A 53,569-nucleotide genomic window follows, 5' to 3' on the forward strand; every position below is an offset into this window, starting at 1 on the left:
GCGCGCGTCGGCCGGCTCGCGGCGCGGTGCGGGGCGGCGCGGCGGCGGGGTGCCGCGCCGTGCGTCGCCCCGGCCTGGCTCGTCCTGCCAGGGCCGGGCGGGGCGGCGGTCGCCTTGCCCGTTCCGAGGCGGATGGTCCACGCGGGCGACTCCTCACTCCATCGATCGGGTGGTGCTAGGGGTTGGGACGCATGGTGCCTTCCCCTGGTTGCCGTAGCGTTACACATCCCCCCACGAATGTGTCACGCACCACCCAGTTTCCCGCATGTTCGACGGTTTCGCCTGGTCAGGGCGTCGCATTTGCCGGTTGTCGAGCCGGCAGGAGCGTGCCCGCGGCGGCGAGCAGGGCGAACGCGGCCGTCACCGCGTGGAGCGTCACGCCGAGGAAGCCGGGCGTGCTGCCGTCGGCGGCGAACAGCAGCGAAGGCGCGCAGGCGAGCGCCGTCGCCAGCCACGTGCCGGTCGCCGCGCCGGCCCCGATCCGGATCGTGTGCAGCAGGAAGACCCCGAGCAGCAGGTGCACGAGGCTCTGGATCGGGTCGAGCCGCAGGCCGAGCAGGTCGGCGTCGGCGGCCACCCCGCCGAAGCGGGTCAGCGCGAAGCCGAACACGCCCAGCGTCGCGTAGCCGATCCCGAGCCCGGCCGCGGCCCGGGTGAGCACCGCGGTCCGGCGGCCGGGGTGGTCGGCCGCGCGTGGCTGCCGGACGCCGTGGGAGTGCCGCTCGAACCACCAGAAGACCAGCGTCGCGGGCACCGCGAGCAGCCCGACCGCGACCAGCGTGCGCGGGCGGATCAGCCAGCTGAGCCCGTCGGCGATCCGGCCGGGCAGGTAGACGACGGCGACCAGCAGCAGCATCCCGGCGAGGAACGCCAGGTAGAGGCTCATCGGCGCCCGCAGGACGAACCGGCACGCGCGGGCGACGCCCGGCCGGTCGCCGAGCCTGCCGAGCGGGCGGGCCAGCAGCCCGAGCACGCCGAGCTGGACCAGGCCGAGCAGCAGCACGCCCCACGGCGGCGCGGAGAACGCGGCGGGCGCGCCCGGGCTGCCGAGCAGGACGGGTGGCCCGTCCCGCAGGACGCTCATCCCGGCGAGCCCCGCGACGCCGGCCACGGCGGCCACGGCGAGCAGCCGCCGTGGCGGGCGGACGCCGTCGGCGTGCGCGAAGGCGAGTTGCTGGGCGAGCAGGGCGATGGCGAACGTCGCCGCGTAGCGGGGCAGCGGCGAGCCGGACCAGCTCGCGGCCAGCTCCCCGCCGCCGACCAGGGCGAGCAGGCCGGCGGCCGCGCTCACCGGCGCCCGGCGGTGCAGGGCCAGCAGCGGGGGCGCGCAGACGATGGTCAGCAGGTAGACGCCGAGCAGCCAGAGCGGGTGCAGCGCGATCCGCATCACCGTCGCCGTGGTGCCCGCCGGGCTGCCGAGCAGTTCGAGCGCGAGCGGCGTCAGCAGCGCGACGACGGCGAAGATCAACGCCGGCCGCAGCAGCGGGCTCGCGCGTTCGGCCAGGTAGTGGCGGTAGCCGCCGCCGGCGTCCTGTTCGGCGCGCCAGCCGGCCGCGTTGGCGTGCCCGCCGGCGAAGTAGATGAGCGGGGCGAGCTGGGCGAGCCAGGTCAACGGCCACAGCGCGGGCTCGGGCGCGCCGGCCCAGTGCGCGAGCGCCGCCAGCGACTCGCCGAGCAGCAGCAGGACGACGCCACCGGCGCCGAGCAGCGCCCACCGGCTGACCTCGGCGGGCGCGGCGACGGGCACGGGCGCCCGCGGCTCCCGGCGGGCCCGCAGCCAGCCGCGCAGCCGGAAGACGAGCAGGCAGCCGATCACCAGCACCCCGGCGACCATCGGGCCGATCGGGTCGCCGACCGGCGGGCCCCAGCGCTGGTGCCAGGAGTTGACGACCAGCCCGGCGGAGTAGAGCGAGGCGACGGCCCGGCAGGTGAGCGCCGAGTTCATCGGGTTGAGGTCGCAGGCGTGGTGCATGTCGTAGGACAGCCGGTCGTCCAGTGCTTCGCGGACCTCCGGGCCGAGCGGGTGGCCCTTGCGGTCGGCGTACCGGAGCAGGTCGTAGCCGAGGTCGTGGGCCTTGCACGGCACGGCGTAGTCCCACTTCGTGTTGTCGTCACCCCACGGCGTCGAGCAGCCGCCGTCGACGTGGACGGCGCGGACGGTGCCGTCGCGGGCCGGCATCGTGCCCGGGGTGACGCCGCTGAGCGCGGTGAAGTCCTTCGGCAGCCGCGCGAGCGCGTCGGCGTGCGGGCCCGGGTGGACCAGCGCCTCGATGGCGTTCTGCGCGGCCAGCACGTCACCGGTGGGTGGCCCCTGGTCGGGCGGCGACGGCGGGCGCGACGAGATCAGCCCGAAGGCGAAGACGACCAGCAGGACCAGCAGCAGCCACCCGGACGTCGACCAGGGTCGGCGGGTACGTGGCGGATCGGTCGGTGCCGGCATGGGTTCAAGGGTGCCAGCCCGGTTCGGCGGCCGACATGGGGATAACCGGAGGGCTGCCCGGACGGCTGCCCGTTCTTCCCTTTCGCGGCGGGAACGTCCCGGAGAGACTCGGGAGCGGGGAGGCGCCCGGCGACCAGGAGGTAGCAGTGCGCTCGACCGAGCTCGCCGTGCCCGTGGAGAACACCGTGCGCGCACTGCGCCGGCTCGCCCCCGGAGCCCGCCTGCGCAGACCCGGCACACCGGAGTTGTGCGTGCTCGCCGGCGCGCTGCGGGACTGCGCGCCGCCGGAGCTGGCCCGTGTCCAGCCGGGGCCGGTGGCCCGGGTGGTGCTGGCCGCCCAGCTGCGGGCACTGGATCGGGCGATGACGGGGTTCTTCGCGTGCGACGCGCGTGGTCCGGAGGCTGCTCGGCTGGTCAGGGCCGCGAGGTACGGCCGGGTCCGGCGCGGCCGCCCGCTGCGCACCCGGCTGGCCACCGAGCCCGGCCTGCACGCGGCGGCGCTGGCCTGGGCGGAGGCGCGCGGCTACCGGATCCTGGCGGGAGAGCTGAGCGGGATCGGCGTGGTGCCGGGCGAAGAGGACGGGCGGCGGGCCGCGGAGCTGGCGGTGGCGGCGTTGTTGCCGCGGGCCGAGCCGGGGACGGGTGGGCGTGAGGTGTTGCTGCCCTGGCCGGAGGATGGGTCGCCGCGGCCGGGCGGGGGGTCGGGTGGCTTGCCGTCCGGCTCGGGTGGCTCGGCGGCGGGTTTCGGTGGGGGTGGGGCGTCGGGAGTTGGTGGTTCGGCCGGTTTGCCGCCGGGCCCGGGGGCTGGTGGGGGTGGTGGGTCGGGCTTGGCGCCGGGCTCGGGGGCTGGTGAGGGTGGTCGGTCCGGCCTGCCATCCGGCTCGGAGGCCAGTGGGGGTGGTGGGTCCGGCTTGGCGCCGTGGGATCGGGCCGGTGATCCACCCGCCCCGCCGTCCGGCGCAGGTGCCGGCCGCTCCGGTGAGTCCGGCGGCAGCGCTTTCCTCCACGTCCGCTCGGTGCGCGTCACCGACCACGGCTTCCAGGTCGATGTCCACGCCGATCCGCCCGTCGAGCTCCTCCGGGACCGCGATGGCCTCACCCTCCGGGGCCTGTGGTGGAACGGCCTCGGCCGGATCGTCGACGACCTCGGCCACGAATACCTCCTGCTGGCCAAGGAGGACTCCGCCGGCGGGACCGTCCGGTACCGGTGCCACCCGCGCCTCGCTCCCGGTGCGCGCATCCTGCGGCTCGAATCCGCCGGCTACCGGGGGGAGCGGGTGCGGCTGGAGCCCGCCGAAGCCGGGACCTGTGCCGAGGTGCTCGTCAAGCTCGAACTCACCGTTCGGCTGGGCGGGTGACCGTGTCCGGGGCGAAGCAGACCTGGTCGCGGCCGTTCTCCTTCGCCAGGTAGACCGCCGCGTCGGCGGACTGCAGCAGGCGCTCCAGCGTGTCTCCGTGGCGGGGGTGGCGGGCCACGCCGATCGAGGTCGTGCGGTCGGCGATCGTCGCCGGGTCGCCGCGCTTGTCCGTCGTCACAATGTGCAGCTTGGCGATCGCGGTGCGGATGCGTTCGGCCGCGTCGCGCGTCGCCTCTTCGTCGATGTCCGGCAGCAGAATGAGGAATTCCTCGCCGCCGAAACGGCCGACCAAGTCGCTCGGTCTGGTCACTTCGTCGAGCGTTTGCGCGACGGTGCGCAGCACGTCGTCGCCCGCCGGATGTCCATAGGTGTCGTTAATCCACTTGAAGTGGTCCAGATCGACCATCAGCAGCGACAGCTGATCACCCGATCGAGTCGTCCGTTCGAGCGCCCGCTCGGCCGACTCCGACCAGCCGCGCATGTTGAGAATGCCCGTTTTCGGGTCCGTCCGGACGTCGTTCTGGAGCTGGTCGAGTTCCGCGAGGCGATTGAAGACCACCGTGACCACGGCCATCACCGCCACCATCGGCGGCACGGTGGCAAGCAGAATCGCGGTCACCGCGCCGAGGCCGACGGTGATCGCTTCCAGCATGTTGTCGGCCGGGCTGCCCAGGACGTTACGCAGGGTCGGTTCCGAGGACATGCCAAGCGCCAGTGCCCCGCCGACGTAAACGATCTGGATGGCCTCGTAGATCGCCCCGGCGAGGACGATCGTGCCGAACTCCCAGAGGAAGTCGTTCCAGCCGGAACCGGCGAAATGGGGGCCGAACGCCGTGTAGGTCGCGTGGGCGAGCACGCCCGCGAGACCGTGCGTGATGGACGAGAAAATGAAGTTGTGCGCCGGACGGCGGGCGATGAACCAATGCTGGAGCCGGACGACGAGGATGACGAACAGGATCAGCGGAGCGGGCAGGATCATCGCGGCCGAAAAGGTCCACACCGCGGTGAGGTCGATCAGCACCGTCTTTTTGCGGTTTCGGCGGCGTTCTTCCTGACGCTGGGTCAGTTGAATGTGGACGGTGGCGCCTGCCGCGAGTATTCCGAAGTTCACCCAGTCGCGGCCGGCGAGCGCCGGTGAATGAGCGAGTGAAATGGCGAGTACGACGACGGCAATCGCTTCGCTGCCGAGCATGAATGCGATGACCCGCGGGCGCCGCCGCCACAGCGCCCAGTTCCGCGGCGAGAACGGGTGGCCGCGCCGGACCGTCCCGGGTGGACCACTGGCCGTGGTCACCCGGTCCGGCTCGTCGCGCGGCGGCCGCGGCCCCCCTCGGTCCGCCGGTTCGCCGCCGCCGGTCACGGCGTCGTCTGCTCCGGGATGCAATTGGTCACCTCCTTTCCAGCGTACGTGGGGTGCTGAGTAATCTCATCGGTACCTGCCAGAGTGTTCACGCATTCCGTGGGCGGGTACCATCCCACTGCAACGGAACTCCCGAGTCCCCGGCGGAACTGCCGGGAACGCGGGCCAAAAGCATCTTCAGGCTCCCCACACGGAGGTGGCACCGTTGAGCAACCGCGATCTGTGATGCGCCAGCGAATTGTCGTCCGCCATTACCCGCGAGAGGTGGCACCCGTGCGCAACCGCGACCTGTGACCGGCTGAATACCATTCATGATCTTGACTGCACGGAGAGGTGGCTTCCGATGGCCAACCGTGACCTCTGAACCGCGGCTCATGACAGCCGTGGCTCCGGATCCGCCCCACCCACCCGGCGCCAGGCGAACGCCACCGGCACGGCCAGCAGCAGTCCCACCGCGCCCGCGAGCGCGACGGTCGTGTACGCGGAACCGACCGCCTGCGCGACCAGCCCGCCGACGCCCACGCCCACTCCCTGGGCGACCCGCAGCCCGGTCCGGTACAGACCGCCCGCGCTGCCCCGGATGTCGTTCGGCACCCACGTGATGAACGTGGCGGACACCGTGATGACGTACGCGCCCGTGGCGCCGGCCAGCGCGAGCAGGACCAGCGCGAAGGCCAGGTTCGGCCGCAGCGCGAACGCCGCCAGCGCGGCCAGCGGCAGCGCGGCCAGCACGCCGAGCAGCTTGCGGCGGTGCTCGGTCGTGACGAACCGCGACAGCAGGAACGTCCCGGCCACGAAGCCCAGCGGGTCGGCGGCCAGCAGCCAGCCGACCGCCTGGTCGCCCACGCCCAGCTGCGCGGCGAGCGGCGCCGCGAGGCCCTCCGGGATCACCGCCAGGCCGACGAGCCAGGACAGGTAGAGCAGCACCCGCAGCCGTTCGTCGCCGAAAACCTGCCGGACGGCGCCGAACCACGGGGCGCCGCCGTTGCCCGCGGCGGGCCGCCGCAGCACCAGCAGCCGCACGGCGACCGCGGCGACCAGGAACGTCAGCGCGTCGATCGCCAGCGCCCACGACGTCCCGATGGTCGTCACCAGCAGCCCGCCGGCGGCCAGGCCGGCCAGCATCGCCGTGTTGTTCGTGATCCCGCGCAGGTCCTGGCTCTGCAGGTAGACGTCGTCGTCGGCGAAGACCTCGCGGCCGAGCGCGTTCTGCGCCGCGTTGCCCGGCGCGTTCGCCAGCCGCGCGAGGACGAACAGCGCGAACAGCCAGCCCATCGGCATCCCGGGCAGGGCCATCAGCCCGATCAGCACGGCCTGCGCGAACGAGCCGGTCACCAGCACCGCGCGCCGCGGGAACCGGTCGGCGAGCTGGGCCAGCCCGAGCCCACCGGCGAGCGCGGGCAGGAACGTCAGGGAGTAGACGACGGCCGACAGCAGCGGCGACCCGGTCCGGTCGAAGGTGAGGATGGCCAGCGCGACGATGGTGAGCTGGTCACCGAGCATCGACTGCGTCTCGGCGAACCACAGCGCGCGGAACTCGCGGTTGGCCAGGACGGCCCGGAGCCGGGGTGTCGCGCGCGTCGTCACCTCGTAACCACCGTCCCCCGATCGAGTGAACATGGACCGCTCGCATTGTGCCTCTCCGGTGACGACCCCGTCCGGGGGAGTCACGCTCCGACCACCGGGAAGCACCCACAGTATGCCGCCGGTTACGCGCCGGTGTGGCCGGAATCCGGCCCAGTCACCCCCTCGTGACCGGCCCGCGGGTACGTCCGGGCTGATCGAACCCGGCTCGCTCGGCGCAGGGCGGCGGCCGCTCGTCGTCGTGCCGATGCCGTGTTGGACCGAATGGGCCAAGACTGGACAGTGAGCCGGCCGGGGTGGACGGACCGCGCGCCGCCGGCGCTGCAGATCGGGGAGAAGCATGGACGGGTTGATGCAGGGCAAGGCGGTCGTGGTCACCGGCGCCGGCCGCGGCCTGGGCGAGGCGTTCGCGGTGCACGTCGCGCGCGCGGGCGGGGCAGTGGTGGTCAACGACGTCGACGCCGAGCTGGCGGAGCGGACGGCGGAGAACATCCGGCTGCACGGCGGCCGCGCCGTGGCCAGCGGGCACAGCGTGGCGGAGGCGGGCGAAGCCCAGGAGATCGTCGACCTGTGCGTCAAGGAGTTCGGCGGGATCGACGGGCTGGTCAACAACGCCGGGCTGAACTACGAGGCGCTGCCCTGGGAGGACGACGCCGAGGCGGCCCGCGAGCTCGTGCAGGTCAACGTCCTCGGGGTGGTGAACACCGGGCTGGCCGCGATCAAGGCGATGGTCGACGCGGGCACCGGCGGCTCCATCGTCAACATCTCCTCCGGCGCGTCACTCGGGCAGCGCAAGCTCGGCGTGTACGCGGCGAGCAAGGGCGCGGTCGCGTCCCTGACCTATTCGTGGGCGCTCGACCTCGAGGACGTCGGGATCCGCGTCAACGCCGTCTGCCCGCTCGCGCACACGCGGATGGTGTGGAAGTCCGAACGCTCGCTGCGCGCCTGCCCGCCCGACCGCACGCCGTCGCGGATCGCGCCGGTCGTGCTGTTCCTGCTCGGCGAGGGCTCGCACGGCATCACCGGCCAGATGATCCGGTGCAACGGCCCGCAGCTGCACGTCATGGGCCAGCCGTTCCTCAAGCAGCCGATCCTCGAGCGCCCGGTGTGGGACACCGAGACGGTGCAGAAGGCGTTCGACGAAGTCTTCTCCGCCCACCTGGAGAACTACGGCCTGGAGAAGCGTGTCCCGCCGCGGCTGCGCAAGTGGACGGAGTCGACCTCGCCCCGTACTGCCTAGGACCCGGCGGCCGGCTCGGGGTCGCGGGCCGCCGCGTAGAGGGCCTCGATGTCGGCCGAATACCGGTCGTTGATGACCCGGCGCTTGAGCTTGAGCGTCGGGGTCAGCTCGCCGGATTCGGGCGTCCACGCCTTTGGCAGCACGTGGTAGCGCTTGATCTGCTCGATCCGCGCGAGCCTGCTGTTGGCCGACTCGACCGCGCGTTCCAGCTCGGCCCGCACCGCCGGGTGGTCGGCGAGCTCCTCGGGCGTGGCCTCGACGCCGTTCGCCGCGGCCCAGCCAGGCGCGATCTCGTCGTCGAGCACGATCAGCGCCGTCACGTACGGGCGGTCGTCGCCGATCGCGACGGCCTGGCCGATCAGCGGGTGCTCCTTGAGGAGGCCCTCGACGCGGGTCGGCGCGATGTTCTTGCCGCTCGAGGTGATGATCAGCTCCTTCTTGCGGTCGGTGATCGTCACGAACCCGTCTTCGTCGATCGTGCCGATGTCGCCGGTGGCGTACCAGCCGTCGGCGTCGGTGGCGTCGGCGATCGTCCCGTCCTCCTGGAGGTAGCCGAGGAACACGATCGGCCCGCGCACCAGCAGCTCGCCGTCCTCGGCGACCTTCACCTCGACGCCGTCGACCGCCTTGCCGACCGTGCCCGCCCGGAACGCCTCGGCGGAGTTGGACGTCGCCGCGCCGGTCGTCTCGGACAGGCCCCAGACCTCGCAGATCTCGATGCCGAGCCCGGCCAGGAAGTAGATGATCTCCACCGGCAGCGCGGCCGCGCCGCTGGAGGCGACGAGCACCTTGTCGAGCCCGAGCAGCGCGCGGATCGGCGCCAGCGCGGCTTCGTCGGTCTGCCGGATCTTCTCGGCCAGCTCTTCGGGCACCGGCTTCCCGGCGCTGCGCAGCTTGTAGCCCTGCTGCAGCAGCTCGTTCGCCTGCAGCAGCGCGGTGCGCTTGTCCTCGGGCACGCTGCCGAGCATGTTCTTGAGCCCGGCGACCATCTTCTCCCACACGCGCGGGACGCCGAAGAAGCTCTGCGGGTGCACCTTGCCGAGCGCGCCGACGACCCCCGTCGGGTCGGCGAGGGTGTGCACGTGCCCGGCCCAGACGATCGGCAGGTAGATCGACAGCTCGCGCTCGGCGATGTGCGCGAGCGGCAGGTACGCGATGTTCGTCGCGTGCATCGGCGGGTGGTGCAGCTTGGTGACCGCGTACGCCTGGTGGATCGCGTTGCGGTGCGAAAGCACGACGCCCTTCGGGTCGCCGGTGGTGCCCGAGGTGTAGATCATGGACAGCGGGTCGTCCGGCTTGATGTCCTGCCACGAACGCTCGAACGCGTCCGGGTCCGCGGCAAGCGCTTCCCGGCCCTGCGCCCGGAGCGTGGCGAGGGAGAGGAAGCGGTCGTCGCCTTCGGGGATCGCGGCCTCGTCCATGACGACGATGCGGCGCACGGCCGGGAGGTCGTCGAGCACCGGCCGCCAGCGCGCCAGCTCGGTCTCCCCGCCGAGCACCACGACCGGCGCCGCGCTGTGCCGCGCGACGAACCGGATCTGGTCCGGGCTGAGGGTGGCGTAGGCGGTGCAGGGGATCGCGGCCAGGTGCGTCGCGGCGAGGTCGGCGACGATGTGGTCCGGGCAGCCGGGCGCCATGATCAGCATGCGGTCACCGGCGGCGAGCCCCAGCCCGGCCAGCCCGCGGGAGACCTCGGCGATCGCGGTGCGGAACTCCCGCCACGTCAGCGTCGGCTGTCCTTCGATGTCGAGCGAGGTGATCGCCGGCAGGTCCGGGTATTCGACCGCGTTGCGGTGCAGCAGCCGCGGGATCGTCTGGCCTTCGGTCTGCTCGGCGACGGACGGGGTGGTCAACGCTGGCCTCCTCGGTGCTCCGGATGGCCACACTGTAGGGGCTCCCGGCGCAGGTGGATAGAGAATCGCGGCCACGTGAAGCGTCGCCGTCGAACCGGACAAAGCGGCCAGGTCCCCACGACTGTCCACTGTGTACACGGGCGTTCGTGGCGGAACCGCGCTTCAATGGGAGGACCACGGACACTGGGGGGACCGATGACGCGGTCGGCGCGCGAGCTGCTCGAGGAGATCCAGGCCGGACTCGCGCCGCGCGACGGCGACAACCGGCTCGTCCCGCTGATCACCGCGGGCCGGGCGCCGCGTGCGGTGTTCGCCGCGCTCGCCGCGGAGGAGAAGCTGATCACCCTCAGCGACTGGCGGAGCTTCCACGCGCTGGCGGCCCGGGCCGACGAGCCCCACGCGCGCACCTTCTTCGGCGGGCTCGCGCCTGGTGAGCTGCAGGCGAACGGGATGCTGGACGACCTGCTCGCCGCCACTGGTCCGGACCACGGGAAGGAACTGCCGCGCGCGGGCTGCCAGATCTACCCGGCCTACGTCGCCTGGCTCGCGCTCAACGGCGAGTCGTCGGCGACCGCGGCGGGGATCTTCGCCAACTTCGCCGCCTTCGGCCGGTACTGCCGGGACGTCGCCGCCGGCATGCGCGAGCACTACGGGTTCACCGGCGCGCAGTGCGCGTTCTTCGACTTCTTCGCCGCGGACGTCCCGGAAATCGAGGAGCAGGCACTCGCGGCGGTCCAGGCCGGTCTCGACGCGCGCCGGCTCGACGAACGCGAAGCACACCGCTACGCGCGGCTGTTCCAGAGCTACGAACTGCTCTTCTGGAACACCCTCGCCGACGAGTTCCCGGGCTGACCGGCCCGCCGCGGCCGCGGAACCGGTACCGGGACCACCGCAGCGTGATCGTCCGGCTGCGCATGCGGAATTGCGGGAATTCCCGCTCGGTCTCCGGTGAATCCGCGGCCGCGTCGGCGAATCCTGCGCATTCCGCTTTTCCGGGGGTGTCTACTCCGGACGAACGGGCCGCGGGACGGCATGCACGGACGTCCGTGATGTTCGTCACCGAACGATTCGGCGCTGTCGTACGTAGTGGGCGCCGGCCGGGCCGCGCGGGGGTCCGGGAGCGCTTCCGTTACTCACATACGTGCGTGGAACGAAAGTGGTCGTGCGACGAAGGTCACGACTTACGGTGGTGGACTTTCCAAGCGCAGGCAGCGAGTGTTGAGCGGTCACCGTTCCAAGATCACGTTATCGCCACGGACTTGACGCGCCCTGGAGGGCTGCCTAACGTCGTCGCGGGCGAAGCAGACCACGGTGATGTTGATCCGGCTGGTCGGAATCCGGGTGTTGACCGCCTCGGGCGACCCGAAACCATGTACTGCCGGAAGGAAAACGGACCCAGGTGAAGCAGATTTCTCTTCGACGCAACCGGGGCTCCTCGATTCGGAAGCGCGTGCTCACCATCGCGCTCATCCCCAGTGTGGCCCTCCTGCTGGTCGGCGTGGCCCTCGCGGGCTACCTCATCTACAGCGCGGTCACCGACCGCGACTACACGACCCGCCTCCGGAACGCGGAAGCACCGGCGATCCCGTTCTTCACCGCACTGCAAGCCGAGCGGCAGGCCAGCCTGGCCCTGCTCGCCGGCCAGGGCTCGCAGCGCGCGGTCCTCGCCCAGGCCAGGCCGAAGACCGACGCCACGGCGGCGAAGGTGCTCGAGTTCCTCAAGAACGACTTCGCCGACCGTTCGGACACCCCGGCGAGCGTGCAGCGGAACATCGCCACGTTCTTCGGGCTGTTCCAGCAGCTGCCGCAGACCCGCCAAGCGGTCGACAGCGGGCAGATCCAGATCGGCAAGACGTTCAGCTACTACAACCAGATGCTCGACCAGTTCACCGAAGGCGTGGCTGGGCTGACCCAGAACACGAACGGCGCGCAGAACGCCTTCGACCGGCTCAACTCCATCCCGTTGTTCACCGCCGCGGATGCGATGGAGCGCAGCGACGCCCTGGCCTCCGCCGGGCTGGCCGCAGGCGGGCTGAGCGACGACGACTTCCGTGCCTACACCGCTCAGGTCGGTGCCTACCACGTGCAGCTGGCAGCCTCGGCACCGAAGCTCATCCCCTCGGTGAAGGCGAAGTACGACGAGCTGATGGCCAGCCAGGCCTGGCAAACGGTGACGCAGGTCGAGAACGCGTTCGCGCGTGGTGACCTGAGGAAGCTGCCGGTGCCGCAGGACCAGTGGCGGACTGCCGCGGGCCAGGTCGGCGGAGCGCTGATGGGGATCTTCGTCGCGCAGCACTCGAACTTCAGCCAGCAGGCCATCGACGAAGCGGACTCGACGTTCACCCAGTCGCTGATCGCCGGCGTGGTCGCCGTCCTGTTCGCGGTCTTCGTGGTCTTCGTCGCCGTCCGGCTGTCGAACCGGCTCATCGGCCGCCTGCACCGGCTGCGCGAGGACACCCTCGACGCGGCCGAGGTCCGGCTGCCCGAGCTGGTCGCCCGCGTCCAGGCGGGCGAGCCCGTCGACCTCGAAGAGGGCGGGCACTTCCTCGACCACGGCACCGACGAGATCGGCCAGGTCGCCGACGCCTTCAACAAGGCGCAGCAGACCGCCATCGCGGCCGCCATCGACGAGGCGAAGACCAAGGAGGGCACCAAGACGGTGTTCCTCAACATCGCCCACCGCAGCCAGGTCATCGTGCACCGCCAGCTCAAGGTGCTCGACCAGGCCGAGCGCAAGCAGGAGGACCCGGACCAGCTGGACACCCTGTTCCAGCTCGACCACCTCTCCACCCGCGCCCGCCGCAACGCCGAGAACCTGATCATCCTCGGCGGCGGGCAGCCGGGCCGCCAGTGGCGCAACCCGGTCGGGCTGGCCGAGCTGGTCCGCGGCGCCTCCGCCGAGACCGAGGACTTCGCGCGCGTCAAGACTGCGGTGCTGCCGCAGATCGCCATCCGCGGGCCGGTCGTCGGCGACCTCGTGCACCTGCTCGCCGAGCTGATCGACAACGCGACGTCGTTCTCGCCGCCGCAGTCGCGGGTCGAGATCCGCGGCAACGTGGTCGGCAAGGGTGTCGTGATCGAGGTCGAGGACCAGGGCCTCGGGCTCGAGCCGGACCAGACCGAAGAGATCAACGCGATGCTGGCGGACCCGCCGGACTTCGGGATCATGGCGCTGTCGGACGAGCCGCGCCTGGGCCTGTTCGTGGTCGCGCGGCTGGCCGCCCGCCACGGCATCCAGGTGCACCTGCGGGAGTCGGCCTACGGCGGCACCCGGGCCATCGTGCTGGTGCGCACCGACCTGCTGGCCCCGCTGGCGGAGTCCGAGCCGGAGCAGCCGATCACCCCGCCGAAGCCGGAGCTCGTGCCGAACCCGGTCGAGCCGGAGACCACGGCCAACGACGAGGTCGCGCCGCTCAAGCGGCCGGTGCGCCGCCCGGCCGCCCGGCACCGCACCGAGGCGCCGGCCGCGCCGTCGGCCCCGGCCGCCGCGACACCGACGGCTCCCGGACCCGTGTCGCAACCGACGGTGGCCCAGCCGACCGTGGCCGTCCCGCCGGTCACCGTCCCGCCGCCGGTCCCGGACCGTTCGCCGTCCTCGCAGCCGCCGTCCGCGCCGACGCCGGTCCCGGTCGGGTCCGTGTCGGAGCCGGTGAGCCAGCCGACCCAGGCCCAGCCGGTGGCCGCGGTCCGGCCGCCCGCGCCGCCCAACCGGACCTCGCGCCCGGCCCGCCCGGCCGCGCAGCAGCCGGTGTGGCCGCCGCAGGAGCCGCGGGCCGCGGCGACGCCCGAAAGCCGCCCGCAGCAGCCGCGCCGCCCGGAGGCACCCGGCCGGCCGCCGCTGCCGCAACGGCGACGCCAGCAGAACCTCGTGCCCCAGCTGCGGGAAGATAAGCCCGCACAGGAACGCGAAGAGGTCCGGCTGGACTCGCCGGAGGCCGCCCGCAGCAGGCTGTCCGCCTTCCAGCAGGGCACCCGGCGGGCCCGTGACGAAGAGTTTTCCGAGAACGACGACAGGTACGGAGAGCGCGAGTAATGGTCAACTCAGGCGCCCACGAGCTCGACTGGCTGCTGGACGACCTCGTCAAGCGGGTCGCCGGGGCGGACCGGGCGGTGGTGCTGTCCTCGGACGGCCTGCTCATCGGGCGGTCGGGCAACCTTTCCGAGGAGGACGCCGAACACCTGTCCGCGGTGGCTTCGGCGTTCCAGAGCCTGGCCCGCGGCACCGGGCGGCACTTCGGCGGCGGCAACGTCCGTCAGACGATGGTCGAGATGGACCACGCTTTCCTGTTCGTGACCGCGGCCGGGCGGGGCGCCTGCCTCGCCCTGCTGGCCCGCGAGGACGCGGACATGGGGCTGGTCGCGTACGAGATGAACCTGATGGTGAAGCGGGTCGGGCAGGTGCTCACCTCCGCCCCGCGGACCGCCGGCGCGCAGCCCACCGCGCCATGAGCGCACGGCACGAGGCCTGGTTCGACGACGAGGCCGGCCCGCTGGTCCGGTCCTACGCCGTCACGGGCGGTCGCACGCGGTCGGACACGCTCGGGCTCGACCTCATCACGCTGGTCGTCGCGCTGCGCACCGCGCACGAAGCGGGCATGCTCGAACCGGAGTACGCCCGCATCATCGCCTTGTGCCAGCGGCCGGTCTCGGTGGCCGAGGTGGCCGCCCGGGTCGATCTCCCGCTGCCCGTGGTGAAGGTGATGCTCAGCGACCTCATCGAGCAGAACCTGGTGCTGTTCCGTACCGCGGCACCGGTCCAGGAAACTCCCAACCGACACGTATTGCAGGCGGTTCTTGATGGCATCCGGAAACTCTGACCCCCGGCGGAACCTGACCGCGACCGCGGTCAAGGTACTCATCGCCGGCGGGTTCGGGGTCGGCAAGACCACGATGGTCGGTTCGGTGAGCGAAGTGCCGCCACTGCGGACCGAGGAGGTCATCACCACCGCGTCCGAGGGCGTCGACGACCTCTCCGGTGTCGAGCAGAAGACCACCACGACGGTCGCGCTCGACTTCGGCCGCATCACGATCAACCCGGACCTGATCCTGTACCTGTTCGGTACGCCGGGCCAGGACCGGTTCTGGTTCATGTGGGACGAGCTGGCCGAGGGCGCGCTCGGCGCCGTCGTGCTGGCCGACACGCGGCGGCTCGACAGCTGCTTCGCCGCGGTGGACTTCTTCGAGCGCCGCAACCTGCCGTTCGTCGTCGGCGTGAACTGCTTCGACGGCGCGTACCGCTACGGCACGGAGGAGGTCCGGCAGGCGCTCGACGTCGGCATGGACGTCCCGCTGCTGCTGTGCGACGCCCGCGAGCGCGAGTCGACGAAGCAGGTCCTGACCAGCCTGATGGAACACGTGATGGCGCGGTCCGACCTCGCGGCCGCCCAGGGCGGCTACTGACCGGACCGCGCCTGGGGCCTCACCGACGGCGCTTGATCAGGTTGTCGAGCGCGAACCGGCCCGGGCCGACCGCGGCGAACAGCAGGAAGACCCACGAGTAGACCGCCGACGGCTCGCCCATGTTCTGCAACGGCAGCAGGCCCATCGGGGCGTGCACGGTGAAGTAGGCGTAGGCCATCACGCCGGAGAGCAGGATCGCGGCCGGCCTGCTGGCGAGCCCGATCAGCAGCAGGACGGCGCCGGCGAGTTCGAGCACGCTGCCCCACCAACCGGGCCAGGAGCCGAACGGGACGCCGCCGCCCTGGCCGTCTATCCCACCGAAGAACCCGAAACCCTGCAGGCCGTGGAAGCCGAACAGGAACGAGATCACGATCCGGCTCGCGCCGGTCACGATGCCGGTGACCTGGGTCTTGGCCGGGGCGGTGGTGGAGCGGGCTTCGCGGGCGATGGTGGTGGTCATTGGTTGTTCCTTCCCTGGGTTCCGCTTGCTTCTGCCTACGCGTCGATCGGGACCCGGCGCGTTCGACACCCGCGCGGAAAAATCTTGGGAGACTTTCTCCATGGCGGGTAAACACAGTGCCGGGCTGCTGCTCTACCGCGGCCGCGGCGAAGACGTCGAGGTGCTGCTCGGGCACATGGGCGGGCCGTTCTGGGCGAAGAAGGACGCGGCCGCGTGGTCGCTGCCCAAGGGCGAGCTCGACCCGGACGAGCTCCCGGAGAAGGCGGCCCGGCGCGAGTTCGAGGAGGAGCTGGGCCTGCCCGCGCCGGACGGCGAGTACGTCTCGCTGGGCGAGGTGAAGCAGTCAGGCGGCAAGGTCGTCACGGCGTGGGCGGTCGAGGCCGACCTGGACCCGGCGGCGGTGGTGCCCGGGACGTTCACGATGGAGTGGCCGCCCCGCTCGGGCCGTCAGCAGGAGTTCCCCGAGGTGGACCGGGTCGCGTGGTTCCCGCTGGCGGACGCCCGCGAGAAGCTGCTGAAGGGCCAGCTGCCGTTCCTGGACCGGCTGTTGCCGCTGGTCAGCGGCTGAGCAGGGCTTCGAGCGGCTTGGCGGTGAACGACGGCAGCACGACGTCGGCCTGCCCGAAGTCGAGACTCGCGGTGATGGCGTTCGGCACGGCAACGCAGGTGAGCCCGGCGGCCTTGGCGGCGGTGACGCCGTGCGGGGTGTCCTCGAAGGCGATGGTTTCGGTCGCGTCCGCCCCGAGCGCGTCGAGGGCGGCGAGGTAGAGGTCGGGATCGGGCTTGGCCTTGTGCAGGTCGCCGGTGAGGACGGCGTCGAAGTAGTGGTCGATGCCGAGCCGTTCGAGGTGCGGGTTCACCCAGGCCCCGGACGAGCTGGAGGCGACGGCCAGCTTGATTCCCCTCGCGCGCGCGATTTCGAGGTAGTCACGGACCCCTTCACGCGGGCCGAGGTCTTCGAGGAGCTTCAGGACGTGGGCCCGCGTCCTGGGCCGCAGCGCCTCCGGATCGATGCCGGGAGCGTGCTCAGCGAGCAGGGCGAACATGGCGGGCGTGGTGTGCTGGGTACCGATGACGGCGTACCAGGCTTCCATCGGGAGCTCGGTGCCGTGGTCGCGGAAGACCTCCTGCCACGATCGCAGAACGGCGGACTCGGTGTCGGCGAGCGTGCCGTCGAAGTCGAAGACCAGGGCGCGGGTGGGCACGCCTGCACCCTGCCCGTTCGGTGATCGTTCAGGCAAGCCGGTTGTGACCAGGGTCCGCTCAGGCCAGGAAGAACTCCTTGAGCACCGGTGCCAGCGCCGCCGCCTTCACGATGTGGGTCTGGCCCGGCAGCGTCCGGTACTCCGCCGACGGCAGCACCTTCGCCAGCGACGCCACGCCGTTGCGCATCCAGTCCGGGCTGCGGCCGCCGTCGATCACCAGTGCCGGGACCTTCACCTCCGGCCAGGCTGCCGGCAGGGGCTTGCCCGCCTGGTGGTCGATCACCATCGCCGTGTCGTACGGGAGGGTGTGGGCCACCCGCTTGAGCTTCGGCCAGAACGGCATGATCCGCATCATCGCCACCATGGCCCCGCTCAGCCCGACGCCTTCGGTCATGAACATCTTGACCGCCTTGCCGCGCTTGTCCTCCTTCAGTGCCTGGTTCAGCCGGGCCGCGTAGCCCTCCGGGACGCGGGGGCGGGTGCCGTCGACGATGAACGGCGGCTCGTACAGCGCCAGCTTGCGCACGGGGAGGCCGGGCGCCGCTTCGAGGGCCAGTGCGACGCCGGACGAAATGCCGAACAGGAACACCTCGCCGCCCGCCTCCTTGACGATCGCGGCGAGGTCCTCGACCTCGCGCTCGACCGCATACGGCCCGGTGTCGCCGCTTTCGCCTTTGCCGCGGCGGTCGTAGGTGTACACGGTGAAGTGCGCGGCGAGCTCCTTCGCCAGCGCGTCGTTGGGGGACGAGCCGCGGTAGCACATCGCGCCGTCCACGAGGACGAGCGCGGGGCCGGACCCGGCGCGGGTGTAGGCGATCTTCGTGCCGTCTGCGGAGATTGTCGTTGTCATGGGGACAGCCTGACTGCCGACGCATCGATCTGTCAAGACAAAAAAATTTGTCGGTAGGGGCCGCGCAGGACCGCGCGCGGCGGCCGAGGGGCGGACGTCAGGCGGAACGCAAGGTCAGCAGCGTGATCTCGCTGGGCGCGAAGATCCGGAACGGCGGACCCCAGAACCCGGTGCCGCGGCTGTTGTACAGCTGCGTCGGCCCGTGCCGGGTCAGCCCGGACAGCGTCGGCTGGTCGAACCGCACCAGGAGGTGGAACGGCCAGATCTGCCCACCGTGCGTGTGCCCGGAGATCTGCAGGTCGACGTCGGCTTCACGGCTCTCGCGGATCTGCTTCGGCTGGTGCGCCAGCAGCACCACCGGGACGCCGTCGGGCCGGCCGGCCAGCGCCGCGGCCAGGTCGGGACCGTGGCCGGGCAGGCCGGACGCCGCGCCGGTCGGGTCGTCGATGCCGGCGAACAGAATGCGGTCGCCGTCGCGCTCGAGCAGCGTCGAGCGGTTGTGCAGCGTGTCCCAGCCGAGCCCTTCCATGTGGTCGAGCCACGCCTGGGCTTCGCCGAAGTACTCGTGGTTGCCCGTGATGTAGAACCGCCCGAGCCCGGCCTGGACGCCGCCGAGCGGGTCGACCTGCTTGCGGCGCTTGGCCACCGCGCCGTCGGCGAGGTCGCCGGCGTGGCAGACGACGTCCGCCTGGAGCGCGTTGACCGCCGCGACGACCTGCTCCGACCACTTCGTCCGGTCGATCGGCCCGAAGTGGGTGTCGGTCAGCACGGCGACGCGCAGGCCGTCGAGTCCCGGCCCGAGCCGCGGGATGACGACGTCGACCGCCTTCACCGGCGGCACCCGCATGGCGACGCGGTTGCCGTGCAGGAGCAGCCCGGCGGCGATCAGCGCGGTGGCGCCGGCGACGATCCGCGACCGCGCCGGGTCGTCGACGCCGAGCAGCGCGACCCGCAGCACGAGGCTCAGGATCGACCAGCTGAACAGCACCCAGATGACGGCGAGCAGCGAGTCGCCGAGGCGGGCGGCGCCGTCGCTCTGGTGCCGGGAGTGGCCGCGGAACATCGCGACCGGCATGGTCACCAGGCCCAGCGCGAACAGCGCCGTCCCGGCGATCGTCGCCGCGGTACCCCAGTCCGGCGCGAGCACCAGCGTCCACCAGGGAACGGTGAACAGCAGGAGCACCGCCAGCAGCGGCACGACGACTAGTTGGCCTCTCATCGAACCAGATTACAGCCCATCGGGCTGTTACCGTTTTCGCTACGCTGGCGGGGAAGGAAGGGGGACGCCGTGCACACGTTGCTCGAGCTCGCGTTCCCCGCGCTGGTCAGCCCCACCGCGCTGGTCGCCTTCGCCTCCCTGGCCGCCGCGAGCCTGCTGGTCGTGCTGCTGGTCGGCAGCACGCAGCGCGCCGAGCTCGCGTTGTGGTCGGCGCCGGTGCGCAGCCGCGCCACCGCGTTGCGCCGCCGGGCCCGCCGCGCCGAGTCGATCCGGCTCCGCGACCCGGGCAGACCCGGCCGCAGCAGGCCACGAGCACCCGGTTCCCGCAGCACGGCTGCGTAGAACCACTTCGACGCAGCCATTCCGCTCACCCTCATCCCTCTCACTCAAGCGGAGTGCTGCCCATGTTCGGCTTTCTCGACGTGCCCGTCGAAGGCGCGTACCACCTGATCCACGCCCTCACCGGCCCGCTCTCGACGCCGCTGGCCATCGTCGTCTTCACCCTCGGGGTGCGGCTGCTGCTGCACCCGCTCGCCCGGTCGGCGGCCCGCGGCGAACGGGCCCGGACAGCCCTCCTGCCGGAGATCCGGGCGCTGCAGGAGAAGCACGGCCGCACGCGCCACACTCGACGGGTGACTCGCCGGCTGGTTGTCCACAATTCGGTGGGGCTGTGGACGACCGGAGCTTCAGCAGGGCTGGTCCCCGATTTCCGTCGGGGTGCCTCGATACGCTGGAAGCGGGGGCAGCCCCCAGGGAGGGCGGGTCGTGCTGGGCGCCCGAAGATCGTCGGCGGCCCGCTCGTGTTCGTGATCGCGGCCGGGCTCGCCGTCGTCGCGTGGTTCTCGGTCCGCCTCCAGCCCGTCCCGGAGAACCCGGTTCCGGGCGGGAAACTGGTGCGGCTGCTGCCCTACGGCACTGTGCTCGCGACGCTCGTCCTGCCGCAGGCGGCCGGGATCTACCTGCTCACCACGACCGCGTGGAGCGCGGCGGAGCGGGCATTGCTACGACGCGGCTCGTGAGCGCCGCCAGTCCTCGACCGCCTCTTCGACGTCCACCAGCGCCACCGTGAGCGGCGGTCCGGTGTGGTGGTTGAGGTAGGCCTTGCGGATCCGGGCGTTGAGGTCCGCGACGACGTCCCGGACCTGCTGTTCGGTCCGCTCCCCGGCGAGCCGCTCCGGCAGGTCCTGGACTTCGCGCTTGAGCGCGAGTGCCGGCGGCAGCAACGCCTTCGTGTCGTGCCCGCCCTTCCGGACTTCGCGCAGCACCCAGTCGGTCGCCGCGTCGTTGCCGGTGGGCTTCGGCAGCGGCTTGCCGGTGCCGGGCAGGTTGTCGAACTCGCCGCGCTCCCGGGCTTCAGCGATCTGCCGGTCGACCCACCAGCGGAAGGACACCTTGGGTGGTTTGCGCCCGCTCATCTCCTCGCACCCCCTCCGTCTGCTTCCAGGGTAATGTCCGAACGACAAGCGAGGGGACCGCATGACCGTCGAACGCAGTGGCGCCGAGGACGTCGACCGGACGCTCGCGCTGCTCTGGCGCGCCCGCGGCGCCGCCGCCGAACCGACCAGGGGCCGTCGCCCGACGCTGACGATCGAGCGGATCGTCGCCGCCGCGATCACGGTCGCGGACGCCGACGGGCTCGCCGCCGCGTCGATGCACCGCGTCGCCAAGGAGCTCGGCGCCGGCACGATGACGCTCTACACCTACGTGCCCGGCAAGGCCGAGCTGGTGGACCTGATGGTCGACGACGTGCTCGTCGGGCGGCGGCTGCCCGGGCCGGGGGAACCGCGGCACGGGGACTGGCGCGCGCAGGTGGCGCTCTACGCCGAGCGCACCCGGCGCGCCTACCGCGACCACCCGTGGCTGTGCGAGGTCTCGCGCGTCCGGCCGCCACTGGGCCCCGGCCAGCTGGCGGGCCAGGAGTACCTGCTGTCGATCATGGACGCGCTCGGCCTGCCGCCGCGGCAGGCGGTCGCGGCGGCCAACGGGATCGGCACGTACGTCGACGCGAACGCCGCGCTCGACGCGGAGAACACCCGGCTGGAGCGCAGCACCGGCCAGTCGACCGAAGCGTGGTGGCACCAGCGGTCGTCGTTCTGGGAGAACTACTTCGACGTCGACGCGCACCCGGCGATGAACCGCATCTGGCTCGGCGGCGGCTTCGACGACAGCGCCAAGGCGCAGGGTGACACGGCGTACGAGTTCGGCCTGAACCGGATGCTCGACGGCATCCAGGCCCTGGTGGACTAGCGCCGGCTGCGCCGGCGCAACCGGCGCCGCTCCTGGCGGGGCACCTCGGCCATCGGCTCCGCGCGGAGGACGTCCCGGCAAACCGGGTCGAACCGGCCGGGTTCCTCGATCATCGGCGCCGCCAGCACGACGTGCCCGCACACCGCGCGGAACCGCCCCTCGTGCCGCCCCACCGCGAACTCGTCCTCGGTGACGGCGTGCGTGTAGCCGTCGGTGTCGCAGCGGATGTGCACCAGGAACGGCGGCACCGGGCTCACCCGGCCGGGCTGGTCGAGGTGGTTTCGGTCGGGGCGCTCTCCGAGCCGGCCGCGGCGGTCGTCGACGCCGGCGGAGTGGTGCTGGTCGTCGTGGGCGGCGGCGTGGTGGGCGTCGACGGCGGTGTCGTCGGCGTCGTCGGGTTCGTGGACGTCGGGGTGGTCGAGGTCGGCGTGGTGGACGTCGGGGTCGTGGACGTCGGGGTGGTGGGTGTCGTCGACGTGCCGGGCAGCGTCGTGCCCGGCGGCGGGTTGACCGGCGGCGCGGGCGGTGCCGGGAGGCCGACCGGGGCACCGGCCGCGGCGGCGTCCGGGGCGTTGGGCGCGCCGATCGGCACCTGGCTGTCGGGCAGCTGGGCCACCCCGCCGCGGTAGGCCGCCGCCCACGCGAGCACGGTGTCCACATAGGACTGTGAGTTGTTGTAGCGGCGCACGGCGATGCGCTGCCCGGAGTCGGTGGAGAGGTCGAGACCACCCGAGCACAGGTAGCGCGCGGCGGCCAGCGCCTCGTCGTAGATGTTGTTCGGGTTGGACACGCCGTCGCCGTTGCCGTCGGAGGCGTAGCCGCGCCACGTCCCCGGGATGAACTGCATCGGGCCGACCGCGCGGTCCCACACGACGTCACCGTCGTACCTGCCGCCGTCGGTGTCCCGGATCGCGGCGAACGGACCGGCGCCGTTGAGCACCGGGCCGAGGATCGGCTCCAGCGTGTCGCCGAGGGCGTTGACGTACCCGCCGCGGCCGTGGTTGGACTCGATCCGGCCGATGCTGGCGAGCAGCGCCCAGTCGAGGTGGCAGTTCGGCTGCTCCTTGGCCAGGATGTCGGCGGCGTTCTTGTACGCCTTGAGCATGCTCCCCGGGATGCCGAGCGACCCGGAGATGCCCGCGGAGCCGGCGCGCCCACCCGGCACGACCAGCGGCTCGGGCAGCGGCGGCTGGGGCAGGCTGCCGTCGACCGCGATCGGCGGCATGACGATGTTCGGCTGCTGCGGCGAGGGAGCGGCAACGGCCTGGTCGGGCAGGTTGTCGCCGGCGTTGGCGACCACGACGGGCGCGGGCAGGCCCGTGGTCAGCGCGGGCAGCACGACGAGCGCCCCGCCCGCGAGCGCGGCCGCGGTCCGGCGGACCGAACGCGCGCTCCTGCGACGTGGCCGGTGCTTGGGCATGGTCGTCCCCGCTTCCCTCGATCTGTCGCTGATCGCCTCACTCGATCGGCCTCACCCACCGGTACTGACCGGTAGGAGCAAGCTATCCGATGGAACCGAAGTTTGGCGAATGCCACAGCCAAATCTGCCCTCGAGGGAGAAGTTCGTCTGGATGGCACAAAACCTTCGTAGGAAATCTGTCAGATTCACCAGGACTTAACGGGGACCTGCGGAGAGTTCGCCCTGACGGGACGCCCGGGGCGGCGCGCCCGCGGTGAGGCGTGCCCGGGGCAACCGCCGGACGGGCGATCCTGCGGCCGACGTCACCCGTTCGGTACCGGGGGCCGGTGTCGTGCCGGGTCCTCGCCGGGCTCCGCGGCGGCGGCGAGTTCGGCCGGCATCGTGTTCTCCGGGCGTGCCGGCTGTCCCTGTGCCAGGTCCGGACCACCCGTTCGGCTGTCGAACTCTACGCGTGTGGGCAGCGTCCGGCGCCCGCCCGGCGGTTGAACTCTGCGCGCGTGGGCGGCGTCCGGGCCGCCCGTTCGGTGGTCTGTCGCTGCGCGTGCGGGCAGCCGCGCGGTCGCCGCCGAGCGCGAGCGCCGGTGACCCGGGGCTCGCGGATCTCAGGAATGATTCGCGCGTGAAAGCGCTTTCTGGCGACGCGCCGGCCCGCTGGTGGCGTCCGGACAGCTCGTGTCGCTTTTCCACTAATGCGGCGTCATGGTCGTTGTTCCCTCCTGTTGCTCCTTGGTGCCCCGGCGGCGGGCACGGTGCCGCATGTGGACGGTGGCGGCAGGCTCGGGTGAACGAGTCTTTACACGGACTTGAAGCGTTCCTATGATCGGCCGTCCGGACGCGTTGCCGCCCGTCCGGACGGCCCAGGTGGAGGGTTTGATGGCACGTAGGGCTCCGCGCCGAGAGCAGGTCACCGTCGCCGAGCTGCTGGGGCGGCCCGACGTACCGCGCGACCGGTACCGCGACGACGACACCGTCGTGCTCCCGCGGGCGCGCCACCGGGAGAAACCGCAGGTCCTGCGGTCCCTGACCCGGTTGCGGATGTTGTCCGTGGTTGCCGGGGCGCTGGCGTTGACGGGCGGGGTCAGCGCGGCGGTGTCGATGCCGGCGCAGCACAACGCGGGCGGGTCCGGAACAGCGGCCGGCCTGGAGCCCCCGGCGGTGGCGCTGGTGCCGTTGCCGGCGGACGTCGTGGTGCCCGCGGCCAAGCCGGTCCAGCCGGCTCCGGAATCCGTAGCACCGCCCGCGCAATCGCCGGGAATTGCCCAGCCGGCCGAGGTGCCGGAATCGAATTCCGTCAATCCGGCTGTGCAGCGCGGAAAGCTGGCTCGCGCAGTGAAAGTCGTCGACAAGGTCAAGGAGTCGGTGAAGACGAAACCGAAGCCGCCGAAGCCGTCGGACCAGGCGGCGCCGGTGCGCCACGACATCCCGGAAATCCCGGTCTGGTCGCGCGGCCGCCCGGGAAACCCGGACGGCCAGGCAATCTGGGGCGGCCGCCGTCCGGCGGGCTTCCCGGACGCGGGCCGCCGAGCCGGCGGCTTCCGCGACCCAGGGCACCACCAGTGCGGTGGCGGAGGCCGGCACCGCCGCTGAGGTCAGGAGCCGAGCGGGATCTGGTACTGCATGAAGCCCTTGTCGAGCGCGACCTGGTCGTAGAGCCGCCGGGCGGTCGTGTTCGAGGTCTGGGTGTGCCAGTAGACGCGCACACAGCCCTGGGCCCGAGCCCAATCGGCGACGGCTTCGATGAGGGCCCGCCCGACGCCACGTCCGCGGGCGTTGGCGTCGGTGAAGAGGTCTTGCAGGTAGCAGACATCGGCGGAGGTGGTGCTGACGTGCGTGAAGAAGTGGACGATGCCGACGAGCGCGCCGTCATCCCACGCGCCGAGAGCGTGCATCCGCTCGCCGCGCGCGAATTCCCGCCACGCCCGGTCCACGAGTTCGGGCGCGAGGGTTCGGCCGTAGAACGTGTTGTAGCCGGCGAACAGGTTTTCCCAGGCCGCGCGGTCTTCTTCGGTGAGGCCCCCAATGGTGATCATGGACCGAGGCTAACGCGCGGGGGACACGCACCGGACACAACTCGCGAGTAAGGTGACGAACCCGAATCGAATTCATAGAATCGGGACCCCGACCAGCAAAAGCAGCGGAGGTTCCTGATGGCGCGCCCGGCGCACCGTGCCACTGGCAGACCCGTCACGGTGAGCGAGCTGATGCTGCGGCCGGACGTCCGCGGCCGGCGCCGCCCGGAGGACCTGGAAGTGCTCGAGCTGGCGTACCGGATGCGCCGCCGAATCGGCCCGGAGGCCGAGACACGGGTCCCCTCGCCGGGCGCTCGTGCGCTGGCTGTGGTTACGGGGCTTTGGCGCCGCAGGTCGAGGTAAGTGGTGGTTGCTGCGCGGGCTTCGGCCGGCGTTGGTGGGGGTTCCTGTCTGCTTGTGCCGTTGGCTCGGTTGAGGCCACGGTGGGGGTGGAGAGTTTCCGTCTGCTTGAGCTGCGCTAGTCCGGGTGGACCACGGTGGCTGGCGGGGGTGGGGAGTTCCTGTCCGCTTGTGCCGCGCTAGTCCGGGTGGACCACGGTGGCTGGCCAGTGGAGGCGGAGGTGGGATTTCCTGGCTGGTTGTGCCGCGCTGGCTCGGATGGGTCGAGGTGGCCGGCTGGGGGACTGTGGTGCGGATTTCCTGCTTCCGCCACGCTGGCTGCGTGAGGTCACGGTGGTTGGCCGGCGGAAGCAGTGGGGAGCTTCGGTAGGCCGCTGGCCGTGGTGTGAGTTTCCCTGCCCGCCTGCGGTGGGCTTCGGTGTTCGTTGGTGGAAGCCGGTTGGGCTCATGCGTGTTCCTGCTTGGTCGCGCCGCGAAGGTAGTGGGCTTGGTCAGCGGGAACGCGTGGGTGTGGGCCCGTAGCCGTGGGGCTGCGGGCCTTTCCCGTATTCAGGCTGTGAATGGCAGTGGTTCGTGCAGGTTGTTCCGCCGGGGTCTTCGGCGCCGGTCGATGAACACCGGTGGCAGGAACTCCGGTAGCCCGTCGGCGGCGATGCGGACTTCCCAGCCGGAGCGGTGCAGGAGCCGGTGATGGTGGGCGCACATCAGCACCAGGTTGGTGAGATCGGTGGGGCCGCCGTCTGCCCAGTGCCGGATGTGGTGACCTTGACAGTGCCGGGGTGGCCGATGACAGCCGGGGAAGGCACAGCCCCGGTCGCGGAGGAACAGGGCGCGGCGCAGTCCGGCGGAGATGAGGCGGCGGAGTCGGCCGAGGTTGAGGGGTTCACTCTTGTCGCCGAGCACCGCGGGGATGATCATGGCGTCGCAGGCATGCACCCGCGCTTCGGCCGCCGTCATCGTCCCGGTATCGCCAAGGGTCGCCTTGCCGACACCGGATTTCAGGTCGTTCAGGGAGACCGCGACCATGACGTGGGCGCGTTCCCCGGCCTGCATCGGCAACTCCGGAGAATTCAGAGCCAGGTCGACGGCATCGGAGAACGCATCCCCGTAACGCTGCGGGGTGGTGCGGAAGTCGGGACCCTCATCCCCGGTGCGACGCTCGGCCAAAGCGTCGAGCAATGCGTGGGCGCGGGTGCCGGTCTCATCATCGAACCGGCCACTCAGTTCCCAGATCCCGGTTCTTTTGCGACGGAGGAACAGTTCCCGGGTGGGGGCGGTGGGTTCGGTGTCGTCGGGGGCGGGACCGTCGGGAACCAGGTGGGCGAGGATACGGGCACCGAGGGCAACGACCTGCTTGTGCCCGGCCTCCTCAGCGAAAGCCAGCAGGTTGGCCTCGGCACCCGCGCAGTGCTCGGGCGGAACCTGGCTCAGTACAGAGGTGATCACGTCGATCATCGGGTTGCTCAACCGCCCAGCCCGAGCCGCAACCCCGGTGGCGGGAGCCAAGGCAGGGATGGGGCTGCCGTCGAGGTTGCGGCCGGGGTTGAGCAGGCGGGCGCGTTTGATCAGCCGTTCCGTAGCCGGCTTCGGCATATCGGCCAGATGCTCCAACAACCGGGCAGCAGACCGGTAGCCGAACAGCTCCATCACACCCCGCTGCTCGATTTCCACCAGCACCGCACCAAGTTCGGCCTCAGCGGACCGCATCGACGCGACTAGCTCACCGATGCGGTCGGCGAGAGCCACCGCCTCGGAGGAGAGAGCCGCGTCGTTGGTCATGTCTCCAAGCTACCGGCGATCGAACACAGGGTCATCACTCGATACGGTGGGAACAAAAGGTAAAGCCGCTGTCCGCACCCGAGAACACCGGAAACCACGGCAGGGCAACCGAAGCGTGGGGAATCGGCGCTGGCGACCAACAACGTGACGCAACCCCGTGGAGCGCCGATTTCCCACGCCACGGCGAAGCCGTGCCTGAAACCCAGCCAAAGCTCAACGAGCAAAGCCAACGCCGAAGCCAAACCCGATGCCCAGCAGGCGAAGGATGAACATCACAACCCCCACCAGGCAAGGCAATCAACAACCCGGCAGCACAAGGATCCCCACCAGAACCCAGCGAAGCCAGCCGAAAGGCGGTGAACCCGTCGGCCACAGCACCCCGATACCGCCGGACAATCTGGCTCAACACCGAATCAAGCGCCCGAACCTGCGAAACCAGATACGCCACGGCGTACTCGACCTGTGTCCCGGCATACGCCGCATGCAGCGGGAAAGCCGTCCGATAGCCGGCCGGTGCGCCCAGGGAGTTCTCGCAGCCGTTGCTCTGCGCGCCGGCCGTGAGCATGCTGGCCGTCGTCTCTCCCGGGCACGACGCGTTCGCCAGCCGTAGGCCGCGAAGTGTCGCGTACTTCTCCGCGTACCCGCGGAAGTTGGCCGCGTCGAGGTAGTCGGTGCGGGGTGTGACCGCGGCCGGGCGGTAGCCGAATGCCACGGAGTCGCCGAGTGCCAGGTAGCGGCCGTGGTAGCCCGTTGCCGAGGCTGGCGCTGTGGTCAGGGATGTCACTGCCAGCACCACCGCGCCGCCGAGAGGAAACGCCTGAACCCCATGACCGGCTCCCTTCGCTTGGCAGAACCGATTCTGCCGCGCGAAGGGAGCCGTCAGAAACCGATCGTCGACGGCGGTTTCGGGCCGGCTGCCGATGCCTCGGCCGTTCCCGGCTCGACCGCGGGGCAATGCGTGCCGGGCGCCGGGAGCTTGCCGCTGATCAAATAGTCGTCGGTCGCCTTGGTCACGCACGCGCTCTTCTTGAAATACGCGCCGTGGCCCCAACCGTCGTACGTCAGCAGCGTGCTTCCGCTCTGCCGGGCCGCCGTCTGCGACCACGCGTACGGTGTCGCCGGGTCGTGCCTGCTGCTCAGCATCAGCAGGGGCGGCGCGCCGTGCACCCGCAGCCGGTGCTGCGGGTTGCTCGTGCGGTTCGGCCAGCCGATGCAGCCGGCGACCGCCGTCCAGCCCAGCGGGTTGACCTTGACGTCCGGCGCGAACGCCGCGGCCGCGCGGCGGTAGGTCTCCAGTTCGGCGAAGTTGCGCACGGGCAGGTGCCAGTCGGCGCAGAACACGCTTTGGATGACGTAGTTGACCGGGAAGTCCGCACGCAGCCGCGCCGAAGCCGCGGTGCCGTCCGCGAAGGACTTGAGCGTCGACGCGAGCCGATCCCAGCTCGGGCCGTAGAAGTTGCTCTGGATGATCGACGCGAGCGTCAGCGGCGTGACCGGTTCACCGCTTCGCGGGTCCGTCAGCTCGTCGCGCGCGGCCTTGTCCTGCAGGTCACGCGTCACCTTGGAGACGTCTCGCCCGTGCAGCGCGCAGTTCGGTGTCCGGTCGCACCAGGCTGCGAACTCGCCGAACTCCGCCTGGAGCGATCGGGTTTCGCTGCTGATGAAGTCCCACGCGGTGCGCTGCGAGTGGTCCATGTTGCTGTCCAGCACGAGCGCGCGGACCTTGTCCGGGAACAGTTCCGCGTACTGCTGGCCCATCAGCGTGCCGTAGGAGACGCCGTAATAAGTCAGCTTCGGCTCGCCGAGGGCGACGCGGATGGCGTCCATGTCCCGCGCGACGCTCTTCGTGTCGCCGAGCCGTGCCAGCGGCCCGGTGATCCGGTCGCAGCTCTCGCCGAGCTTCCGGTTGTACTCCGCGAGCTGCTCGAACTCGGCCTGGTTGCGCGGCACCTGCGGGTGGTCGGCGATCAGTTCGTCGAGCCCGCAGTTGATCCGGGTGCTGGCGCCGATGCCGCGCGGGTCGAAGCCCACGGTGTCGAAGCGCTCGGTGATCGCGGCCGAGAGCGACCAGCCCGCCTTGACCTCCTCGGTGCCGGAGCCGCCGGGGCCGCCCGGGTCCATCAGGACCGAGCCGATCCGGGCCTGCGGGTTCGTGGCCTTGCGCCGGGCGAGCGCGATGGTCGTGGTGCCCTGGTCGGGGTGCGCCCAGTCGAGCGGCACGGTCACCGTGCCGCAGTCGACGCCGGGCGCGTCGGCGCACGGCTGCCAGCCGACGGGTTCCGCTGCCGAAGCCGGCGTTGCCGTCAGCAGGCTCCCCAGTACCGCGCTGACGGCCACGGCCGTCAGCAACCGCTTGCTTACCCCCGGCATGCCAGCCCTTCCCCTCACCGACAGTGCATGATCGGCTCCAATAAATCACCGATCCGGTGACGGCGCCAGCTTCCCCGGTGAATCAGGCCCGCTCGGCCCGCCGGAGCCAGGCCGTCGCCAGCGCGCCGAGCACGCACAGCGCCGCCAGCACGCCGAACGCCCAGCCGAACCCGGTCGCCGGGCCGGTGCGCAGGCCCTGGGACAGCACGATGACGCACAACGCGCCGCCGAGCGCGCCGCCCACGCGCATCACGATGTTCACCAGCGCGGTGGCATGGCCGAGCGAAACGGCGTCGACCGACGCGTACGCCGCCGTCGACGCGGGGATGATCGACAGCCCGAGCCCGGCGCCGCGGACCAGGAGCAGCGCCTGGATCAGCCACATCGGCGAGTCCGGGCCGAGAAACGGGAGCGGCACCGTGCTCGCCAGCACCACGAGTGACCCAGTGAGCGCGACGGTGCCGCCGCCGTAGCGGTCGGTCAGCCGTCCGGCCACGAACACGAACACGGCCGTGGCCAGGCCCATCGGCGCGAGCAGGACGCCCGACTCGGCGGCCCCGGCGCCGAGCCGGATCTGGAACCACAACGGGAGCAGCAGGACGGCGCCGAACATCCCGGCGCCGCCGAGCAGCACGGACGTGAGCGCGGACCCCATCACCGGCCGTGCGGCGAGCCGCAGCTGCAGCACCGGGTGGGGCGTGCGCAGCGACCACCAGGTGAACAGGCCCATCGCGGCGGCGCCGACGGCCGCGAGCACGACGTTGAGCGACCCGGGCGTGCCGAGTTCGGTCAGCGCGTACACCAGTAGCGGCAGGCCGAGCGACACCATGGCCAGGCCGCGCCAGTCCATCGGCGGCGGCTGCTGCCGGTCGCCGCGCGGCACGTACCGCAGCGCCAGTCCGAAGGCGAGCACGCCGATCGGGAGGTTCAGCCAGAACAGCACCGGCCAGGAGAAGTGCGCGAGCAGGAACCCGCCGACGCTCGGCCCGACGACCGGCGCGAGCCCGACCACGAGCGCCAGCGTGCCCATGGTGCGGCCCAGCCGTTCCGGGCCGACGGCCAGCCCGATCACGGTCTGCCCGGCGGTGACCATCACACCGGCCGCCATGCCTTGCACGGCACGGAAAGCGATCAGCGTGCCGACGTCGGGGGCGAGCGCGCACGCCACCGACGTGAGCAGGAACGCGGCCAGCGCGGCGAGCCACAGGCGTCCGGCGCCGTACTTGCGGCCGAGCCACGGGGTGAGCGGGAGCGCGGCCGAAAGGCCCAGCAGGTACGCCGTGGCAACCCACTGGATCGCGACGAGCTCGACGCCGAGGCTGTGCCGCATCGACTCGAGCCCGAGGGCCACGATCGAGGCGTCCATGTTGCCCAGGAAGCCGCCGAGCGCCATCACGCCGGAGGCGATCCAGACGGTGCGCGGGATCGGCGGCAGGTCGGTGCGGAGATCGGTCATGCCACCGACGGTAAAAGCTCAAGGATGGTCGAGGTCAACCTTGCCGCGCCCGTCGCCCTGTGTTATGCATGAGTAATGCATGAAACGCGGCTGGCGAACCTGCTGGGCGCGGCGGTGCTGAACCTGTCCGACCGGATGACGAGTGCCGCCGCCCAGGCGGCCGGTGTCAGCCTGAGCGGGACGGCCGCGCTCGTCGTCCTCACCGAGTTCCCCGGCCTCGGCGGCACCGAGCTGGGGCAGCGGATCGGGATCGGCCAGCCGGCCTGTGCCCGGATGCTCGACCAGCTCGAAGCCCGCGGGCTCGTCCGGCGGCAGGCGAAGAGCGGCCGGGCGGTCGGTGTCGTGCTCACCCGCACGGGGCGGGCCGCGGCGAACCGCGCACTCGCGGCCCGGCAGGACGTGCTGGCCGGCGCGCTGGCCGCGGTGTCCGGACGGGACGCTCTCGAGCCGGTGCTGGAGCAGCTGCTGCGGGGACTGCACGCCGAAGTCCGCTCGGGTGACCTGATGTGCCGGCTGTGCGACCGGCCCGGCTGCGTCGCGCAGGACCGGATCTGCCCGGTCGGGCAGGCGCAGCGTGAGCTGGGGACGTCGTGATGGGGAACGTCCTCGCGCTCGTCGCGGCCCTGTGCTTCGGGATCACGCACTTCGTCAGCGGGCTGGTGTCCCGCCGCGCGCCGGGCATGACCGTGTCGCTGTACGCGCAGGTCGCGGGCACAGTCGTGACCGTTCCCTTCGCCGCGTTCGCCGGCGCGGGCACGCCCACCGCGGCGGCGCTCGGGTGGGGCGTGCTTTCCGGTGCGGGCACCGGGATCGGCGTCGCCTTCCTCTACCGCGCGATGGGCAAGGGGGCGATGAGCCTGGTCGTGCCCGCCAGTGACGTCGCCGCCGTGGTCCTGCCGGTCCTTTTCGGCCTGTTCCTGCTGGGCCAGCGGCTGTCGTTCGCCGCGCTCGCCGGGATCTGCTGCGCGGTACCGGCGTTGTGGCTGGTCTCGCGGTCGCGCGGCGAACGCGGCGGCCGGACGGCGGCGGGGATCCCGGACGCTTTCGTCGCCGGGCTCGGCTTCGCCGTCCAGTTCGTCGCGCTGTCGCGGATCCCCGCCGAGGCGGGCTTCTGGCCGGTGGTGCTCAGCCGTGCGGTGTCGGTGGTGGCCATCGCCGGCCTGGTCGCGGCGACGCGGGCGCCGTGGCGGCTGCCGTCCCGGCTGCTCGCGCCGGCCGCGTTCGCCGGAGCGTGCGGCAGCGCGGCGATCGTGCTCTACCTGCTGGCGGCCCAGCAGCAGCTGCTGGCCGTCGCGACCGTGCTCGCCGCGCTCTACCCGGCGGTGCCGGTGCTGCTGGCGCTGGTCTTCCTGCGTGAACGGCTCAGCCGTGCCCAGATCGCCGGGCTGGCCGGCGCGGGTGCCGCGATCGCGCTCGTGTCACTGGGCTGACCGGCGGCTGACGACGCTCCGGCTGCCCGCCTTGAGACCCCGGTAGTGCTCCAGGGCGGCCACGGACTCGGTGACCTGCTCGAAGCTGGGCAACGCGCGCACGTTCGCCACCAGAGTCATGTCCTTGCGCGGGATTTCGATGAAGCAGACCTCGACGCCGGCGTGCTCGGCGTGGGTGGCGACCTCGGCCTGCCAGCCGGGGAGATCGAGGTCGTCGCCGAGCCATTCGTGCAGGTAGACGCACCACTTCCCGCGCAGCAGCTCACCCGCGATGGCTTCCAGGCCGACCACGTACGGCTCGGTCACGTGCTCGGCCATGACCGTTCCCCGCAACACCAAGGCACTGTTCCCTCCCGCACCCGGCGGCGACCCCTACCGCCGGAAAGCGCATTCCCGGCGGGAGCCTCCCCGCTTCGCCGAGCAGCGCGAACCCCGGTGACCGATGGTCGAGCACCGGGGTCCGCCAACTTACCGGGGGTTTTGGTTCACAGCAACCGTTTCCCGGAGATCACGAAAGCGCGTGCACAATCGGTGTGCGGATGCACGGTCATTTCAGCCGTGCGCGCAGAGCCGTCCGAAATGGACAAAACGGTCCGGTTGCCGATCACAGATCCCGGGCGAAGCAGCGCGAGAGGGGTTCGCCGCGGTAGGGCCCGTACGCCTCGATCGGCTCGTAGCCTTCGCGCTGGTAGAAACGGATCGCCTCCGGCTGGCCGATGCCGGTTTCCAGCAGCAGCCGCGTGATGCCGAGGTGTCGCGCGTGGTCTTCGAGGGCGCGCAGCAGGGCGGCCGCGACGCCGGTGCCGCGGGCCGGCGGCTCGACGTACATGCGCTTGACCTCGCCCGAACCGGGGCCGAGCGGTCGCAGTCCGCCGCAGCCCACGGCGGTGCCCTCGGCGTCGCGCGCGACCAGGAACACGGCGACGGTCTCGGCGGTGGGGACCGCGCCGGGTTCGTGGTCGTCGGTGCCGTAGCGGGCGTCGAGCTCGATCCGCTGGGCTTCGCGCAGGCGGATGGCGTCGGCATCGTCCCAGTTCACCGGGGTGATCGTCAGCGTGCAGTCGATCATCAGGCACACTCCCTTTTCCGTAACAAGCGTTACCGTAGCATCTGTTACGCTTCCGGGCCATGCCGAAGCAGCGTGACGTGCAGGCCCAGCGGGAGCTGCTCTCGAACGCGACGTGGCAGGTCCTGGCCGATGAGGGCCTGCCGGGATTGACGCTGCGCGCGGTCGCCGAGCGCGCCGGCTGCACGACGGGCCTGGTGATGCACGCGTTCCCGACGAAGAAGGCGTTGCTGTTGCACGCGCGTGACCTGCTGTACGAGCGCACGGCGGTGCGCGCGGACGCGGCGGAGGCGGCGTGCTCGTCCGCGCCGGCCGCGCTCGCGGCGGTGCTCGGCCAGGCGGTGGACCTCCCGCACGGCCACCACGAGGAATCCCGGGTATGGGTGGGCTTCCTGGCGGCGGCCCTGGCCGACGACGACCTGGCCGAGCGCCACCGCGCGGCGAACCGTTCGTTCCTGGCCCGCGTCCACCGGCTGGTGGCGGCCTGCCGTCCGAAGTGGACGGACGAGCGGGTCGAGCTGACGACGAAGAGCCTGGTGGCGCTGGTCGAGGGCCTGAACGTCCTGGCCGCGGCCGACCCGAAGACCTACCCGGCCCGGCTGCAGCAGGCCGCGCTGGCGGAGGCGCTCGCTGCGCTGGAGCCCGCGTCACGGCAGTGAACGGGTCAGCCAGACCACCTCGCCGGCCGCCTCCGTGGAAACGTGGTGCCGCGCGAACCCGAGCTTCGCCAGGACGCGCAACGACGGCGTGTTCCCCGCGCCGACGGTCGACCAGAGCCGTGTCCGCCCGGTCGCCGCCGCGGCTTCGAGCACTGCGCCGGCCGCCTCGGTGGCGTAGCCGTGCCCGTGCGCGTGCCGGTTCGTCGATGGCGACGCGGCCGAAGAGCCACCGGCAGTCGCCGATGAAGTCGCCTTCTCGGCGGTGCTGGACGGGCGGCAAGGAGACTGTGCGCGGCCCGTTGTCGCGAAGAAGCCCGCGAGCTGCTGCAGCATCACGCCGCCGGGCCGAAGCGGCGGCGATAGGCGCTCGGGCTGAGTCCCGTGTGGCGGCGCAACTGTGCTCGCAGGTTCGCCGCCGTTTCGAAGCCGCTCGCGGCCGCCACGCGGTCCAGTCTCAGCTCGCCCCGCTCGATCAAGCGGCACGCCAGGCTCACCCGTTCCGTCGTCAGCCACGCCAGCGGTGTCGTTCCCAGCTCCGCGCGGAACTTCCGGTGCAGCGTCGCCGGGCTGGTGGCCGCGCGGGCGGCCAGGTCCGGCACCGTCAGGGGCTGGTCCAGCCGCTCCAACGCCCACGCCAGGACCGGCGCCAGCGACGTCTCCGGCACCGCCGGCACCGGGCGGGCGATGAACTGCCGCTGGCCGCCGTCGCGGTGGCCCGTGAACACCAGGCGGCGGCTGACCGCGTTGACGACTTCCGCTCCGTGGTCGCGGTGGATGATGTGCAGTCCCAGATCGAGCGAGGCCGCGCTGCCCGCCGCCGTGAGGACGTTGCCCTCGTCGATGAACAGCACCTCCGGTTCCCAGTGCACCCGTGGGAACCGCGCCGCCAGCGAGGCGGCCCACTGCCAGTGGGTGGTGGCCCGCTTGCCGTCGAGCACGCCCGCTTCCGCCAGGGCGAGTGCTCCGGTGCAGAAGCTGACCAGGCGGGCGCCGCGGTCGGCGGCCCGGCGGATCGCCGCGATGATCGCCGGGTTCGTCGGGACGTCGGTGTCCGGACGCGCCGGGACGATCAGCGTGTCCGCCGCGTCGGCCGCATCGAGGCCGGCGACGTCGGACAGCGTGAACATGCCGAGGTTCATCCGGACCGCGGGCGTCGCCGCGCAGAGCGTGAAGTCGTACCAGGGCCGGTCGAGTTCGGGACGCCGGAGGCCGAATAGCTCGGTCGCCACGCCCATCTCGAACGGGTTCGACTCCGCGGTGACGATCGCGACGACCCGGTGCGAGAATTCTTGCGGCATGTGCGATTCCTAGCACTCGCGCCGGCGAAACGCCAGGTCGAGGATGGTCCGCATGAACCCGATCGACCTCAACGAAGTCCTCGCGACCTTCGACGCCGCCTGGAGCCCGCGCATCGTCACCCGCGTCAACGACTACGACATCCGGCTCGCGCGGTTCGACGGCGAGCACGTCTGGCACGTCCACGAGCACACCGACGAGTTCTTCCTCGTCCTCGACGGCGAGGTCGAGATCGGCCTGCGCGACCCGGACGAACGCGTCGTCACGCTCGGCCGCGGGCAGGTCTTCGTGGTGCCGAAGGGCACGTTCCACAAGCCGTCGTCGAAGGCGGGGGCGAGCGTGCTGCTGGTCGAGCCCGCGGGGACGCTCACGGTCGGCGACGCGCACGACGACGTTCCCGATCACGTCGACGTGACTACCGGGCACATCGTCTGACGTCGGGGAGCGGGAAGGCGCGGCCCGCCCTCCCTGGGGGCTGCCCCCGCTTCCAGCGTATCGAGACGGTCCGACGGAAATTGGGAACCAGCCCCGCTCGCGGCCCGGTTGTCCACACCCCGGCCGGATTGTGTACAACCGGCGCGAAACGCCTGCCTCGAGGGCGAGCCCGCGGTCGAACCCCGCCTGCTCAACAGCCGGCTGGTGTGGGCCGATCGCGACGAAGACAAGGCCGACGACGGCGTCTGGGCCGTCACCTGCTTCGTCACGCACAAGGGCTTCCGGCGCCAAGGGGTGAGCGCGGCCCTGGCGAAGGCGGCGGGGGACTTCGCCCGCGAGCGGGGTGCGCGGGCGGTCGAGGGCTACCCCATCGTCGTGGCGCCCGGGCAGAAGCTCGCCTGGCCCGGTGAACTGTTCGTCGGCACGACCGGGATCTTCGCCGATGCCGGGTTCAGCGAGGTCAGCCGTCCGACGGCCCGGCGGGTGGTCATGCGGCTGACCTGCTGAGTCTTCCATGGGAACGGCGTACCCTCCTCCGCATGAAACGGACATCGTTCGCGCAGTGGCCGTGCTCGATCGCGCGCACCATGGATCTGCTCGGTGACTGGTGGACGCCGCTGGTGCTGCGGGACGCCTTCTACGGCGTGCGTCGCTTCGACGAGTTCCAGCAGGCGCTCGGCATTGCGCGCAACACCCTCGCCGACCGGCTCAAGCGGCTGGTCGACGAGGGACTGCTGGAGAAGGTGCCGTACCAGACCGAGCCGGTCCGCTACGACTACGTCCTCACCGAAAAGGGCCGCGACTTCTACCCCGTACTGCTCGCGATGACCCGCTGGGGCGACAAGTGGCTCGCGAGCGACGAGGCCGGCCCGCCGATCACCGTCCACCACCTCGCCTGCGGGCACGACACGCACGCCGAAATCGTCTGCGCCGAGTGCGCCGGACCGATGACGCCGGACGACACGCGGATGCGCCGCGGTCCCGGTTTCCCGGCCCGGCTGGCGCGGCGCCCGGACGTCGAGGAGCGGTTCGCCCGGCAGGAGTGATTGACAGAGTCAGTCTATCTACGCAACTATCGTGGTCAACCGGGAGAAAGGCGGCCACGATGGAGTGGACGGGCGCGCGGTACGCCGACCTGCCGACGGCCGAGGTGCAGACCTGGATCGACGCTGCCCCCGAGGACGTCTGGCCGGTGGTCTCGGACATCTCGCTGATGCCCGAGCTGAGCCCGGAACTCCAGTCCGTCGAATGGTGCGAGGAAGGCCGCAAGTTCCTCGGCCGCAGCAAGCACGACGCGTTCGGCGAGTGGGAGACGACCTCGTACGTCGTGGAGTGCGAAGCGCCGCGGGTGTTCGCGTGGGCCGTGCAGGACCCCGACGAGCCCAGCGCCGTCTGGAAGTTCACCCTCGAACCGGACAACGGGGGCACGGTCCTGAGCCAGTGGATGCGGATGGGGCCCGGCCGGTCCGGGCTGTCGTTCGCCATCGACCGGATGCCGGAGAAGGAACAGAAGATCGTCTTCGTCCGCATGCGGGAGTTCGAGACGGCGATGCAGGGCAACCTCGCCGCGATCAAGGCCCGGGTCGAAAACCGGTGAAGACCGCCACGACCGTCGAGTTCTCGAAGGACACCCGCACCACGCTGGACTTCGTGCTGGAAGCCGAAAAACTGGGTCTCGACGTCTGCTGGGTGGCCGAAGCCTGGGGCTCGGACGCGCCGTCCGCGCTCGGCTACCTCGCCGCGCGCACCGACCGGATCCGGCTCGGCTCCGGCATCGTCCAGCTGGGCACGCGCACGCCGGTCGCGATCGCGCAGGCCGCGCTCACCCTCGCCGATCTCTCCGGCGGCCGGTTCGCGCTCGGGCTCGGCCCGTCCGGTCCGCAGGTGATCGAAGGCCTGCACGGTGTCCCGTTCGCGAAGCCGCTGACGCGCATGCGGGAGACCGTCGAGATCATCCGCCAGGCGTTCGCGGGCGAGAAGATTTCCTTCTCCGGCACGGCGTTCGAGATCCCGCTGCCCGGTGAGGCCCGCCCGATGCGGCTGTCCACCGCGCCGAACCCGGACATCCCCATCTACCTCGCGACGCTGTCGCCGAAGCTCCTGGAGCTCACCGGCGAGGTCGCCGACGGCTGGCTCGGCACCAGCTTCGTGCCCGAAGGCGCCGACGCGTACTTCACCCACCTCGACGCCGGGCTCGCGAAGGCGAGCAGGCAACGCGCGGACATCGACGTCTGCCAGGGCGCCGAAGTCGCCTTCGCGGACAACGAAGCCGAGCTGCGCACCTTGGTCGGCAGCCGCAAGAAGGAACTGGCCTTCAGCCTCGGCGGGATGGGCTCGGCGACCACGAACTTCTACAACAACGCCTACAGCCGCCAGGGCTGGGCGGACGTCGCCGCCGAGGTCCGCGAGCGCTGGCAGGCCGGTGACCGCGACGGCGCGGCCGCGCTCGTCACCGACGAAATGGTGCTGGGCACGACGTTGATCGGCACCGAAGAGATGGTGCGCGAACGCCTGCGCGTCTGGCGGGCTGCCGGCATCGACACCGTCCGGTTCTACCCGGCCGGCGAAACACTCGACGCGCGTCTCACGACGCTCGGTCGCGCATTGGAGCTGACATGACCGGCGACTGGCACCGCACCGCGTGCAGCCTCTGCTACCTCAACTGCGGGCTGGAGGTGCAGCTCGACGGCCGGAAGATCACCCGTGTCCGCGGCGACAAGGGACACCCGCGCTCCGGCGGGTACCTCTGCCAGAAGGCGCAGCGCCTGACCTGGTACGGCGACCACGAAGACCGCCTGACGACGCCGCTGCGCCGGCGTCCCGACGGCACGCACGAACCGATCGGCTGGGACACCGCGCTCACCGAAATCGCGGCCAAGCTGCACGCGATCCGCGACGCCGACACCGCGGCCGGCCGGCCCGGCTCGTTCGCCTACGTCGGCGGCGGTGGCCAGGGCAACCACTCCGGCGGCGCGTACGGCGCTTCGCTGCTGAAGTGGATGAACTCGACGCGGCACTTCAACGCGCTCTCGCAGGAGAAGACCGGCGACTTCTGGGTCAACGGGCACCTGTTCGGCTCGACGACCGTGCACACCGCCGAGGACGTCGAGCACTGCGACCTGCTGGTCGTGCTCGGCTGCAACCCCTGGCAGGCACACGGCTTCAGCAACGCCCGGCAGGCGCTCAACACGCTCAAGAACGACCCGGACCGCCGGATGATCGTGATCGACCCGCGGCGCACCGAAACCGCGGAGCTGGCCGACCTGCACCTCCCGCTGCGTCCGGGCACCGACGCCTACCTGCTGGGCGCGATCCTGGCGCTGCTGCTCGAACGCGGTGGCGCGGACGAGCGGTTCCTCGCCGAACGCACCGAAGGCTTCGACGAGGTCGCCGCCGTGCTGGCGAAAGTACCGGTGGACGCGTGGATCGCGCACGCCGAAGTGTCCCGTGTGGACGTCGAGCGGGCGGTCGAGCTGATCCTCGCGGCCGAGGCGATGACCGTCCGCGTCGAGCTGGGCATCCAGCAGGGCAGGCATTCGACGCTCAACAGCTACCTCGAAAAGCTGCTGTACCTGCTCACCGGGCACTTCGGCCGGCGCGGCACGAACAACCTGCACTCGTGGCTGCTGCCGCTGTGGGGCGCGACGACCGGGCAGCGCTCCGAGATCACCGGTTTCGAGTACATCGGCGGCCTGCTGCCGGCCAACACGCTCGCCGAAGAGGTCCTCGCCGACCACCCGAACCGCGTCCGCGCGGTGTGGGTGGAGTCGTCGAACCCGGCCAACACCTTCGCCGGGACGCGGGACGTCGAACGCGCCCTGGAGGCCGCGGAGCTGACCGTGGTCGTCGACGTCGCCTACACCGAAACGGCCGCGCTGGCGGACTACGTGCTGCCCGCGGCGTCCCAGCACGAGAAGTGGGAGTTCACGCTCTTCACCTTCGAATGGCCGACGAACTACTTCCAGCTGCGGCGGCCGTTGCTGGACCCGCTGCCGGGCACGCTCGTCGAAGCCGAGATCTACGCGCGGCTTTTCGACGCGCTCGGCGTGCTGCCACCGCCCGACGTCCTCGGCGAGCTGGCCGCCGGGCCGCGTGCGGAGCTGCAGGCGGGAATCGGCGCGCTGGTCCAGGCGATGCCCGAGCGCGCGGCGATCCTGCCGGTGCTGCTCTACCGCACGCTGGGTGCGTCGCTGCCCGACGGCGCCGCGTCGATCGCGCCGCTGTGGGCGGGCTGCCACCGCGCGGCGAGGACGATGACCGTGCCGGTGCAACGCGCCTTGGGCACCTCCGCCACCGGCCCGCAGCTCGGCGAAGAGCTCTTCGAGCGGGTCCTGGCCGGCCCGACGCCGTTTTCGGCGCACGAGCAGGACGAAGTGTGGAGCCTGCTGCGCCGCGAACGCGTCCGGCTCGCCGTGCCGGAACTGCTGGACTGGCTGGCCGCGCTGGACCCGGCCGCCGAACGGCCCGACCCGGCGTACCCGTTTTCGCTGCTCAACGGGCAGCGGCGGGCGCACAACGCGAATCAGATCCTGCGCGACCCGCGCTGGCGCCGCACGGATCCGGACGGTGCCCTGCGCGCGCGTCCCGAAGAGCTGGCGTCGATCGGTGCGGCGCCGGGTGACTGGGTGGCCGTCGTGACGGCGGCGGGGCGGGTGGTCGTCCGCGCCGAAGCCGACCCCGCGCTGCGGCCGGGCCAGCTCGCGCTGCCGCACGGCTACGGCATGGCGCACCCGGACGCGCACGGCCGCCGGGTGGTCAGCGGTCCGCGGATCAACCTCCTCACGGACGCGCTGGACCGCGACCCGATCGCCGGCACGCCGCACCACAAGGACATCCCGGCGCGCCTGGAACCCGCGACGGAACAGGAACGGGCCACGGCGGAGGCGGACAGCGGGCGCGTGCGCGAGACTGTCGCGAGTGGACGGTCCTGACGCCGCACCGGGTTTATAGTGGGACCCCGACCGAAGGGGGCCCATGCGCAAGATCGTCTCGAACCTGTTCATCTCGCTCGACGGCGTGGTCGAAGCGCCGGACAAGTGGTCGTTGCGGTACTGGAGCGACGAAATCGGCCAGGCGGTCGGCAGCGGGATGGCCGCCGCCGACGCGATGTTGCTCGGGCGTGTCACGTACGAAGGCTTCGCCGAGGCGTGGCCCGGCCGGACCGTCGAAGAAGACGAAGGCGCCGAGTTCATGAACAGCGTGCGCAAGTACGTGCTTTCGTCGACTTTGTCCGAAGCCGGCTGGAACAACTCGACGCTGCTCACCGGCGACCCGGCCGAGGCGGTCCGGACGCTGAAGGCCGGGCCCGGCGGCGACATCATGACCAGCGGCAGCCCGACGGCGGTGCGGTGGCTGCTGGCCGAAGGGCTGGTCGACGAGCTGAACCTGCTGCTGTACCCGGTCGTCGTGGGCCGCGGAAAACGGCTGTTCCCCGAGACGGGGCCGTCGTTCCCGGTGGAACTGAAGAAATCGGCGACGTTCGGCAACGGCGTCGTCCAGCTGACCTACGTGCCGGCGTGATCACGCCGTTCCGGATCGAGGTCCCCGAGGCCGACCTCGACGACCTGCGCACGCGGCTGCGGCGGACACGCTGGCCCGAGGCCGAGCCGGTGGCAGACTGGAGCCAGGGCACGCCGCTGGCGTACCTGCGTCCGCTGTGCGAATACTGGGCCGCGGGATACGACTGGCGCCGCACGGAAGCCCGGCTGAACCGGTTTCCGCAGTACCGCACCGAAATCGACGGGATCGGCATCCACTTCCTGCACGTGCGTTCGCCGGATCCGGATGCGCTCCCGCTGATCCTCACGCACGGCTGGCCCGGCTCGTTCCTCGAGTTCTCGAAGGTGATCGAGCCGCTGTCCGAAGAGTTCCACCTGGTCATCCCGTCGCTGCCGGGCTACGGCTTCAGCGACAAGCCGTCGGTGCCCGGCTGGGGCATCGAGCGGATCGCGACCGCTTGGGCGGAACTGATGGCCCGGCTGGGGTACTCGCGCTACGGCGCGCAGGGCGGCGACTGGGGGACGTCGATCACGACGTCGCTGGCCCAGCAGGACGCGGCGCACCTGGCCGGCATCCACCTGAACCCGCCGATCGCGGCACCGGACCCGGCGACGTTCGATGATCTGACGCCGTCCGAGCGGACAGCGTTGGAAGCACTGGAAAACGCGCAACGCTGGGAAGACGGGTACTCGGTGCTGCAGTCGACCCGGCCGCAGACGATCGGCTACAGCCTGCTCGACTCCCCGGCCGGGCTGTGCGGCTGGCTGGTGGAGAAGTTCCACGCCTGGTCCGACGGCTTCCCGTTCACCCGCGACGAGCTGCTGGACGACATCACGCTGTACTGGCTCACCGGCACGGCGGCGTCCTCGGCCCGGCTGTACTGGGAGAGCATCCGCAAGGTCCAGAAGTGGTTCTCGGAGGCGACGGACGACACCGTCGACGTTCCGACGGGCTGCTCGATCTTCCCGGCGGAAATGCCACGCCCGTCGCGGCGCTGGGCGGCTCGCAGGTACACCGACATCCGGCATTGGAACGAGCTGCCGCGCGGCGGTCACTTCGCGGCGTACGAGCAGCCCGAACTGTTCGCCGGCGAGGTGCGGACGTTCTTCCGGCTGGTCCGCTAGCGCGAAGCGTGGTGCCGGACGAGCGGCAGGAAGAGCTGGGTCGCGATCTCTTCGAGCGCCTGGTCGGCGGGGGTGGCGCGCTCCACGAGCATGCGGTAGCGGATGAGCGCGCCCGGCATCGCGAGCACGGCGTCGGGGATCGGTGAACTCGCCGCGGGCCCTCGCCCGCTCGATCACCTGCTCGAAGGCGCCGGGGACGATCAGCTTGACGTCCTCGGGCACCTCTTCGAGCTCGCTCAGCAAGCCGGTGGCGACGTCGATGCCGATCTGCTCGACGCGCCCGGCGAGCTCGCGCACGAGGGCGGCGCGGCCGGGCCAGCGGCGGTTGGAGCGCCGGCCTGACGCTGGTGGCGCTGATCCCGTGCCTCGCCATCCCGGCGCGAAAGAGCCTCAGTTGACCTGCCGCGACTGTCCCTGCCAGAACGGCTCCCGCAGCTTGAACTTCTGGATCTTGCCGGTGGCCGTCCGGGGCAGCGCGGCCAGGAACTCGATGCGCTTCGGGCACTTGTACCCCGCCAGGTACCCCCGGCAGTGCTGGATCAGCTCCTCCGCCGTGACCTCTCCCTCGACCACGACCAGCGCCGTCACCAGCTCGCCCCACTTCTCGTCCGGGATGCCGATCACCGCGGCCTCGCGGATCGCCGGGTGCGAGTTCAGCGCGTCCTCCACCTCGATCGACGACACGTTCTCGCCGCCGGAGATGATCACGTCCTTCTTGCGGTCGGCGATCGTCAGGTAGCCGTCTTCGAAGGCGCCGCCGTCGCCGGTGTGGAACCAGCCGCCTTCGGTGACCCGGGCGGTTTCCGCGGGGTTCTCCCAGTAGCCGTCGAGGTTGTGGTTCGACTGCGCGAGCACCTCGCCGTCGCCGGCCACGGCGATCCGGACGCCCAGCGCCGGCGTTCCCGCGCGGCCCAGCAGCCGCGCCTGCTCGTGCGGGTCGAGGTCCGCCCACTCGCTGCGCATCCGGTTGACCGTCAGCAGCGGCGCGGTCTCGGTGAGCCCGTAGATCTGGATGAACTCCCAGCCCAGCTCCGCCCGGACCCGCTCGATCGTGCGCGTCGGCGGTGGCGCGCCGGCCACGACGATCCGGACGCGGTCGCGGCCGGGGATCTCGCCGCCCCACTGCGCCGCGCCGTCCAGCGCCGCCGTGACCACCGCGGGCGCGGCGCAGAGGATGGTGACGCCGTGTTCGTCGATGCGCCGCAGGATCTCGGTGCCGTCGACCTTCCGCAGCACGATGTGCCGCCCGCCGAGGCCGGTCACCGCGTACGGCATGCCCCAGCCGTTGCAGTGGAACATCGGCAGGGTGTGCAGCAGGACGTCGTTGTCGCTCAACGTCGTGTGCAGGCCGAAGACGACGGCGTTCAGCCAGATGTTGCGGTGGGTGAGCTGCACGCCCTTCGGCCGCGCGGTCGTCCCCGACGTGTAGTTGATCGTCGCCGTGGCCGACTCGTCGCCGGCCCAGGGCCGGGGTGTGCCGTCGCCGCCCCAGACGGCTTCGTCGTCGCGGCCGAGGACGAACACGTGCTTCGCCGTCACCGTGTCCAGCAGGTGTTCCAGCTCCGGGTCGACGATCAGCACCTCCGCGCCGGAGTGCTCCACTATGTACTTGACCTCGGCGGGGGCCAGCCGGAAGTTGACCGGCACCAGGACGCGGCCCCAGCCGGACACGCCGAAGAACGACACGAGCAGCCGCGCGGCGTTGTGCGACACGATCGCGACGCGGCCGCCGGCCGGCACGCCCAGCGCGTCGAGGTTGGCGGCCTGCGCGCGGGCCCGGCGCGCGACCTCGCGGTAGGTGAGCGAACCCCAGCTCGGCGCGGGCTGGTCCGGCTCGTCGACCACCGCGACGCGCTCCGGGTACACCGTTTCCGCGCGGTCGAGGAAGTCCCGGACACCCAGATCGAAGAACATCCCTCGATGATGACCCTTCACCGGGTGCCCGCACCAGTCCGATGTGGTTCGCTGGACCGCGATGGACTTCGACACGGTGGCCGGCGAGCTCTACGGGGGCGACCTCGCGGAGTTCGTCAGCGCGCGCAACGCGGCGGCCAAGGCCGCGAAGGCCGCGGGAGACGCCGAGCTCGCGAAGCGGATCCAGCAGCTTCGCAAGCCGACCACGGCCGCGGCGATCGTCAACGGCCTGGCCGGGGACGACTCCGGCCGGCTGCGCGAACTGGCCGAGCTGGGTGCGGAGCTGCGGGACGCGCACACCCGCCTGGCCGGTGACGAGCTGCGCGCGCTGACCCGCCGCCGCGGCGAGCTGGTGCGGCGGGTCCTGCACGAGCTGCCGTCGATGAGCGACACGGTGTCCCGCGAGGTGGAGGCGACCCTGGAGGCCGTCGCGGCGGACCCGGACACCGCCGCGCTGGCGCTCGCCGGACGGCTGACGTCGGTCGCGCACCAGGACACCGACCAGTGGTTCAGCCTCGCCGCGAGCGTCCCGCCGGTCACCGGGAAGCTGGTGGACAAGGCCGAGCCGGCCCGGCCGAAACGCGACCACCGGCGCGAGGAAGAGGAACGGGCGCGGGCTCGTGCCGAACGCGAGCGCCTGCGCAGGGAAGCCGCCGCGCGCGACAAGGATCGGGCAGTGGCCGAGCGCGACCTGGTTCGCACCGAGCGCGCGGCCGAGCAGGCCACGGCCCGCGTCGACGACCTGCGCGAACGCCTGGCCGAAGCCGAGGAACGGGCCGAGCGGGCGAAGGCGGAGTTCGAGACGGCGAAAGCGGCCTTCGACGAAGCCGACGCGGCCGCCGTCGCCGCCCGGAAAGCCGCCGACGCCGCCCGCTGAGCTATGCAGTTAAGGGATGGCCGTCCGCCGGCCCGGTCGGTAACGTGCCAGGTGCGCCCCGGATGGGCCGACACACGGAGGTAGTGGCTACCAAGCCCCCTTGAGCTCGACACGTTCTGCCTGCCCCGGCAGAGGTGTGCCCTCCGTGTCGCCCTCTCGGCCTCCGGTGATTTCTTCATCGGAAAGGACAACCCAGCTTGATCATGCTCACCACGACCGGCGCCCGCACGGGCCGGAAGCACCGCGTTCCGTTGGGCGCCTTGGACATCGGCGGCCGGCTGGTCGTCGTCGCCTCGGCGATGGGCGCGCCGCAACACCCGGCCTGGTACCACAACATCCGGCGCAACCCGCTCGTGCTGGTGGAAACGGACACCGAAATGTTCGAGGCGATGGCCGCTCTCCCGCCGGATCGCGACGAGCTGTTCGCCGAAGTGATCGAGCGGGAACCGGGGTTCGCGGACTACCAGGCGCGCACGACCCGGATCCTGCCCGTCGTCGAGCTGCACCGGTTCGACACCGCGCGCCGCATGGGCGACTGGCTCGTCGAGATGCACGACTGGCTGCGCGGTGAGCTGAAGGAAATGCGCGCCGAGCTGGCCTGCGGTGTCCCCCGGCAGCTGCGCACGCGGTGTGCCGGCTTCTGCACGGCGCTCACCCGGCACCACACCGGGGAGGCCAGGAACATCTTCCCGGTGCTGGCCGAGCGGTTCCCGGCCCTCAAGCCCACGTTGGACAAGCTCGACGAAGAGCACGTCGTCGTGGCCCGGTTGCAGGAGGAGATCGAGCGGCTCGTCGAGGAGGAAACCGACCCGGTCCGGCTCCGCGCGGAGTTCGACCGCCTCCAGTCGGCATTGGACAGTCACTTCGCCTACGAGGAGCGCACGCTCGTCACGGCGCTGAACGTCCTGCTGCCCGCGCCCGGCTGATCAGAGCAGCACTTCGGCCAGCCGCCGCTGGTTCACCAGCTCCACCTCGGGTGACGGGCCGAGCACCTGCACGGCCACGTGGTCGGCGCCGGCGTCCACATGGGACAGCAGGCCCTTGGCGACGGTCTCCGGCGTGCCGTGCAGGACGAGGTCGTCGATCAGGCGGTCGCTGCCGCCGCCGGCGACGTCGGCCTCGGTGTACCCGTGGCGCAGCAGGTTGTTCACGTAGTTGCGGAGACCGAGGTAGGGGGTCTGGACGTACGGCCGGCCGATGGCGCGCGCGGCCACCGGGTCGTCGTCCACCACGACCTTGTGCTCCGGAGCCAGCAGTTTGCCCGCGCCCAGGATCGTTCGCGCGTGCCGCGTGTGCCCGACCGGCACGAGGTACGGGTGCGCGCCCGCGGTGCGCTCGGCGGCCAGCCTCAGCACGCGGTCGCCGAGCGCGGCGAGGACCCGTGCTTCGGTGGGGACACCGGCCGCGTCGAGCCGGTCGAGGTAGTCGACGATCTTGGCGTACGGGCTGCGGTACTCGGTGACCGACTCGGGGTGGCCGACGCCGATGCCGAGGAGCAGGCGCTTTCCGTAGCGGCCGGCGAGCCGGTGGTACGACGCGGCGAGCGTTTCCGGCTCGTCGACCCACATGTTGACGATCGCCGTGGCGACGGTGATCCGCTCGGTGGCGGCGAGCAGGTCTTCGACGAACGCGAGGTCGCCGACCGAGTTGCGGCCGGTGCCCAGCCAGACCGTGCCGTACCCCAGCTCGTCCGCCGCGATCGCCTGTTCCTTGCGGGTCGCGTCGTCGCGGTGCGGAGCGAGGAACAGGCCGAACTTGCTCGATACATTTATCATAACGAGCAATGTAGCAAATGTAGCGATCAGTTCGCCAGCCGGTGCAGCCACTCCCGCAGCATCAGGCGTTCGGTCGGGGTCAGGGCGCGGTCGTCCTCCTCGAGCGCGGTCGACAAAGCGACAGCGAGGGCGCTCACGGACGACCCTTCGGCCGGGCGGTCGGCGAGCAGCCCGGCCAGGACCGCCTCCCTGACCTGCGTGGACATCGCCAGGTCCCGGCTTTCCTCGGGCTGCGCGATCAGGCTGAGCGTCACGCCGCTGTTGGCCGCGGCGAACTGCCGCGCGGCCTCCGCCGCCTCGACGCGCAGGCGGCCGTCGCGCGCCAACGGCGTGAACAGCTCCAGCAGCATCGCTTCGGCGCTCGAGGTGAGGTTGCACGGGACGCCCGGCTCGATCTGGCCGTAGAGCAGCACGTAGAACGCGGGGTGCGCCAGGCCGTACTCGACGTGCCTGTCCCAGCCCGTGCGGATCCGGTCCACCGGGTCGCCGTCCGGGTCCGGCGCCTGGACGTACTGGGTGAAGCCGTAGTTCACGACGGCGTCGAGCAGGCCCTGCTTGCTGCCGAAGTGGTGGTACAGCGTGGGGGCCTGGACACCGGCGCGCTCGCAGATCGCCCGCGTCGACACCGGCCCGTCGCCGGCTTCGTGCAGGAGCTGGCCGGCGGCCAGCAGCAGGCGGTCGCGGGTACTGGTGGCGTTGCTCGATCGTCCGGCCATGTAGCAATTGTAACGACGATTTGTAGCGGTCAGCGCAGGCGCAGCTGGACCCGCCGGAGCGCGGCGAACGCGGCCAGCACGCCCGCGTCCGTCGTGGCCGCGTCCGGCCGGACCGACCGGTAGCCGTCCAGGAGCGCCTCCTGCAGCTCGTGGCGCTGGGGCAGGCGGGCGAGCGCGGCGGAGGCGACGGCGAGGTCGTAGGCGTAGTGCCCGTACCCGCAGTCGTCGAAGTCGATCGCGTGCACCCGGCCGCGGTGCAGCAGGTAGTTGTCCTGGTGCAGGTCGCCGTGCACCAGGCCGAAGACGTCGGCGCCGCACCCCAGCTCGGCGCGCACCGCGCGGACGCGGGCCACCGTTTTGCGGATTCGCTCGTCGCCGCCGGCCGCCGCGACGGCCCGGTCGACGACCGCCGCGGAGAAGCCGTCGACCTGCGTGCGGCCGAACTCGGTCAGGTCGTCGACGCGGCCGCGGTCGAGGCCGTTCATCCGGGCGCCGTGCAGGTGCAGCCGCGCGGTGAACTCGCCCACCGCGTACAGCTGCGGCGGGGTGAGCCGCTCGTCGACGAACCGGCCCTCGACCCAGTGGCAGAGCACGCAGGTGCGCGGCTCGGGCACCGCCGGGTCGGCGACCACGGTGACCAGGTCCCGCGCGCGCGTCGGCACCGGCTGCGGGACGACGAGGCCGGTTTCGCGGCGCAACGTCGTCAGCCAGGCCATCTCGGCCCGCACCTGCGCGACGCCGGGGCCATCGGGCCGCTGCACGCGCAGCACGTACCGCTCGCCGTCCGCGCCGTCGACGCGGAACGTCGTGTTGTGCCCGTGGGCCAGCGGGGTCAGGCGGGCCACCGGCACGGCGTAGGCGGTCAAGGCGGCTTCGGCGAGCCGGCGCAGGCGACGCGTCCGGCCGGCGCGGTCGAGCTCGGCGAACGGCCGGCTGTTCGCCTGGAAGTCGGCCATCGCCCAGGTGCTCAGCTGATCGACCGTTCCGGCTCGCGGGCGTGCGAGACCAGCTCGATGGTCGGCGTCGTGTGCCGCGGCCCGCCCAGCCGGTCCACGCCGCGCAGGCCTTCGACCAGCCGCTCGACCTCGGTGTCCGGCCGCACCCCGAAGCGCATGAACTGACTGGTCATGCCGATCTTGTTGCCGCACTGGCGCACCAGGAGGTGGTGCTCGGCGAGCAGGTAGTCGCACAGCTCGGCGCCGTCGACCGACGCGGGCAGCTTGACGAGCAGGAAGTTCGCCTGCGACGGGAACACCGTCAGCTCCGGGAACTGCCCGAGCTGCGAGTGCATCATGAACCGGTCGAGCGCGAGCTTCTTCAGGCTGTCCTCGTACTCCGCGCGGTGCTCGGCGAGCATGAAGATCACGGTCTCGGCGAGCGAGTTCAGGTTCCACTTCGGCAGCGCGGCCGACAGCTTGCGGGTCAGCGCGGGGTTCGAGACCTGGTAGCCGAACCGGATCCCGTGCAGCCCGAAGTTCTTGCCGAGGCTCTTCAGCACGATCACGTTCGGCCGGACGACGGCTTCGGCGGCCACCGACGGGTTCCGCTCGACCTCGACGAAGTCGATGAACGACTCGTCGATCACCACCAGGTCGAGGTCTTCGAGGGCGTCCATGAACCGGATCACCTCGCGGCGCGGCAGGTACCCGCCGTCGGGGTTGTTCGGGTTGCACAGCACCGCGACCCGGGAGCCGCGGCGCTTGATGAAGTCGATGTACTCGTCCACGCGCAGCTCGAAGCCGTCCGCTTCCTTCAGCAGGAACATGTCGACGCGCTTGCCGGTCTCCATCGGCTGGTCGGTCCAGCGGCCGAACGTCGGGATCGGCACGGCGACGCTGGAACCGACCAGCAGCTGGTCGATCCAGGTGATCAGCTCGGTCGAGCCGTTGGCCAGCGAGATCGTCGACGGGTTGAGCCGCAGCACGCTCGCCAGCTGCGCGGTGATCGCGGCGGAATCGCTCGGGTAGAACTTGAGGATCGTGCGGAGGTTGCGTTCGAGCTCGCCGAACATCTCGTCGGTCGGGAAGTACGGGTTGCACGGGATGCAGAAGTCCGCGAGGTCGTCCGCGTGCTGCCCCATCGCCCTGGCCACGGAGAAGAACGACGGGCTGTGGGCCTTGTTCTGCTGGAAAAGGCCGTGGGTCGTGGTCATACCGTGCCGCACGCGTGTTCTCCGTCCGCCGCTTTACCGGCCCCTTGCCTTCCCGTTGAGGACACGTACGAATCGGACGGCCGGTTCAATGCCGGACACGGCGTGGATTCCGGTACCCGCCAGCACGGCCGCGGCCGGCGCGGACAGCAGCAGGAGCGGCAACGGCGCGGCGAGCGGGTCGATGCCGGCGAAGGACTCGACACCGATCACGGCGGTGAGCACGGCGTCGGCGGCGACGGCGATCCGGACGACGTTCAGCCGGTGCGCTTCGGAGTGGCGGGTGAAGCGCAGCAGCCAGGCCAGCGCGGGCAGCACCAGGATCGCGTGCATGGCGACCGCGTGCAGCGGCTTGAGCGCGCCGGCGGTCGTGTAGGCCAGCTGCGGGTCGCCGCCGCGGGCCGCGACGACCCCGCGTCCGATCATCACCGCACCGGTGCCCAGCGCGACGAGCAGCACGACCAGACCGGCGCGGACGGCCAGGCGCAGGCTCGGCGCGGCGGGCCCGGGCTCGACGAGCGCGGCGGCCGTGAAGCCGATGACGGTCAGGACGAGCACGCCGCCGCCCGCGGCGAGCGTCATCGAAACGACGTCGTCGAACGGCGTCTCGAAGTTGAAGTGCGACGGCACCCCGCGCCACGCCTGCATGCTGACCAGCACGACCTCGGCGACGCTCGCCGTGGTGAACGCGCCGAGCAGGAGGCTGCGCAGCCGCGGCCGCACGGTGAGGAAGGAGGTCGCCCAGGCGACCGACGCGAGCGTCAGCCCGAACGACAGGCCGAACGTGACGGCCTTGCGCATCGACAGCGGGCCCAGCCACGAGCCGCCGGTGGCGATGAGCACGAGTGCGTGCGCGACGCCGCTCACGAACAGTGCCGCGCCGACGGCGTAGGCGATCCGCTCGGCTCGCCGTCCGTCGTACCAGATCCGGGTCAGTGCGTTCATGCCTCGGAGTGTCGCGGTCTCCGGGGTGCCGCCGCGTCGGCCCGACGGCGACACCGGGACGTACGACGAGGCGCGTACGGCAATCGACGAGTGTGTCGAAAAGGCGGCGGTAAAGGAATTCCATGCTTCTTGACGGAATATTAACGAAAGGCGTGTCCGGTGCCACTCGCCAGGCGGATGCGGTGTGGGCTGGGGCGTTCTACCCTGCAAACATGTACATCGCATTGCTGACCTACACGGCGCCCGAAACAGAAGTCGACTACGCACTTCCGGACCATTCGGACTGGGTGCGCAAACAATTTACGAAGGGATTGTTCCTGGTTTGCGGAAAGGGCAACGGCGTGGCCGACCACGTGATACTGGTCCGCCCGGTGCTGCGCGGCAAGCTCGACGCCGTGCTCGCCAGTGACCCGTTCGTGGTCCAGCGGCTCGCCCGGTACGACGTCATCGAGTTCACCGCCACGCGCACCGCGCAGGAGTTGCTGGCGATCAACGAGGCCATCGCCTCCTGACAACCGGTTCTCCGGGGGTCCGGGTGGCGGAGCCCCCGGCCCGGGGCGAAGCCCCGGATGTCACAGCCGTCGAGTCGGGTGGCCCGGCGATGAAGCCCCGCCACCTGACGGCGAAGAACGCGCACCCGCTGGCTTATGATCGCGAAGGACGTCCAGCCAGGGAGAGTGCGATGAAAACCCCCGACCTCGTCTTCCGGGGCCGCCGGTTGAGCAGTGACCGCGCGCTGGTGCTGGCCGCCGTCGAGTCGCTCCCCGCGGCCCGTGCCGCCGTCGCCGACGGCGCCGATCTCGTGAGTTTCGCCGACGCTTCCCTTGTCGCCCGGGCGCGTGCGGTTTTTCCCGGCCTCGTCATCGGGGTGGACACCGCGGACCCGTCGGTCGCCGAGGCCGGCTGCGAAGCGGGCGCCGACCTGATCGTGGCGCGCGCGGACCTGGCGGAGATCGCGGCCCGCCACGGCGCGGGTTACGCGGCTCCTGCGGTGCCTTCCGTGCCCGGTCTGTCCGTTGTCGTGGACATCGGGGAGTTCCGGTCGATGCCGCCCGGGGAGGTGCCGGTGCTGGCCTCGGTGGCCGGCGACGGAACGCCCGGCGGGCTGGCCGTGGCGGCGCTCGCGGCCTCGGCGGGGGTGGCGATCATCAGCACGAAGCACGTCCGCGGAGTGCGTCACGCGGCGGAGATGGCGGCGAGCATCGCGGGCACGCGTCCCCCGGCGAAGGCGGTCCGGTGGGAGTGATCCGCGAGGTCTGGCCGTCCCCCCGCGACCTGGCCGACGCCGACCTCGAGCGGCTGTACAGCTACCCGGCGAACCCCCGTTGGCTGGCGGTGAACTTCGTGTCGAGCACGGACGGCGCGATCACGGTCGAGGGCCGTTCGGCGGGCCTGTCGACGCCGGCGGACAGGGTGGTCTACCGCCTCGGCAACGACCTGGCCGACGTGGTCCTGGTGGGAGCGGGAACGGCGATGGCGGAGGGCTTCGAGGGAATGCGCCCGGACGCGGCCACGGCCGACCGCCGCCGCAGGTTCGGCTTGGCCCCGATCGCCCCGGTGGCGGTGGTGACAACGGGCCGCGTCCTGCCCCCGGACGCCCCGGTGATCACGAAGGCGGCGGTTCCCACACTGGTGTTCACGTCTTCGGCGGCACCGGCGGAGCTGCGCGCGGCCTGGTCGGCGAACGGTGCGAGGGTGTTCGTCGTGGGCGAGACGGCGGTGCCGCCGGAGCGCGTGGTGTCGACACTGGTGGCCGAAGGCCTGGGCCGCATCGATTGCGAAGGCGGGCCAAGGCTGTTCGGTGCGTTGATCGAGGCGGGCGTGGTCGACGAGTTCCGCTTGACGGTGGCGCCGTTCCTGGTGGCGGGCACGGCCGGCCGGGCATCTCTCGGCGCGGCCGTCGATCCGGCGGAGCTGGAGCTGGCTTCGGTGCTCACCGACGGAGCCAGTGTTTTGCTGCGGTACCTGGCACGACGCTAGTTTTGTCGGTCCCCTGCGGTAGCGTTGAAATCGGGGGCACCCTAGGCCAGGTATCGAAGTCGGCCAGAGCATTCGCCTCGGCCAACGCCTGCAATGCAGTCAATATCCGTCCGGGTTCATCGCGCTGGCCGCCACGCTCAGCGCCATCTCGCACGTCCCGGTGGCCGCACTCGCCCTGATCTTCCGCATCGACCGGTTCATGTCCGAGGCGCGGGCGCGAGCGGTCCTGCGGGGACCTGCCGTTCGTGCCCGCTCCGGTGGCCGTGGCACCGCGGAAGGCCGTGCGTGAACCGGTTGAGGCGCCGGTATCCGTCGGTCGCTGAACATTTTCCGTTGTGCACAAGGGAATCCGCCGGTCACGTCCACTTCGGAGTTCACTCGATCCAGCGATGACCTTCGCACACCTGTTCGGGTATGGTCGAAGACATGACCAGCACTCGAAGACCCCGGCAGCATCGCAACCCGGTGCTGCGCCAAGGAAAACCCCTACCGATCGAGCAGCCGCCGGAAGTGGTCCGGCAGTGGCAGTTCCCGAGCCTGCGCCCGCGTCAGCCAGGCGAAGTCGTCGTGCTCCGCAGGGTTGAGCACCACCTCGCCGGCTCCCTCTTCTTCCACCGTGTAAACAAAAGCGTGGATGCGCAGGGGCCGTCCCGCCACGTCCGGCCACGCGTCGCGCGCCAGCTCGCCCGTGACGCGCACTGTCAGCCCGGTCTCCTCCGCCGCTTCGCGCGTCGCTGTGTCCTCGAAGCGCTCGCCCGGCTCGGCCGTGCCGCCGGGCAGCTCCCACCCGCCCGCGAGGAACACCCCCGGCCCGCGGCGGAGGAACAGCACCCGGTCGCCGCGGGCGATCCAGCAGTAGGCCAGGTGCTTGTGTGCGATCTCCGTCATGCGCGCGATTCTCGCTCAGTTGGTCTTCGACGTCGGCAGGTGGGCGCCGAGGTACCCGACGTACACCGTGCCCGTGCGGTCGGTGTCGTCGAGGAAGTGCAGGCGCGGGGCCGGCGCCTTGAAGCGCTCCAAGGCGATGTGGGCGCCGAAGTAGTCGCGGCCCGCCGGGTTCGTCCGGGGATCGACGCGAAAGGTCCGGGCCTGGC

At 71.5% G+C, this 53,569-nt stretch carries 58 protein-coding genes (1 of these 58 cut by a window edge); 29 read left to right on the plus strand and 29 right to left on the minus strand.

Annotation, left to right across the window (positions count from 1 at the left end; translation table 11 throughout):
* Window positions 1-286: 286 nt before the first annotated feature.
* Window positions 287-2,440 carry a phospholipase A2 gene (locus tag I4Q55_RS27515; protein WP_206791644.1) on the minus strand — a complete coding sequence of 718 codons (2,154 nt, stop codon included), beginning with the start codon at window positions 2,438-2,440 and terminating at the stop codon, window positions 287-289.
* A 146-nt stretch (window positions 2,441-2,586) separates the two neighbouring features.
* Here I4Q55_RS27515 and I4Q55_RS27520 point away from each other — a divergent pair, with 146 nt between their 5' ends.
* A complete protein-coding gene (locus I4Q55_RS27520) occupies window positions 2,587-3,798 on the plus strand; it encodes a hypothetical protein (RefSeq protein WP_206791645.1) in 1,212 nt (403 codons plus the stop codon).
* Here the strand turns inward: I4Q55_RS27520 and I4Q55_RS27525 are convergent.
* Entirely contained in the window at window positions 3,776-5,182 is a 1,407-nt protein-coding gene (locus I4Q55_RS27525) for a GGDEF domain-containing protein (RefSeq protein ID WP_374194495.1), read from the minus strand. The genes I4Q55_RS27520 and I4Q55_RS27525 overlap by 23 nt on opposite strands.
* 348 nt (window positions 5,183-5,530) lie before the next feature.
* Window positions 5,531-6,778, minus strand: a complete 1,248-nt coding sequence (locus tag I4Q55_RS27530; RefSeq protein WP_206791646.1) for an MFS transporter — start codon at window positions 6,776-6,778, stop codon at window positions 5,531-5,533.
* Between the two features lie 304 nt (window positions 6,779-7,082).
* Here I4Q55_RS27530 and I4Q55_RS27535 point away from each other — a divergent pair, with 304 nt between their 5' ends.
* Complete coding sequence (locus tag I4Q55_RS27535) at window positions 7,083-7,982, plus strand: SDR family NAD(P)-dependent oxidoreductase (RefSeq protein WP_206791647.1); 900 nt, start codon at window positions 7,083-7,085, stop codon at window positions 7,980-7,982.
* On the opposite strand, the gene I4Q55_RS27540 is transcribed toward I4Q55_RS27535, so the two are convergent.
* Entirely contained in the window at window positions 7,979-9,835 is a 1,857-nt protein-coding gene (locus tag I4Q55_RS27540; protein WP_206791648.1) for a long-chain fatty acid--CoA ligase, read from the minus strand. The genes I4Q55_RS27535 and I4Q55_RS27540 overlap by 4 nt on opposite strands.
* 195 nt (window positions 9,836-10,030) lie before the next feature.
* Between I4Q55_RS27540 and I4Q55_RS27545 the strand changes: the two genes are divergently transcribed.
* The 5 genes from I4Q55_RS27545 to I4Q55_RS27565 all read left to right on the plus strand — a co-directional run bounded on the left by I4Q55_RS27545 (window position 10,031) and on the right by I4Q55_RS27565 (window position 15,235).
* Complete coding sequence (locus I4Q55_RS27545) at window positions 10,031-10,687, plus strand: transcriptional regulator (RefSeq protein ID WP_206791649.1); 657 nt, start codon at window positions 10,031-10,033, stop codon at window positions 10,685-10,687.
* A 598-nt stretch (window positions 10,688-11,285) separates the two neighbouring features.
* The gene (locus tag I4Q55_RS27550; RefSeq protein WP_206791650.1) at window positions 11,286-13,868 is read left to right on the plus strand and encodes an ATP-binding protein; all 2,583 of its coding nucleotides are present in this window, start codon (window positions 11,286-11,288) and stop codon (window positions 13,866-13,868) included.
* On the plus strand, window positions 13,868-14,284 hold the full coding sequence (locus I4Q55_RS27555; protein ID WP_043776694.1) for a roadblock/LC7 domain-containing protein: 417 nt from the start codon (window positions 13,868-13,870) through the stop codon (window positions 14,282-14,284). The genes I4Q55_RS27550 and I4Q55_RS27555 overlap by 1 nt, the downstream gene beginning before the upstream one ends.
* Window positions 14,281-14,652, plus strand: coding sequence for a DUF742 domain-containing protein (locus I4Q55_RS27560; protein WP_004561733.1), 372 nt, complete (start codon window positions 14,281-14,283; stop codon window positions 14,650-14,652). The genes I4Q55_RS27555 and I4Q55_RS27560 overlap by 4 nt, the downstream gene beginning before the upstream one ends.
* The gene (locus tag I4Q55_RS27565) at window positions 14,633-15,235 is read left to right on the plus strand and encodes an ATP/GTP-binding protein (protein ID WP_004561734.1); all 603 of its coding nucleotides are present in this window, start codon (window positions 14,633-14,635) and stop codon (window positions 15,233-15,235) included. The genes I4Q55_RS27560 and I4Q55_RS27565 overlap by 20 nt, the downstream gene beginning before the upstream one ends.
* Window positions 15,236-15,254: 19 nt before the next feature.
* On the opposite strand, the gene I4Q55_RS27570 is transcribed toward I4Q55_RS27565, so the two are convergent.
* Entirely contained in the window at window positions 15,255-15,695 is a 441-nt protein-coding gene (locus tag I4Q55_RS27570) for a DoxX family protein (RefSeq protein ID WP_206791651.1), read from the minus strand.
* Window positions 15,696-15,795: 100 nt separating this feature from the next.
* On the opposite strand from I4Q55_RS27570, the gene I4Q55_RS27575 reads away from it, so the two are divergent.
* Window positions 15,796-16,263 (plus strand): NUDIX domain-containing protein, encoded by a 468-nt coding sequence (locus I4Q55_RS27575; RefSeq protein WP_206791653.1) that lies wholly within the window; start codon window positions 15,796-15,798, stop codon window positions 16,261-16,263.
* Here I4Q55_RS27575 and I4Q55_RS27580 read toward each other — a convergent pair.
* From I4Q55_RS27580 to I4Q55_RS27590, 3 genes are all read right to left on the minus strand, one after another.
* On the minus strand, window positions 16,253-16,900 hold the full coding sequence (locus I4Q55_RS27580; RefSeq protein ID WP_206791654.1) for an HAD family hydrolase: 648 nt from the start codon (window positions 16,898-16,900) through the stop codon (window positions 16,253-16,255). The two genes, I4Q55_RS27575 and I4Q55_RS27580, sit on opposite strands and share 11 nt — an antisense overlap.
* Window positions 16,901-16,958: 58 nt before the next feature.
* Window positions 16,959-17,750 carry an alpha/beta fold hydrolase gene (locus I4Q55_RS27585; RefSeq protein ID WP_206791655.1) on the minus strand — a complete coding sequence of 264 codons (792 nt, stop codon included), beginning with the start codon at window positions 17,748-17,750 and terminating at the stop codon, window positions 16,959-16,961.
* A gap of 97 nt (window positions 17,751-17,847) precedes the next feature.
* The gene (locus I4Q55_RS27590; protein ID WP_242546861.1) at window positions 17,848-18,969 is read right to left on the minus strand and encodes a metallophosphoesterase; all 1,122 of its coding nucleotides are present in this window, start codon (window positions 18,967-18,969) and stop codon (window positions 17,848-17,850) included.
* Window positions 18,970-19,038: 69 nt separating this feature from the next.
* Between I4Q55_RS27590 and I4Q55_RS27595 the strand changes: the two genes are divergently transcribed.
* Together I4Q55_RS27595 and I4Q55_RS27600 are read left to right on the plus strand one after the other, a co-directional pair.
* Window positions 19,039-19,311, plus strand: a complete 273-nt coding sequence (locus tag I4Q55_RS27595; protein WP_206791656.1) for a DUF6412 domain-containing protein — start codon at window positions 19,039-19,041, stop codon at window positions 19,309-19,311.
* 62 nt (window positions 19,312-19,373) lie between these two features.
* Window positions 19,374-19,988 (plus strand): preprotein translocase YidC, encoded by a 615-nt coding sequence (locus I4Q55_RS27600; RefSeq protein WP_206791657.1) that lies wholly within the window; start codon window positions 19,374-19,376, stop codon window positions 19,986-19,988.
* Here the strand turns inward: I4Q55_RS27600 and I4Q55_RS27605 are convergent.
* Window positions 19,971-20,384 (minus strand): DUF1992 domain-containing protein, encoded by a 414-nt coding sequence (locus I4Q55_RS27605; RefSeq protein ID WP_206791658.1) that lies wholly within the window; start codon window positions 20,382-20,384, stop codon window positions 19,971-19,973. The genes I4Q55_RS27600 and I4Q55_RS27605 overlap by 18 nt on opposite strands.
* A 61-nt stretch (window positions 20,385-20,445) precedes the next feature.
* On the opposite strand from I4Q55_RS27605, the gene I4Q55_RS27610 reads away from it, so the two are divergent.
* Entirely contained in the window at window positions 20,446-21,216 is a 771-nt protein-coding gene (locus I4Q55_RS27610; protein WP_206791659.1) for a TetR/AcrR family transcriptional regulator, read from the plus strand.
* Here I4Q55_RS27610 and I4Q55_RS27615 read toward each other — a convergent pair.
* Together I4Q55_RS27615 and I4Q55_RS27620 are read right to left on the minus strand one after the other, a co-directional pair.
* Window positions 21,213-21,473 (minus strand): hypothetical protein, encoded by a 261-nt coding sequence (locus tag I4Q55_RS27615; protein ID WP_307793320.1) that lies wholly within the window; start codon window positions 21,471-21,473, stop codon window positions 21,213-21,215. The two genes, I4Q55_RS27610 and I4Q55_RS27615, sit on opposite strands and share 4 nt — an antisense overlap.
* Entirely contained in the window at window positions 21,470-22,636 is a 1,167-nt protein-coding gene (locus I4Q55_RS27620; RefSeq protein ID WP_206791660.1) for a lytic transglycosylase domain-containing protein, read from the minus strand. The genes I4Q55_RS27615 and I4Q55_RS27620 overlap by 4 nt, the downstream gene beginning before the upstream one ends.
* 873 nt (window positions 22,637-23,509) lie before the next feature.
* Between I4Q55_RS27620 and I4Q55_RS27625 the strand changes: the two genes are divergently transcribed.
* A complete protein-coding gene (locus I4Q55_RS27625; protein WP_242546862.1) occupies window positions 23,510-24,223 on the plus strand; it encodes a hypothetical protein in 714 nt (237 codons plus the stop codon).
* 2 nt (window positions 24,224-24,225) lie between these two features.
* Here the strand turns inward: I4Q55_RS27625 and I4Q55_RS27630 are convergent, their stop codons facing one another.
* From I4Q55_RS27630 to I4Q55_RS27650, 5 genes are all read right to left on the minus strand, one after another.
* The gene (locus I4Q55_RS27630) at window positions 24,226-24,666 is read right to left on the minus strand and encodes a GNAT family N-acetyltransferase (RefSeq protein WP_206791664.1); all 441 of its coding nucleotides are present in this window, start codon (window positions 24,664-24,666) and stop codon (window positions 24,226-24,228) included.
* Window positions 24,667-25,554: 888 nt separating this feature from the next.
* Entirely contained in the window at window positions 25,555-26,784 is a 1,230-nt protein-coding gene (locus I4Q55_RS27635; protein WP_206791666.1) for an HNH endonuclease signature motif containing protein, read from the minus strand.
* Window positions 26,785-26,818: 34 nt separating this feature from the next.
* Entirely contained in the window at window positions 26,819-27,568 is a 750-nt protein-coding gene (locus tag I4Q55_RS27640) for a hypothetical protein (RefSeq protein WP_206791668.1), read from the minus strand.
* A 95-nt stretch (window positions 27,569-27,663) separates the two neighbouring features.
* A complete protein-coding gene (locus tag I4Q55_RS27645; RefSeq protein ID WP_206791670.1) occupies window positions 27,664-29,154 on the minus strand; it encodes an alpha/beta hydrolase in 1,491 nt (496 codons plus the stop codon).
* Window positions 29,155-29,236: 82 nt separating this feature from the next.
* The gene (locus I4Q55_RS27650) at window positions 29,237-30,610 is read right to left on the minus strand and encodes a DHA2 family efflux MFS transporter permease subunit (RefSeq protein ID WP_206791671.1); all 1,374 of its coding nucleotides are present in this window, start codon (window positions 30,608-30,610) and stop codon (window positions 29,237-29,239) included.
* A gap of 75 nt (window positions 30,611-30,685) precedes the next feature.
* Between I4Q55_RS27650 and I4Q55_RS27655 the strand changes: the two genes are divergently transcribed.
* Both I4Q55_RS27655 and I4Q55_RS27660 read left to right on the plus strand, forming a co-directional pair.
* Window positions 30,686-31,204, plus strand: a complete 519-nt coding sequence (locus I4Q55_RS27655; protein ID WP_206791673.1) for a MarR family winged helix-turn-helix transcriptional regulator — start codon at window positions 30,686-30,688, stop codon at window positions 31,202-31,204.
* On the plus strand, window positions 31,204-32,040 hold the full coding sequence (locus I4Q55_RS27660) for a DMT family transporter (RefSeq protein WP_242546863.1): 837 nt from the start codon (window positions 31,204-31,206) through the stop codon (window positions 32,038-32,040). The genes I4Q55_RS27655 and I4Q55_RS27660 overlap by 1 nt, the downstream gene beginning before the upstream one ends.
* Here I4Q55_RS27660 and I4Q55_RS27665 read toward each other — a convergent pair.
* Both I4Q55_RS27665 and I4Q55_RS27670 read right to left on the minus strand, forming a co-directional pair.
* Window positions 32,029-32,358, minus strand: coding sequence for a hypothetical protein (locus I4Q55_RS27665; RefSeq protein ID WP_206791678.1), 330 nt, complete (start codon window positions 32,356-32,358; stop codon window positions 32,029-32,031). The genes I4Q55_RS27660 and I4Q55_RS27665 overlap by 12 nt on opposite strands.
* Before the next feature lie 286 nt (window positions 32,359-32,644).
* Window positions 32,645-33,109, minus strand: a complete 465-nt coding sequence (locus tag I4Q55_RS27670; protein WP_206791680.1) for a GNAT family N-acetyltransferase — start codon at window positions 33,107-33,109, stop codon at window positions 32,645-32,647.
* A 59-nt stretch (window positions 33,110-33,168) separates the two neighbouring features.
* On the opposite strand from I4Q55_RS27670, the gene I4Q55_RS27675 reads away from it, so the two are divergent.
* Window positions 33,169-33,765 carry a TetR/AcrR family transcriptional regulator gene (locus tag I4Q55_RS27675; protein ID WP_206791681.1) on the plus strand — a complete coding sequence of 199 codons (597 nt, stop codon included), beginning with the start codon at window positions 33,169-33,171 and terminating at the stop codon, window positions 33,763-33,765.
* On the opposite strand, the gene I4Q55_RS27680 is transcribed toward I4Q55_RS27675, so the two are convergent.
* Both I4Q55_RS27680 and I4Q55_RS27685 read right to left on the minus strand, forming a co-directional pair.
* The gene (locus I4Q55_RS27680; protein ID WP_206791682.1) at window positions 33,754-34,098 is read right to left on the minus strand and encodes a GNAT family N-acetyltransferase; all 345 of its coding nucleotides are present in this window, start codon (window positions 34,096-34,098) and stop codon (window positions 33,754-33,756) included. The two genes, I4Q55_RS27675 and I4Q55_RS27680, sit on opposite strands and share 12 nt — an antisense overlap.
* Window positions 34,098-35,063, minus strand: a complete 966-nt coding sequence (locus tag I4Q55_RS27685; protein ID WP_206791683.1) for a helix-turn-helix domain-containing protein — start codon at window positions 35,061-35,063, stop codon at window positions 34,098-34,100. Before I4Q55_RS27685 ends, I4Q55_RS27680 begins: the two co-directional genes overlap by 1 nt.
* Window positions 35,064-35,106: 43 nt before the next feature.
* Here I4Q55_RS27685 and I4Q55_RS27690 point away from each other — a divergent pair, with 43 nt between their 5' ends.
* From I4Q55_RS27690 to I4Q55_RS27725, 8 genes are all read left to right on the plus strand, one after another.
* The gene (locus I4Q55_RS27690) at window positions 35,107-35,496 is read left to right on the plus strand and encodes a cupin domain-containing protein (protein ID WP_206791684.1); all 390 of its coding nucleotides are present in this window, start codon (window positions 35,107-35,109) and stop codon (window positions 35,494-35,496) included.
* A 204-nt stretch (window positions 35,497-35,700) separates the two neighbouring features.
* Window positions 35,701-36,003, plus strand: coding sequence for a GNAT family N-acetyltransferase (locus I4Q55_RS27695; protein ID WP_206791685.1), 303 nt, complete (start codon window positions 35,701-35,703; stop codon window positions 36,001-36,003).
* 32 nt (window positions 36,004-36,035) lie between these two features.
* Window positions 36,036-36,542: a helix-turn-helix domain-containing protein gene (locus tag I4Q55_RS27700; RefSeq protein ID WP_206791686.1), complete on the plus strand. Its 507-nt coding sequence runs from the start codon at window positions 36,036-36,038 to the stop codon at window positions 36,540-36,542.
* Window positions 36,543-36,601: 59 nt separating this feature from the next.
* Window positions 36,602-37,093 carry an SRPBCC family protein gene (locus tag I4Q55_RS27705; RefSeq protein WP_206791687.1) on the plus strand — a complete coding sequence of 164 codons (492 nt, stop codon included), beginning with the start codon at window positions 36,602-36,604 and terminating at the stop codon, window positions 37,091-37,093.
* Complete coding sequence (locus I4Q55_RS27710; RefSeq protein WP_206791688.1) at window positions 37,090-38,115, plus strand: LLM class flavin-dependent oxidoreductase; 1,026 nt, start codon at window positions 37,090-37,092, stop codon at window positions 38,113-38,115. The genes I4Q55_RS27705 and I4Q55_RS27710 overlap by 4 nt, the downstream gene beginning before the upstream one ends.
* Window positions 38,112-40,427, plus strand: a complete 2,316-nt coding sequence (locus tag I4Q55_RS27715; RefSeq protein WP_206791689.1) for a molybdopterin-dependent oxidoreductase — start codon at window positions 38,112-38,114, stop codon at window positions 40,425-40,427. The genes I4Q55_RS27710 and I4Q55_RS27715 overlap by 4 nt, the downstream gene beginning before the upstream one ends.
* 43 nt (window positions 40,428-40,470) lie before the next feature.
* Window positions 40,471-41,016 carry a dihydrofolate reductase family protein gene (locus I4Q55_RS27720; protein ID WP_206791690.1) on the plus strand — a complete coding sequence of 182 codons (546 nt, stop codon included), beginning with the start codon at window positions 40,471-40,473 and terminating at the stop codon, window positions 41,014-41,016.
* Complete coding sequence (locus tag I4Q55_RS27725; RefSeq protein WP_206791691.1) at window positions 41,013-42,119, plus strand: epoxide hydrolase family protein; 1,107 nt, start codon at window positions 41,013-41,015, stop codon at window positions 42,117-42,119. Before I4Q55_RS27720 ends, I4Q55_RS27725 begins: the two co-directional genes overlap by 4 nt.
* Here the strand turns inward: I4Q55_RS27725 and I4Q55_RS50230 are convergent.
* The gene (locus tag I4Q55_RS50230; RefSeq protein WP_277991976.1) at window positions 42,116-42,238 is read right to left on the minus strand and encodes a hypothetical protein; all 123 of its coding nucleotides are present in this window, start codon (window positions 42,236-42,238) and stop codon (window positions 42,116-42,118) included. The two genes, I4Q55_RS27725 and I4Q55_RS50230, sit on opposite strands and share 4 nt — an antisense overlap.
* Between I4Q55_RS50230 and I4Q55_RS27730 the strand changes: the two genes are divergently transcribed.
* The gene (locus I4Q55_RS27730; RefSeq protein WP_206791692.1) at window positions 42,222-42,461 is read left to right on the plus strand and encodes a hypothetical protein; all 240 of its coding nucleotides are present in this window, start codon (window positions 42,222-42,224) and stop codon (window positions 42,459-42,461) included. The genes I4Q55_RS50230 and I4Q55_RS27730 overlap by 17 nt on opposite strands.
* Before the next feature lie 48 nt (window positions 42,462-42,509).
* Here the strand turns inward: I4Q55_RS27730 and I4Q55_RS27735 are convergent, their stop codons facing one another.
* Window positions 42,510-44,033, minus strand: a complete 1,524-nt coding sequence (locus I4Q55_RS27735; RefSeq protein WP_206791693.1) for an AMP-binding protein — start codon at window positions 44,031-44,033, stop codon at window positions 42,510-42,512.
* Between the two features lie 61 nt (window positions 44,034-44,094).
* Here I4Q55_RS27735 and I4Q55_RS27740 point away from each other — a divergent pair, with 61 nt between their 5' ends.
* Both I4Q55_RS27740 and I4Q55_RS27745 read left to right on the plus strand, forming a co-directional pair.
* Window positions 44,095-44,910: a hypothetical protein gene (locus tag I4Q55_RS27740; protein ID WP_206791696.1), complete on the plus strand. Its 816-nt coding sequence runs from the start codon at window positions 44,095-44,097 to the stop codon at window positions 44,908-44,910.
* A gap of 197 nt (window positions 44,911-45,107) precedes the next feature.
* Window positions 45,108-45,836, plus strand: coding sequence for a nitroreductase/quinone reductase family protein (locus I4Q55_RS27745; protein WP_206791697.1), 729 nt, complete (start codon window positions 45,108-45,110; stop codon window positions 45,834-45,836).
* On the opposite strand, the gene I4Q55_RS27750 is transcribed toward I4Q55_RS27745, so the two are convergent.
* Genes I4Q55_RS27750 through I4Q55_RS27770 form a run of 5 tightly spaced genes read right to left on the minus strand, consistent with a single transcriptional unit; the run spans window position 45,837 to window position 50,495 of the window.
* Entirely contained in the window at window positions 45,837-46,685 is an 849-nt protein-coding gene (locus I4Q55_RS27750) for an LLM class F420-dependent oxidoreductase (protein ID WP_242546865.1), read from the minus strand. It abuts the gene before it with no gap.
* A gap of 26 nt (window positions 46,686-46,711) precedes the next feature.
* On the minus strand, window positions 46,712-47,401 hold the full coding sequence (locus I4Q55_RS27755; RefSeq protein WP_206791699.1) for a TetR/AcrR family transcriptional regulator: 690 nt from the start codon (window positions 47,399-47,401) through the stop codon (window positions 46,712-46,714).
* Between the two features lie 29 nt (window positions 47,402-47,430).
* On the minus strand, window positions 47,431-48,357 hold the full coding sequence (locus I4Q55_RS27760; protein WP_206791700.1) for a phosphotransferase enzyme family protein: 927 nt from the start codon (window positions 48,355-48,357) through the stop codon (window positions 47,431-47,433).
* A gap of 11 nt (window positions 48,358-48,368) precedes the next feature.
* Window positions 48,369-49,553 (minus strand): histidinol-phosphate transaminase, encoded by a 1,185-nt coding sequence (locus tag I4Q55_RS27765; RefSeq protein ID WP_242546866.1) that lies wholly within the window; start codon window positions 49,551-49,553, stop codon window positions 48,369-48,371.
* Between the two features lie 33 nt (window positions 49,554-49,586).
* Window positions 49,587-50,495, minus strand: a complete 909-nt coding sequence (locus I4Q55_RS27770) for a hypothetical protein (RefSeq protein ID WP_206791702.1) — start codon at window positions 50,493-50,495, stop codon at window positions 49,587-49,589.
* A 212-nt stretch (window positions 50,496-50,707) separates the two neighbouring features.
* Here I4Q55_RS27770 and I4Q55_RS27775 point away from each other — a divergent pair, with 212 nt between their 5' ends.
* The 3 genes from I4Q55_RS27775 to I4Q55_RS27785 all read left to right on the plus strand — a co-directional run bounded on the left by I4Q55_RS27775 (window position 50,708) and on the right by I4Q55_RS27785 (window position 52,475).
* Window positions 50,708-51,007: a YciI family protein gene (locus tag I4Q55_RS27775; protein WP_206791703.1), complete on the plus strand. Its 300-nt coding sequence runs from the start codon at window positions 50,708-50,710 to the stop codon at window positions 51,005-51,007.
* Window positions 51,008-51,177: 170 nt separating this feature from the next.
* Window positions 51,178-51,741, plus strand: a complete 564-nt coding sequence (locus I4Q55_RS27780; RefSeq protein WP_206791704.1) for a dihydropteroate synthase — start codon at window positions 51,178-51,180, stop codon at window positions 51,739-51,741.
* Window positions 51,738-52,475, plus strand: coding sequence for a dihydrofolate reductase family protein (locus I4Q55_RS27785; RefSeq protein ID WP_206791878.1), 738 nt, complete (start codon window positions 51,738-51,740; stop codon window positions 52,473-52,475). Before I4Q55_RS27780 ends, I4Q55_RS27785 begins: the two co-directional genes overlap by 4 nt.
* Before the next feature lie 486 nt (window positions 52,476-52,961).
* Here the strand turns inward: I4Q55_RS27785 and I4Q55_RS27790 are convergent, their stop codons facing one another.
* Complete coding sequence (locus I4Q55_RS27790; protein ID WP_206791705.1) at window positions 52,962-53,363, minus strand: NUDIX hydrolase; 402 nt, start codon at window positions 53,361-53,363, stop codon at window positions 52,962-52,964.
* Window positions 53,364-53,378: 15 nt separating this feature from the next.
* Window positions 53,379-53,569, minus strand: the final stretch of a protein-coding gene (locus tag I4Q55_RS27795; protein WP_206791706.1) for a hypothetical protein. 1,480 nt of this gene lie beyond the right edge of the window; the window shows 191 of its 1,671 coding nt (coding positions 1,481-1,671); its start codon lies off the right edge, out of view; its stop codon occupies window positions 53,379-53,381.

This window comes from Amycolatopsis sp. MtRt-6 (assembly GCF_017308975.1).
GTDB lineage: Bacteria > Actinomycetota > Actinomycetes > Mycobacteriales > Pseudonocardiaceae > Amycolatopsis.

Bases quoted from the DNA above. Each gene is read 5' to 3' on its own strand.
- I4Q55_RS27515 (WP_206791644.1), bottom strand. From the start codon at position 2,440: ATGCCGGCACCGACCGATCCGCCACGTACCCGCCGACCCTGGTCGACG.
- I4Q55_RS27530 (WP_206791646.1), bottom strand. From the start codon at position 6,778: ATGTTCACTCGATCGGGGGACGGTGGTTACGAGGTGACGACGCGCGCG.
- I4Q55_RS27535 (WP_206791647.1), top strand. From the start codon at position 7,083: ATGGACGGGTTGATGCAGGGCAAGGCGGTCGTGGTCACCGGCGCCGGC.
- I4Q55_RS27545 (WP_206791649.1), top strand. From the start codon at position 10,031: ATGACGCGGTCGGCGCGCGAGCTGCTCGAGGAGATCCAGGCCGGACTC.
- I4Q55_RS27555 (WP_043776694.1), top strand. From the start codon at position 13,868: ATGGTCAACTCAGGCGCCCACGAGCTCGACTGGCTGCTGGACGACCTC.
- I4Q55_RS27560 (WP_004561733.1), top strand. From the start codon at position 14,281: ATGAGCGCACGGCACGAGGCCTGGTTCGACGACGAGGCCGGCCCGCTG.
- I4Q55_RS27565 (WP_004561734.1), top strand. From the start codon at position 14,633: ATGGCATCCGGAAACTCTGACCCCCGGCGGAACCTGACCGCGACCGCG.
- I4Q55_RS27570 (WP_206791651.1), bottom strand. From the start codon at position 15,695: ATGACCACCACCATCGCCCGCGAAGCCCGCTCCACCACCGCCCCGGCC.
- I4Q55_RS27575 (WP_206791653.1), top strand. From the start codon at position 15,796: ATGGCGGGTAAACACAGTGCCGGGCTGCTGCTCTACCGCGGCCGCGGC.
- I4Q55_RS27585 (WP_206791655.1), bottom strand. From the start codon at position 17,750: ATGACAACGACAATCTCCGCAGACGGCACGAAGATCGCCTACACCCGC.
- I4Q55_RS27590 (WP_242546861.1), bottom strand. From the start codon at position 18,969: ATGAGAGGCCAACTAGTCGTCGTGCCGCTGCTGGCGGTGCTCCTGCTG.
- I4Q55_RS27600 (WP_206791657.1), top strand. From the start codon at position 19,374: ATGTTCGGCTTTCTCGACGTGCCCGTCGAAGGCGCGTACCACCTGATC.
- I4Q55_RS27605 (WP_206791658.1), bottom strand. From the start codon at position 20,384: ATGAGCGGGCGCAAACCACCCAAGGTGTCCTTCCGCTGGTGGGTCGAC.
- I4Q55_RS27610 (WP_206791659.1), top strand. From the start codon at position 20,446: ATGACCGTCGAACGCAGTGGCGCCGAGGACGTCGACCGGACGCTCGCG.
- I4Q55_RS27620 (WP_206791660.1), bottom strand. From the start codon at position 22,636: ATGCCCAAGCACCGGCCACGTCGCAGGAGCGCGCGTTCGGTCCGCCGG.
- I4Q55_RS27625 (WP_242546862.1), top strand. From the start codon at position 23,510: ATGGCACGTAGGGCTCCGCGCCGAGAGCAGGTCACCGTCGCCGAGCTG.
- I4Q55_RS27630 (WP_206791664.1), bottom strand. From the start codon at position 24,666: ATGATCACCATTGGGGGCCTCACCGAAGAAGACCGCGCGGCCTGGGAA.
- I4Q55_RS27635 (WP_206791666.1), bottom strand. From the start codon at position 26,784: ATGACCAACGACGCGGCTCTCTCCTCCGAGGCGGTGGCTCTCGCCGAC.
- I4Q55_RS27645 (WP_206791670.1), bottom strand. From the start codon at position 29,154: ATGCCGGGGGTAAGCAAGCGGTTGCTGACGGCCGTGGCCGTCAGCGCG.
- I4Q55_RS27650 (WP_206791671.1), bottom strand. From the start codon at position 30,610: ATGACCGATCTCCGCACCGACCTGCCGCCGATCCCGCGCACCGTCTGG.
- I4Q55_RS27655 (WP_206791673.1), top strand. From the start codon at position 30,686: ATGCATGAAACGCGGCTGGCGAACCTGCTGGGCGCGGCGGTGCTGAAC.
- I4Q55_RS27660 (WP_242546863.1), top strand. From the start codon at position 31,204: ATGGGGAACGTCCTCGCGCTCGTCGCGGCCCTGTGCTTCGGGATCACG.
- I4Q55_RS27665 (WP_206791678.1), bottom strand. From the start codon at position 32,358: ATGGCCGAGCACGTGACCGAGCCGTACGTGGTCGGCCTGGAAGCCATC.
- I4Q55_RS27670 (WP_206791680.1), bottom strand. From the start codon at position 33,109: ATGATCGACTGCACGCTGACGATCACCCCGGTGAACTGGGACGATGCC.
- I4Q55_RS27675 (WP_206791681.1), top strand. From the start codon at position 33,169: ATGCCGAAGCAGCGTGACGTGCAGGCCCAGCGGGAGCTGCTCTCGAAC.
- I4Q55_RS27680 (WP_206791682.1), bottom strand. From the start codon at position 34,098: ATGCTGCAGCAGCTCGCGGGCTTCTTCGCGACAACGGGCCGCGCACAG.
- I4Q55_RS27685 (WP_206791683.1), bottom strand. From the start codon at position 35,063: ATGCCGCAAGAATTCTCGCACCGGGTCGTCGCGATCGTCACCGCGGAG.
- I4Q55_RS27690 (WP_206791684.1), top strand. From the start codon at position 35,107: ATGGTCCGCATGAACCCGATCGACCTCAACGAAGTCCTCGCGACCTTC.
- I4Q55_RS27700 (WP_206791686.1), top strand. From the start codon at position 36,036: ATGAAACGGACATCGTTCGCGCAGTGGCCGTGCTCGATCGCGCGCACC.
- I4Q55_RS27705 (WP_206791687.1), top strand. From the start codon at position 36,602: ATGGAGTGGACGGGCGCGCGGTACGCCGACCTGCCGACGGCCGAGGTG.
- I4Q55_RS27715 (WP_206791689.1), top strand. From the start codon at position 38,112: ATGACCGGCGACTGGCACCGCACCGCGTGCAGCCTCTGCTACCTCAAC.
- I4Q55_RS27720 (WP_206791690.1), top strand. From the start codon at position 40,471: ATGCGCAAGATCGTCTCGAACCTGTTCATCTCGCTCGACGGCGTGGTC.
- I4Q55_RS27730 (WP_206791692.1), top strand. From the start codon at position 42,222: ATGAGCGCGCCCGGCATCGCGAGCACGGCGTCGGGGATCGGTGAACTC.
- I4Q55_RS50230 (WP_277991976.1), bottom strand. From the start codon at position 42,238: ATGCCGGGCGCGCTCATCCGCTACCGCATGCTCGTGGAGCGCGCCACC.
- I4Q55_RS27735 (WP_206791693.1), bottom strand. From the start codon at position 44,033: ATGTTCTTCGATCTGGGTGTCCGGGACTTCCTCGACCGCGCGGAAACG.
- I4Q55_RS27740 (WP_206791696.1), top strand. From the start codon at position 44,095: ATGGACTTCGACACGGTGGCCGGCGAGCTCTACGGGGGCGACCTCGCG.
- I4Q55_RS27750 (WP_242546865.1), bottom strand. From the start codon at position 46,685: ATGATAAATGTATCGAGCAAGTTCGGCCTGTTCCTCGCTCCGCACCGC.
- I4Q55_RS27755 (WP_206791699.1), bottom strand. From the start codon at position 47,401: ATGGCCGGACGATCGAGCAACGCCACCAGTACCCGCGACCGCCTGCTG.
- I4Q55_RS27760 (WP_206791700.1), bottom strand. From the start codon at position 48,357: ATGGCCGACTTCCAGGCGAACAGCCGGCCGTTCGCCGAGCTCGACCGC.
- I4Q55_RS27765 (WP_242546866.1), bottom strand. From the start codon at position 49,553: ATGACCACGACCCACGGCCTTTTCCAGCAGAACAAGGCCCACAGCCCG.
- I4Q55_RS27770 (WP_206791702.1), bottom strand. From the start codon at position 50,495: ATGAACGCACTGACCCGGATCTGGTACGACGGACGGCGAGCCGAGCGG.
- I4Q55_RS27775 (WP_206791703.1), top strand. From the start codon at position 50,708: ATGTACATCGCATTGCTGACCTACACGGCGCCCGAAACAGAAGTCGAC.
- I4Q55_RS27780 (WP_206791704.1), top strand. From the start codon at position 51,178: ATGAAAACCCCCGACCTCGTCTTCCGGGGCCGCCGGTTGAGCAGTGAC.
- I4Q55_RS27790 (WP_206791705.1), bottom strand. From the start codon at position 53,363: ATGACGGAGATCGCACACAAGCACCTGGCCTACTGCTGGATCGCCCGC.